The 57,125-nt window shown below is 49.0% G+C and carries 60 protein-coding genes and 1 pseudogene (1 of these 61 cut by a window edge); 57 read left to right on the plus strand and 4 right to left on the minus strand.

Going from position 1 to position 57,125, the window contains the following annotated elements:
• Positions 1-718: 718 nt before the first annotated feature.
• From HMPREF0980_RS04420 to HMPREF0980_RS04430, 3 genes are all read left to right on the plus strand, one after another.
• Entirely contained in the window at positions 719-1,342 is a 624-nt protein-coding gene (locus HMPREF0980_RS04420; RefSeq protein ID WP_049727900.1) for a VanZ family protein, read from the plus strand.
• A 109-nt stretch (positions 1,343-1,451) separates the two neighbouring features.
• Complete coding sequence (locus tag HMPREF0980_RS04425) at positions 1,452-2,375, plus strand: MurR/RpiR family transcriptional regulator (protein WP_049727901.1); 924 nt, start codon at positions 1,452-1,454, stop codon at positions 2,373-2,375.
• A 2-nt stretch (positions 2,376-2,377) separates the two neighbouring features.
• Entirely contained in the window at positions 2,378-3,610 is a 1,233-nt protein-coding gene (locus tag HMPREF0980_RS04430) for a BaiN/RdsA family NAD(P)/FAD-dependent oxidoreductase (protein ID WP_049727902.1), read from the plus strand.
• An 11-nt stretch (positions 3,611-3,621) separates the two neighbouring features.
• Here the strand turns inward: HMPREF0980_RS04430 and HMPREF0980_RS04435 are convergent, their stop codons facing one another.
• Positions 3,622-4,329: a DUF305 domain-containing protein gene (locus HMPREF0980_RS04435; RefSeq protein WP_084002649.1), complete on the minus strand. Its 708-nt coding sequence runs from the start codon at positions 4,327-4,329 to the stop codon at positions 3,622-3,624.
• Positions 4,330-4,574: 245 nt separating this feature from the next.
• Here HMPREF0980_RS04435 and cmk point away from each other — a divergent pair, with 245 nt between their 5' ends.
• The 10 genes from cmk to HMPREF0980_RS19095 all read left to right on the plus strand — a co-directional run bounded on the left by cmk (position 4,575) and on the right by HMPREF0980_RS19095 (position 13,074).
• The gene (cmk, locus tag HMPREF0980_RS04440) at positions 4,575-5,231 is read left to right on the plus strand and encodes a (d)CMP kinase (protein WP_049727903.1); all 657 of its coding nucleotides are present in this window, start codon (positions 4,575-4,577) and stop codon (positions 5,229-5,231) included.
• A gap of 18 nt (positions 5,232-5,249) precedes the next feature.
• Entirely contained in the window at positions 5,250-6,107 is an 858-nt protein-coding gene (gene ispH, locus HMPREF0980_RS04445; RefSeq protein ID WP_049727904.1) for a 4-hydroxy-3-methylbut-2-enyl diphosphate reductase, read from the plus strand.
• Positions 6,088-7,218, plus strand: coding sequence for a 30S ribosomal protein S1 (gene rpsA, locus HMPREF0980_RS04450; RefSeq protein WP_049727905.1), 1,131 nt, complete (start codon positions 6,088-6,090; stop codon positions 7,216-7,218). Before ispH ends, rpsA begins: the two co-directional genes overlap by 20 nt.
• A gap of 180 nt (positions 7,219-7,398) precedes the next feature.
• Complete coding sequence (gene rsxC, locus HMPREF0980_RS04455) at positions 7,399-8,718, plus strand: electron transport complex subunit RsxC (protein ID WP_049728327.1); 1,320 nt, start codon at positions 7,399-7,401, stop codon at positions 8,716-8,718.
• A gap of 48 nt (positions 8,719-8,766) precedes the next feature.
• Positions 8,767-9,696 (plus strand): RnfABCDGE type electron transport complex subunit D, encoded by a 930-nt coding sequence (locus HMPREF0980_RS04460; RefSeq protein WP_049728328.1) that lies wholly within the window; start codon positions 8,767-8,769, stop codon positions 9,694-9,696.
• Positions 9,696-10,280: an RnfABCDGE type electron transport complex subunit G gene (locus tag HMPREF0980_RS04465; RefSeq protein WP_049727906.1), complete on the plus strand. Its 585-nt coding sequence runs from the start codon at positions 9,696-9,698 to the stop codon at positions 10,278-10,280. The genes HMPREF0980_RS04460 and HMPREF0980_RS04465 overlap by 1 nt, the downstream gene beginning before the upstream one ends.
• Before the next feature lie 14 nt (positions 10,281-10,294).
• Complete coding sequence (gene rsxE / locus HMPREF0980_RS04470; RefSeq protein WP_049727907.1) at positions 10,295-11,023, plus strand: electron transport complex subunit RsxE; 729 nt, start codon at positions 10,295-10,297, stop codon at positions 11,021-11,023.
• Between the two features lie 16 nt (positions 11,024-11,039).
• The gene (locus HMPREF0980_RS04475) at positions 11,040-11,630 is read left to right on the plus strand and encodes an electron transport complex protein RnfA (RefSeq protein ID WP_049727908.1); all 591 of its coding nucleotides are present in this window, start codon (positions 11,040-11,042) and stop codon (positions 11,628-11,630) included.
• A 13-nt stretch (positions 11,631-11,643) separates the two neighbouring features.
• On the plus strand, positions 11,644-12,435 hold the full coding sequence (locus HMPREF0980_RS04480; RefSeq protein ID WP_049727909.1) for an RnfABCDGE type electron transport complex subunit B: 792 nt from the start codon (positions 11,644-11,646) through the stop codon (positions 12,433-12,435).
• A gap of 117 nt (positions 12,436-12,552) precedes the next feature.
• The gene (locus HMPREF0980_RS19095) at positions 12,553-13,074 is read left to right on the plus strand and encodes a hypothetical protein (protein WP_198146160.1); all 522 of its coding nucleotides are present in this window, start codon (positions 12,553-12,555) and stop codon (positions 13,072-13,074) included.
• Positions 13,075-13,130: 56 nt separating this feature from the next.
• Here the strand turns inward: HMPREF0980_RS19095 and HMPREF0980_RS04490 are convergent, their stop codons facing one another.
• Entirely contained in the window at positions 13,131-14,114 is a 984-nt protein-coding gene (locus tag HMPREF0980_RS04490; RefSeq protein ID WP_049727910.1) for an FAD:protein FMN transferase, read from the minus strand.
• A gap of 200 nt (positions 14,115-14,314) precedes the next feature.
• On the opposite strand from HMPREF0980_RS04490, the gene HMPREF0980_RS04495 reads away from it, so the two are divergent.
• From HMPREF0980_RS04495 to HMPREF0980_RS04595, 23 genes and pseudogenes are all read left to right on the plus strand, one after another.
• Positions 14,315-14,680, plus strand: coding sequence for a NusG domain II-containing protein (locus tag HMPREF0980_RS04495; RefSeq protein ID WP_198146161.1), 366 nt, complete (start codon positions 14,315-14,317; stop codon positions 14,678-14,680).
• 12 nt (positions 14,681-14,692) lie between these two features.
• Positions 14,693-15,184, plus strand: coding sequence for a Gx transporter family protein (locus HMPREF0980_RS04500; RefSeq protein ID WP_049727912.1), 492 nt, complete (start codon positions 14,693-14,695; stop codon positions 15,182-15,184).
• Between the two features lie 8 nt (positions 15,185-15,192).
• Entirely contained in the window at positions 15,193-15,810 is a 618-nt protein-coding gene (ruvA, locus tag HMPREF0980_RS04505) for a Holliday junction branch migration protein RuvA (RefSeq protein ID WP_049727913.1), read from the plus strand.
• 15 nt (positions 15,811-15,825) lie between these two features.
• Entirely contained in the window at positions 15,826-16,833 is a 1,008-nt protein-coding gene (ruvB, locus tag HMPREF0980_RS04510) for a Holliday junction branch migration DNA helicase RuvB (RefSeq protein ID WP_049727914.1), read from the plus strand.
• Positions 16,834-16,899: 66 nt separating this feature from the next.
• On the plus strand, positions 16,900-17,313 hold the full coding sequence (zapA, locus tag HMPREF0980_RS04515; RefSeq protein ID WP_006441481.1) for a cell division protein ZapA: 414 nt from the start codon (positions 16,900-16,902) through the stop codon (positions 17,311-17,313).
• Between the two features lie 38 nt (positions 17,314-17,351).
• Complete coding sequence (locus HMPREF0980_RS04520; protein ID WP_049727915.1) at positions 17,352-19,502, plus strand: peptidase U32 family protein; 2,151 nt, start codon at positions 17,352-17,354, stop codon at positions 19,500-19,502.
• Between the two features lie 8 nt (positions 19,503-19,510).
• Positions 19,511-20,983, plus strand: coding sequence for an FtsW/RodA/SpoVE family cell cycle protein (locus HMPREF0980_RS04525; RefSeq protein WP_049727916.1), 1,473 nt, complete (start codon positions 19,511-19,513; stop codon positions 20,981-20,983).
• Between the two features lie 37 nt (positions 20,984-21,020).
• Positions 21,021-22,355 carry a peptidoglycan D,D-transpeptidase FtsI family protein gene (locus HMPREF0980_RS04530; RefSeq protein WP_049728330.1) on the plus strand — a complete coding sequence of 445 codons (1,335 nt, stop codon included), beginning with the start codon at positions 21,021-21,023 and terminating at the stop codon, positions 22,353-22,355.
• Positions 22,356-22,399: 44 nt separating this feature from the next.
• Positions 22,400-22,723: a hypothetical protein gene (locus HMPREF0980_RS04535; protein ID WP_049727917.1), complete on the plus strand. Its 324-nt coding sequence runs from the start codon at positions 22,400-22,402 to the stop codon at positions 22,721-22,723.
• A gap of 1 nt (position 22,724) precedes the next feature.
• On the plus strand, positions 22,725-23,687 hold the full coding sequence (locus HMPREF0980_RS04540; protein WP_049727918.1) for a DUF2953 domain-containing protein: 963 nt from the start codon (positions 22,725-22,727) through the stop codon (positions 23,685-23,687).
• 22 nt (positions 23,688-23,709) lie between these two features.
• Positions 23,710-24,117, plus strand: coding sequence for a GerW family sporulation protein (locus HMPREF0980_RS04545; RefSeq protein ID WP_049727919.1), 408 nt, complete (start codon positions 23,710-23,712; stop codon positions 24,115-24,117).
• A 60-nt stretch (positions 24,118-24,177) separates the two neighbouring features.
• The gene (locus HMPREF0980_RS19100; RefSeq protein ID WP_167482128.1) at positions 24,178-24,321 is read left to right on the plus strand and encodes a hypothetical protein; all 144 of its coding nucleotides are present in this window, start codon (positions 24,178-24,180) and stop codon (positions 24,319-24,321) included.
• Between the two features lie 90 nt (positions 24,322-24,411).
• Positions 24,412-24,828, plus strand: a complete 417-nt coding sequence (locus tag HMPREF0980_RS04550) for a zinc-ribbon domain-containing protein (protein WP_049727920.1) — start codon at positions 24,412-24,414, stop codon at positions 24,826-24,828.
• 2 nt (positions 24,829-24,830) lie between these two features.
• Positions 24,831-25,238: a DUF2752 domain-containing protein gene (locus HMPREF0980_RS04555; protein WP_049727921.1), complete on the plus strand. Its 408-nt coding sequence runs from the start codon at positions 24,831-24,833 to the stop codon at positions 25,236-25,238.
• Positions 25,239-25,243: 5 nt separating this feature from the next.
• Positions 25,244-26,506: a DUF4234 domain-containing protein gene (locus HMPREF0980_RS04560; RefSeq protein WP_049727922.1), complete on the plus strand. Its 1,263-nt coding sequence runs from the start codon at positions 25,244-25,246 to the stop codon at positions 26,504-26,506.
• Positions 26,507-26,617: 111 nt separating this feature from the next.
• Positions 26,618-26,806 carry a 50S ribosomal protein L28 gene (gene rpmB / locus HMPREF0980_RS18505; protein WP_082912795.1) on the plus strand — a complete coding sequence of 63 codons (189 nt, stop codon included), beginning with the start codon at positions 26,618-26,620 and terminating at the stop codon, positions 26,804-26,806.
• Positions 26,807-26,935: 129 nt separating this feature from the next.
• Entirely contained in the window at positions 26,936-27,295 is a 360-nt protein-coding gene (locus tag HMPREF0980_RS04565; RefSeq protein ID WP_049727923.1) for an Asp23/Gls24 family envelope stress response protein, read from the plus strand.
• A 19-nt stretch (positions 27,296-27,314) separates the two neighbouring features.
• Positions 27,315-28,984: pseudogene (locus HMPREF0980_RS19895) on the plus strand (DAK2 domain-containing protein).
• 82 nt (positions 28,985-29,066) lie between these two features.
• Positions 29,067-31,097 carry an ATP-dependent DNA helicase RecG gene (gene recG / locus HMPREF0980_RS04575; protein WP_049727924.1) on the plus strand — a complete coding sequence of 677 codons (2,031 nt, stop codon included), beginning with the start codon at positions 29,067-29,069 and terminating at the stop codon, positions 31,095-31,097.
• A 100-nt stretch (positions 31,098-31,197) separates the two neighbouring features.
• Positions 31,198-31,404 (plus strand): alpha/beta-type small acid-soluble spore protein, encoded by a 207-nt coding sequence (locus tag HMPREF0980_RS04580; RefSeq protein ID WP_040434586.1) that lies wholly within the window; start codon positions 31,198-31,200, stop codon positions 31,402-31,404.
• Between the two features lie 216 nt (positions 31,405-31,620).
• Positions 31,621-32,190 (plus strand): 16S rRNA (guanine(966)-N(2))-methyltransferase RsmD, encoded by a 570-nt coding sequence (rsmD, locus tag HMPREF0980_RS04585; protein WP_049727925.1) that lies wholly within the window; start codon positions 31,621-31,623, stop codon positions 32,188-32,190.
• Entirely contained in the window at positions 32,184-32,672 is a 489-nt protein-coding gene (gene coaD, locus HMPREF0980_RS04590; RefSeq protein WP_049727926.1) for a pantetheine-phosphate adenylyltransferase, read from the plus strand. The genes rsmD and coaD overlap by 7 nt, the downstream gene beginning before the upstream one ends.
• 3 nt (positions 32,673-32,675) lie before the next feature.
• On the plus strand, positions 32,676-33,308 hold the full coding sequence (locus HMPREF0980_RS04595; protein WP_049727927.1) for a hypothetical protein: 633 nt from the start codon (positions 32,676-32,678) through the stop codon (positions 33,306-33,308).
• On the opposite strand, the gene HMPREF0980_RS04600 is transcribed toward HMPREF0980_RS04595, so the two are convergent.
• Entirely contained in the window at positions 33,300-34,229 is a 930-nt protein-coding gene (locus tag HMPREF0980_RS04600) for a transporter (protein ID WP_049727928.1), read from the minus strand. The two genes, HMPREF0980_RS04595 and HMPREF0980_RS04600, sit on opposite strands and share 9 nt — an antisense overlap.
• 121 nt (positions 34,230-34,350) lie before the next feature.
• Here HMPREF0980_RS04600 and HMPREF0980_RS04605 point away from each other — a divergent pair, with 121 nt between their 5' ends.
• Entirely contained in the window at positions 34,351-35,799 is a 1,449-nt protein-coding gene (locus HMPREF0980_RS04605) for an aminoacyl-histidine dipeptidase (protein ID WP_049727929.1), read from the plus strand.
• A gap of 32 nt (positions 35,800-35,831) precedes the next feature.
• On the opposite strand, the gene HMPREF0980_RS04610 is transcribed toward HMPREF0980_RS04605, so the two are convergent.
• Positions 35,832-36,368, minus strand: coding sequence for a CD3072 family TudS-related putative desulfidase (locus tag HMPREF0980_RS04610; protein ID WP_049728331.1), 537 nt, complete (start codon positions 36,366-36,368; stop codon positions 35,832-35,834).
• 189 nt (positions 36,369-36,557) lie between these two features.
• Here HMPREF0980_RS04610 and HMPREF0980_RS04615 point away from each other — a divergent pair, with 189 nt between their 5' ends.
• The 20 genes from HMPREF0980_RS04615 to HMPREF0980_RS04710 form a co-directional block, all read left to right on the plus strand.
• Entirely contained in the window at positions 36,558-37,136 is a 579-nt protein-coding gene (locus tag HMPREF0980_RS04615) for a CD3073 family putative ECF transporter S component (protein WP_049727930.1), read from the plus strand.
• A 91-nt stretch (positions 37,137-37,227) separates the two neighbouring features.
• Complete coding sequence (locus tag HMPREF0980_RS04620) at positions 37,228-37,941, plus strand: M23 family metallopeptidase (protein ID WP_049727931.1); 714 nt, start codon at positions 37,228-37,230, stop codon at positions 37,939-37,941.
• A gap of 81 nt (positions 37,942-38,022) precedes the next feature.
• Positions 38,023-39,405, plus strand: a complete 1,383-nt coding sequence (locus HMPREF0980_RS04625) for an RsmF rRNA methyltransferase first C-terminal domain-containing protein (RefSeq protein ID WP_049727932.1) — start codon at positions 38,023-38,025, stop codon at positions 39,403-39,405.
• A complete protein-coding gene (locus HMPREF0980_RS04630; RefSeq protein WP_242847332.1) occupies positions 39,405-40,133 on the plus strand; it encodes a pseudouridine synthase in 729 nt (242 codons plus the stop codon). Before HMPREF0980_RS04625 ends, HMPREF0980_RS04630 begins: the two co-directional genes overlap by 1 nt.
• Positions 40,126-40,797 carry an HAD family hydrolase gene (locus HMPREF0980_RS04635; protein WP_049728333.1) on the plus strand — a complete coding sequence of 224 codons (672 nt, stop codon included), beginning with the start codon at positions 40,126-40,128 and terminating at the stop codon, positions 40,795-40,797. The genes HMPREF0980_RS04630 and HMPREF0980_RS04635 overlap by 8 nt, the downstream gene beginning before the upstream one ends.
• Positions 40,794-42,704 carry a YgiQ family radical SAM protein gene (locus HMPREF0980_RS04640; RefSeq protein WP_049727933.1) on the plus strand — a complete coding sequence of 637 codons (1,911 nt, stop codon included), beginning with the start codon at positions 40,794-40,796 and terminating at the stop codon, positions 42,702-42,704. Before HMPREF0980_RS04635 ends, HMPREF0980_RS04640 begins: the two co-directional genes overlap by 4 nt.
• Before the next feature lie 11 nt (positions 42,705-42,715).
• The gene (locus HMPREF0980_RS04645) at positions 42,716-43,504 is read left to right on the plus strand and encodes an SDR family NAD(P)-dependent oxidoreductase (RefSeq protein ID WP_049727934.1); all 789 of its coding nucleotides are present in this window, start codon (positions 42,716-42,718) and stop codon (positions 43,502-43,504) included.
• Positions 43,501-44,076, plus strand: a complete 576-nt coding sequence (locus HMPREF0980_RS04650; RefSeq protein WP_049727935.1) for a hypothetical protein — start codon at positions 43,501-43,503, stop codon at positions 44,074-44,076. Before HMPREF0980_RS04645 ends, HMPREF0980_RS04650 begins: the two co-directional genes overlap by 4 nt.
• A 39-nt stretch (positions 44,077-44,115) precedes the next feature.
• A complete protein-coding gene (locus HMPREF0980_RS04655) occupies positions 44,116-45,129 on the plus strand; it encodes an RluA family pseudouridine synthase (protein ID WP_049727936.1) in 1,014 nt (337 codons plus the stop codon).
• Positions 45,087-45,635: a Holliday junction resolvase RecU gene (locus tag HMPREF0980_RS04660; protein ID WP_049727937.1), complete on the plus strand. Its 549-nt coding sequence runs from the start codon at positions 45,087-45,089 to the stop codon at positions 45,633-45,635. Before HMPREF0980_RS04655 ends, HMPREF0980_RS04660 begins: the two co-directional genes overlap by 43 nt.
• Before the next feature lie 93 nt (positions 45,636-45,728).
• Positions 45,729-46,982 carry an ATP phosphoribosyltransferase regulatory subunit gene (gene hisZ, locus HMPREF0980_RS04665; RefSeq protein ID WP_049727938.1) on the plus strand — a complete coding sequence of 418 codons (1,254 nt, stop codon included), beginning with the start codon at positions 45,729-45,731 and terminating at the stop codon, positions 46,980-46,982.
• A 3-nt stretch (positions 46,983-46,985) separates the two neighbouring features.
• Entirely contained in the window at positions 46,986-47,624 is a 639-nt protein-coding gene (hisG, locus tag HMPREF0980_RS04670) for an ATP phosphoribosyltransferase (protein WP_049727939.1), read from the plus strand.
• 32 nt (positions 47,625-47,656) lie between these two features.
• A complete protein-coding gene (gene hisD / locus HMPREF0980_RS04675; protein WP_049727940.1) occupies positions 47,657-48,952 on the plus strand; it encodes a histidinol dehydrogenase in 1,296 nt (431 codons plus the stop codon).
• A 13-nt stretch (positions 48,953-48,965) separates the two neighbouring features.
• On the plus strand, positions 48,966-49,553 hold the full coding sequence (gene hisB, locus HMPREF0980_RS04680) for an imidazoleglycerol-phosphate dehydratase HisB (protein ID WP_049727941.1): 588 nt from the start codon (positions 48,966-48,968) through the stop codon (positions 49,551-49,553).
• A gap of 15 nt (positions 49,554-49,568) precedes the next feature.
• Entirely contained in the window at positions 49,569-50,852 is a 1,284-nt protein-coding gene (gene hisIE, locus HMPREF0980_RS04685; RefSeq protein ID WP_049727942.1) for a bifunctional phosphoribosyl-AMP cyclohydrolase/phosphoribosyl-ATP diphosphatase HisIE, read from the plus strand.
• A gap of 90 nt (positions 50,853-50,942) precedes the next feature.
• Positions 50,943-51,245 carry a hypothetical protein gene (locus HMPREF0980_RS04690; protein ID WP_049727943.1) on the plus strand — a complete coding sequence of 101 codons (303 nt, stop codon included), beginning with the start codon at positions 50,943-50,945 and terminating at the stop codon, positions 51,243-51,245.
• Between the two features lie 175 nt (positions 51,246-51,420).
• Positions 51,421-52,281, plus strand: coding sequence for a dTDP-4-dehydrorhamnose reductase (gene rfbD / locus HMPREF0980_RS04695; RefSeq protein WP_049727944.1), 861 nt, complete (start codon positions 51,421-51,423; stop codon positions 52,279-52,281).
• Positions 52,254-53,582, plus strand: coding sequence for a dicarboxylate/amino acid:cation symporter (locus HMPREF0980_RS04700; protein WP_242847333.1), 1,329 nt, complete (start codon positions 52,254-52,256; stop codon positions 53,580-53,582). Before rfbD ends, HMPREF0980_RS04700 begins: the two co-directional genes overlap by 28 nt.
• A 157-nt stretch (positions 53,583-53,739) precedes the next feature.
• The gene (locus HMPREF0980_RS04705) at positions 53,740-56,778 is read left to right on the plus strand and encodes an ATP-binding protein (RefSeq protein WP_049727945.1); all 3,039 of its coding nucleotides are present in this window, start codon (positions 53,740-53,742) and stop codon (positions 56,776-56,778) included.
• Positions 56,779-56,816: 38 nt separating this feature from the next.
• On the plus strand, positions 56,817-57,125 hold the beginning of the coding sequence (locus tag HMPREF0980_RS04710; protein ID WP_049727946.1) for a TIGR03960 family B12-binding radical SAM protein. The gene runs 1,557 nt beyond the window's last position; the window shows 309 of its 1,866 coding nt (coding positions 1-309); it begins with the start codon at positions 56,817-56,819; the stop codon falls past the right edge of the window.

Here is a 57,125-nt window from a genome sequence, read left to right on the forward strand (position 1 = left end):
ATAGCGATATAGCTTGAGGTGACGGCTTGTGAAACCTACAAAATTTGAATTGTGTTCATTTGATATCACACATCCCCGCCCGCTATCTACTTCACTTAACAAGGGCGAGAGTGGCTATGTGACATTACTGGCCAGCGGATGAACGCTGGCTGCGTCAGCTGGATGGCAAATGATAGCAAGCTAAGTGTATACAGCACATACAGTTTAGAACGTTGTATATTATCGTAGTTAAACGTTTGCAGCGAGGCGTGCACGCTCTTCCTCATTATAATTCCATTTTGCCAAAGGTTTTCACTCGCTCAGCTTTTTTATTAATATACCGGCACAGATAAATTCCTTCCGACCGCCAGTAACGTCACACAGCCGTCCCCGCCCGTGCCAGTAAAGTAGATAGCCGCTGGGGAGGCAGGGGACAGATGCGAAGGTGTAAGCGGGAGGGACGGAGAATCCTCACCAGATTCCTTGGCTTGTGGGATGAGAGCCGCTATCGGCGAACAGTCCACAGGCTTAGGAATCTGTGTGAGAGTCGCAGTTCCCGGACGCATCGCAGCATCTGCCCCCTGCCTCCCCAGCGGCGTCCTATTTTACGAAACCCCCATTTGGAGGGATTTCAAGAAATATTAAGAAAATCCAATCCGTTTCTTCATGTTTTTAAGATATACTTTTAGACATCCACAGCTTACAGCAGCAATTACCCTATCTTGAAAGGACGAAGAAGATGATTTATTTTTTAGGTACAATCTATCCTTATGTATGTGTTCTCGTACCATGTATGCTCTGCCAGATATATATGGCCAGGAAAGGCAGATCCAGAGTTTGGCCGGTCCACTTGATCTGGACATATATTTTTCTCATTTATACCTCTATGGCTTTTTCTGTAACCGGCAGCGGAAGCATCTGGGATTTTGGAGCATTCGGCGATCTGATCCGGCTGGATGAGATCAACCTTATTCCGTTCACCGATGGGGTCGGCTTTGGACAGATCATGAATGCGTTCATGTTCATGCCGTTTGGATTTCTCGTCCCGTTCATATGGACGGAGCGCCGCCGCCTTTTAAAGGTAGCAGCAGCCGGAGCATGCCTCTCGACGGCGATTGAGCTGTGCCAGCTATTTAATAGAAGAGTGACGGATGTAGAAGATGTGATTATGAATACGTTGGGGACAATCGCTGGTTTTGCAGTATGGGCGGCGTTCAGCAAGATAACAGGTGGAAATGGCAGAGAGAATCAGAGTACAAGGACAGTGGCACTTGCTGCAAATGAGATGGAAATATATCTTGTGCTGGCTTTGCTCGGCCGTTTTTTCTTCTATAATTGGAGAGCGCTGCTACAGTGGTACTGATTAGAAATAACAAATATGCTGTAATCCCTCTTGCCAAACATATTGAAGAATATGGTAAACTGGTATATAATTAATTGTTACGAAATATGGAAGAAAAGGAATATGTGGCATGGGAAGTAAAAACGAGCTGTTGCAGAAAATAGACGAAAAATATAAGAAATTCAGCAAGGGTCAAAAGAAACTGGCTGAATTCATCCGCGAGGAATATGACAAAGCAGCATTTCTCACCGCGGCCAGGATGGGGGAAGAAGTGGGCGTCAGCGAGTCCACGGTCGTCCGGTTTGCCACCGCTCTTGGATATGAAGGATATCCGGGATTTCAGAAGGCGCTTGGGGAGCTTGTGAGAACAAAGCTCAACTCTATCCAGAGGATGGAAGTGACCTATGGGAGAATCAGCCAGGGAGAGATACTGAATACGGTGCTCCAGTCAGATATTGAGAAGATAAAGCTGACGATGGGGGCGATAGACCACGAGACATTTGAGATGGCAGTGGATACGATATTGAATGCCAGGCGTATCTATGTCATCGGCATACGGAGCTGTGCGCCGCTGGCCAGTTTCCTGAGCTTTTATCTGAATCTGATATGCCCTGATGTCAAAGCGGTAAACACGAACAGCTCGAGTGAAATATTTGAACAGCTCATACGTATCAGTGAAGACGATGTCATTATCGGCATCAGCTTTCCAAGGTATTCCATGCGGACGCTGAAGGCGCTGGAATTTGCCAGCAACCGCAAGGCTAAGGTAATTACGCTTACGGACAGCATCCATTCTCCGATGAACCTGTATTCTTCCTGCAACCTGATTGCAAGAAGTGATATGGCGTCCATCGTTGATTCTCTCGTCGCCCCCTTAAGCGTAGTCAATGCCCTGGTCGTCGCCCTCTGCATGAAGAAGCAGAACGAGGTGATAACGACGCTGGAGACGCTGGAGGAGATATGGGACGAGTATCAGGTGTACAGCAAGGACGAGCTGAATATGGTAAAGAATAAAGTGGAACTGAATGGTTCTGAAGAGACGGGCAGGGAATAGTGATGGGCAGGGTATTGATAACAGGCGGAGGTGCGGCAGGAATGTACGCAGGTATCGCCGCCGCCGAAAACGGGCATGATGTCCACATATATGAAAAGAATGACAGGCTTGGAAAGAAGCTGTTCATCACGGGAAAGGGAAGATGCAACATTACGAATGCCTGTGATATGGACGGGCTGTTTGACGCGGTCGTAAGTAATTCCAAGTTCCTATACAGCAGCTTTTACGGCTGTACGAATCAAGATGTGATTGCATTTTTTGAGAGGATTGGCGTGAGGACGAAGGTGGAAAGAGGAGACAGGGTGTTTCCCGCCTCTGACCGCTCCTCTGACGTCATCCGCGGACTTGAGAGGGAACTGGCGCGGCTTGGGGCACACGTGCATCTCAGGACGGCGGTTAAGCATATAGTGGAGCAAGAAGGACATTTTAAAGAGATTGTGCTGGAAGACGGGACAAAAGCTGCAGGGGATGCCTGCATCGTTGCGACAGGCGGATTGTCATACGAGTCTACCGGTTCGGACGGAGACGGATTCCGGTTCGCCAGAAGTCTTGCGCATACGGTATCAGAATGTATGCCGTCGCTCGTACCGATGGAGTGCAAAGAAGAATGGATAGGAGAGCTTCAGGGGCTTTCTCTGCGCAATGTAAGAGCATCCATTTATGATGGGAAGAAAAAGCTGTATGAAGACTTTGGAGAGATGCTGTTCACCCACTATGGAGTGAGCGGCCCACTCATGCTCACGGCCAGCAGCTATGTGGGAAAGAAGCTGAAAGACAGGGAGCTGCGGCTTGAGGTTGACCTGAAGCCGGCCTTGTCGGAAGCGCAGCTTGACCAGCGTGTGTGCAGAGACTTTGAAGAGAATCAAAACCGGCAGTTTAAAAATGCGGTCGGAAGGTTATTTCCCGCAAAGCTAATTCCGGTAATGATAAGATTGAGCGGTATTGATCCTGACAAGAAGGTCAATGTGATTACGAAAGAGGAGCGTCTCCAATTCGTATATCTCATTAAGCATCTGCCGGCCACGCTGACCGGGCTCCGTGATTATCGGGAAGCCATCATCACGAAGGGAGGCGTCCGGACGAAAGAAGTCGACCCGGGCACGATGGAATCGAAGCTTGTAAAGGGGCTGTATTTTGCCGGGGAGGTATTGGATCTGGATGCGTTGACCGGAGGCTTCAATCTGCAGATTGCCTGGTCCACCGGTTATGCGGCGGGGAAAGGCATAACGGTTTAGATCCGGACCTGCTAGTGATGGCTGTGAGTATCATCCGACAGCCGTTTCAATATTTCCTGCATCTGGGTAATTTCATTCTGCTGCGCTTCTATGATGTTTTCTGCAAGCGCGGTCACCTTTTCATTGTCCGTGTTGCCGACGATAGCCTGCGCCATGTCCACCGCCATCTGATGATGCATGATCATTCCTTCTGCGAATGCAGTTTCTACATTGGCAGAGGTTTCGTGTGAGGAATGGGCGGAGTGATGGGCGGAAAGCATGGTTCCGTATGCGTCCAGATATGCCTGTTCCTGTTCCGGATCCTCTGTTCCGTCTTTTTTCAAATCTTCGATATAAGACTGCATCTGCGCAATCTCTTCCTTCTGTATCCGGACAATGTATTCCGCGAGCTTTTTCAGCTCTGCATCCTCACCACCGTACTTTAGATAGCTTTCAGACATCGAGACAGCAGCCTCATGGTGAGGAATCATCCCGTTCAGAAAGTCCAGGGCAGCGTTGCCTGCCGGCTGCACATCTTCCATGTCTTCCATCATTTTATTCATGAGGATGTCCTGCTCTTCCATATAGCTGCCGAGAGCTTCTTCTGCGGCAGGTCCTTCTGGGACAGTGTCGTCGGACCGTGTTCTGCTGTCTTTGCCAAAAGCTGCCCAGATGATAAGCAGGATGATGATAAGTATAGCGATGATGCCGCTTGTCCAGTAAATTGTCTTTTTATTCATAACTAACCTCCATATGATTAACATGCCCAAATATACCGCAAGTATGTAAAATGGATGAAAGCTGTATTTTACATAAACGAATCTTGCAGCCTATCCGTAAAAAAACTCTTGTCCATCGTGAAATTGTACGATATACTGAATGCGTTGGGTCAGCCATACTATACTTATAGGTGATCTGATCGGTAGTAGAGAGGTAAGCCCATATATTATTATAAAATTGAGTCAGGAACAGATGAGGAGTTAAGATGGGATATAACATAGCGATTGACGGGCCGGCAGGCGCCGGGAAGAGCACGATAGCCAAGCTGGTGGCTGAAAAGAAGGGATACATCTATGTGGATACCGGCGCGCTGTACCGGGGGCTGGCAGTTCATTTTCTGGACAGAGGGATTGACCCTTCTGACAAGGAAATGATTATAGAAGCGTGTAAAGACGCGGATGTGACGATCCGATATGAAAAGGGAATCCAGCAGATATATCTGAATGGTGAAAATATTACGTCCAGACTCCGTACGGAAGAGGCTGGCAATATGGCTTCTGTGAGCTCAGCCGTGCCGGAAGTGCGGACAAAGCTTCTGGAGCTGCAGCGTAGTCTGGCGTCGGAGCAGGATGTAGTTATGGACGGAAGGGACATCGGCACATGCGTGCTGCCTGATGCAGATGTGAAGGTATACCTTACAGCGAGCGTGGAGACGAGGGCGAAGAGGCGCTATGAGGAACTGAAGGCGAAGGGCGCCGACTGTGTGTTCTCTGAGATAGCTTCAGACATAGAAGCAAGGGACAGGCGCGACATGACGCGTGAGACGGCCCCGTTAAAGCAGGCGGAAGATGCGGTTCTCATCGACAGCTCGGACATGACGATACCGGAAGTTGTCGAGACGATTGCCCGTCTGTGCCGATAAGTGAAGAGGAAGGAACATATGAAAATTGAACTGGCGAAAACTGCGGGGTTCTGCTTTGGTGTAAAGCGGGCGGTGGAAACGGTGTATGAACAGATCCGGCAGCATGAAGGGGAGAAGATATATACGTACGGGCCCATCATCCACAACGAAGAAGTCATAAAAGATATGAAGCGGTACGGCGTGGAAGTGCTGGAGGCGGAAGAAGAACTTGACAGCGTCGAGGAGGGAATCGTCATCATCCGGTCCCATGGCGTGCCGAAGCGGGTCTGTGACAGGCTTGACCAAAAAGGCATCGTCTATGTGGACGCGACATGCCCCTTCGTGAAAAAAATCCATAATATAGTCAGAGAAGAAAGCGGCAGGGGGGCGCACATCGTCATCATAGGAAACAGCGCGCACCCGGAGGTGGAGGGCATCAGAGGCTGGGCCAGAGATAACGTTACGGTCATCGAAAATGCCCGGGAAGCTGAGGACTTTATTATAGAAGAAAGAGGATGCCGAATCTGTGTAGTGGCGCAGACGACATTTAATTACAATAAATTCAAAGATTTAGTTGAAATTATCGTAAAAAAGGGGTATGATATAATTGTTTTAAATACGATTTGCAATGCAACCAAGGAGCGTCAGGAAGAGGCACGGGACATTGCAGACAGAGTAGAGGCGATGCTTGTCATCGGCGACAGGCGCAGTTCCAATACCCAGAAGCTATTTGAAATCTGCAGCGATGCATGTAAGGATACGTACTATATACAGACACTTGACGATTTGGATATGAATCAATTAAGGTCCGTGGAAACAGTAGGTATTACAGCAGGGGCATCCACGCCCAATAAAATAATTGAGGAGGTTCAAAATAATGTCAGAATTAACTTTTGAACAAATGTTAGAAGAGTCTTTTAAGACAATCAGAAACGGTGAGGTAGTAGATGGTACGGTCATCGATGTGAAGCCGGATGAAATCATCTTGAATATAGGTTACAAGGCGGATGGTATCATTACAAGAAGCGAGTATACGAATGAACCGAACGTCGATCTTACTACAATGGTTTCTGTCGGCGATGAGATGACGGCGAAGGTCTTAAAGGTAAATGACGGTGAAGGTCAAGTGCTGCTGACATATAAGAGGCTGGCGGCCGAAAAAGGCAATGAAAGACTGAAAGAGGCCTATGAGAACAAAGAAGTTCTGAAAGCGCCTGTTGCACAGATTCTCGGCGGCGGCTTAAGTGTCGTAATTGAAGAGGCAAGAGTTTTTATCCCTGCGAGCCTTGTATCAGATACTTATGAGAAAGACTTAAGCAAATATCAGGATAAGGAGATTGAGTTTGTCATCAGCGAATTCAATCCAAGAAGAAACAGAGTCATAGGTGACAGGAGACAGCTTCTTGTCGCTGCGAGGGCAGAAAAGCAGAAAGAGTTGTTCGAGAAGCTTCAGATTGGCGATGCTGTCGAAGGAACTGTTAAAAATGTGACAGATTTCGGGGCGTTTATCGATTTGGGCGGAGTCGATGGGCTCCTTCACATATCTGAGATGTCATGGGGACGTGTAGAGAATCCGAAGAAAGTATTCCAGGTCGGAGATACCGTTAAGGTATTGATCAAGGATATCAACGATACGAAGATTGCGCTGAGCCTTAAGTTCCCGGAGACAAATCCATGGGCGAACGCATCTGAGGATTACGCGGTCGGAACAAGTATTACAGGAAGAGTGGCCAGGATGACTGACTTTGGAGCGTTTGTAGAACTTGCGCCGGGTGTGGATGCACTGCTTCATGTGTCACAGATTTCCCGGGCACATGTAGACAAACCGTCTGATGTACTGTCGGTCGGACAGCAGATTACGGCCAAAATCGTGGATTTGAACGAGGCGGAAAAGAAGATCAGCCTGAGCATGAAAGCGTTGGAACCGGACACACCGGTACAGGAAAGTGTAGAAGAAGTTGGGGATGATGCGCCAGAGTCATACGAGGAGACAACAACTGAAGAATAATGCGGCATATGATCCATGTCGAAATAAGGAGATAGAGGCTGTATAGTCTCTATCTTTTATATGTTAAAATTTCGACAAGATGTACTTGGAAATATACAAAGAATTGCCTGTATTCACTGGATTAAGCGGGCATTTTCTTGTATAGTATATAAAGAGAAAACAGGAAGGAAGGAAAAAGGGATGGCATTGTTAACATTTAAGGGTGGCGTACACCCGGATGACGGCAAAAGCCTGGCGAAAGATAAGGCAATTGTCGAAGTAAATCCGAAAGGTGATCTGGTTTATCCGGTTTCCCAGCATATCGGAGCACCTGCCAGTCCGATTGTCGAGGTGGGTGAACGTGTATTAAAAGGACAGAAGATTGCGGAAGCCGGGGGATTCGTATCTGCACCGGTCTATTCTTCTGTGTCCGGTACAGTCAAGGCAATTGAGCCGCATCTGAATCCGACAGGAGCAACGGTGAATTGTATCGTGGTTGAGAATGACGGCGCGTATGAAGAAGTTGAGTATAAGCCTGCAAAGCCTCTGGAAGAGATGGCAAAAGAAGATATATTAAACGCAATCGGGGAGGCTGGAGTCGTCGGAATGGGAGGCGCAGGATTCCCTACAAGGGTGAAGCTTTCGCCGAAAGAGCCGGACAAGATTGATTATATTATTGCAAACTGTGCGGAATGTGAACCTTACATAACTGCCGACTACAGACGTATGATAGAGACTCCGGAGAAGATTGTCGGAGGCATGAAGATGGTCCTTAAGCTGTTTGACAACGCGAAGGGGATCTTCGGCGTAGAGGATAATAAGCCGGATTGTATAGAAAAGCTCAGGGAGCTGACGAAAGATGAGCCGAGGATGGAAGTGATGGCGCTGAAGACGAAGTATCCACAGGGTGGAGAGCGTCAGCTTATCTATGCGACAACAGGGAGAGCCATCAATTCTGCTATGCTGCCTGCAGACGCGGGTTGCGTGGTGGACAATGTGGAGACGATGATCAACATCTACCAGGCAGTGGCAGAGGGTAGGCCGTCGATAGACCGTGTCGTTACTGTGAGCGGAGACGCTGTTAACGAACCGGGCAATTTTAAAGTCCTGTTCGGAACGAATCAGGCGGAGCTTATAGAAGCGGCCGGCGGATTCAAGGAAGAGCCCGAGAAAGTGATATCAGGAGGTCCTATGATGGGATTCTCGATGTTTACGCTGGATGTCCCGATTACGAAGACGAATTCTTCGATTCTCTGCCTTACGAAGGATGAGGTTGCCAAGTATGAACCGACCGCATGCATCAATTGCGGCCGATGCGTGGACGCCTGTCCAAGCAGGCTGATTCCTTCAAGACTGGCTGATTATGCGGAGCATCACGATGAAGAGACATTTACAAAACAGGAAGGGCTTGAGTGTATGGAATGCGGTTCATGCAGTTATGTATGTCCGGCAAAGCGTCCGCTGAAGCAGTCCATTGGTTCTATGAGAAAAATTGCGATGGCCAACCGCAAGAAAAAATAAACTAGAAATGAGAGGAAGAGGTGAACTAACGTGGAGAACAATATAAAAATGTCATCTTCACCACACATACGTTCCAGAGTCACTTCAGCCAATATAATGCTGTGTGTGACGATCGCTCTGCTGCCTGCGTCAGCGTTCGGCGTTTGGAACTTCGGGCTGCCCGCGTTTATTATGCTTTTAAGCACAACGGTGTCGGCGGTCTTAACAGAGTACATTTACGAAAAGTTGATGCACAGGAAAGTCACGATCAATGACTTCAGTGCTGTCGTGACAGGGCTTCTGCTCGGACTTAACATGCCTGCGTCTGCTCCGTGGTGGATGGGGGCGCTCGGCAGCGTGTTCGGTATCCTGGTAGTAAAGCAGCTCTTCGGAGGGCTCGGGCAGAACTTTATGAACCCTGCGCTCGGAGCAAGATGTTTCCTGCTGATATCGTTTACCGGACAGATGACTACATTCATCTATGACGGGGTGACAGGTCCGACACCGCTGGCTATGCTCAAAGACGGCCAGTCTGTGGATTCCATGAAGATGCTTGTCGGCACGATTCCCGGAACGATAGGAGAGACTTCCGTGATAGCGATTATTATCGGAGCTATCTTCCTGATACTGATCGGAGCAATCGACCTTCGTATTCCTGGTACATATATTGTTACATTTGTAATCTTTATCGGTATCTTCGGTCAATTCAGCAATGCAAATGTCGGATTCTTTGACGTGCAGTACATTACTGCCCACCTGTGCGGCGGCGGCCTCATGCTCGGTGCGTGGTTCATGGCGACCGACTATGTTACGTCACCCATCACGAAGAGAGGCCAGCTCGTATATGGTGCCCTGCTTGGAATACTGACCGGGTTGTTCCGGCTGTTCGGCGGCTCTGCAGAGGGTGTTTCCTATGCAATTATCATCAGTAACCTTTTTGTTCCGTTGATCGAGAAGGTTACTCTTCCAAAACCGTTCGGTAAAGGAGGAGAAAAATAATGAATAAAATTGTAAAAAATGCAATTATCCTTACATTGATTACTCTTGTCTCAGGAATCGGCCTTGGTTTCGTATATGAAATCACAAAAGAACCGATTGCCCAGGCGCAGGATGCAGCGAAAAAAGAGGCATGGCAGGAAGTGTTCCCTGAAGCGTCTTCCAGTGACTTTGAGGAGATAGATGTAGATGCGAAAGCAGCCGACAAGGCTATCAAGGATCTGGGCGTGAAGGCTACGATTGATGAAGTCTGTGAAGTCAAGGGCGGAGAAGCCGGATATATCGTAACAGCAACAGACAAAGAAGGTTATGGCGGCGATATTAAGATAACGGTAGGCATCACCAGCGACGGAACAGTAAGCGGTATCTCCATTCTTTCCATCAGTGAAACCGCGGGACTTGGAATGAAAGCGACGGAGCCTGTATTCTACGAGCAGTATCAAGGAAAACAGACGGACAAATTCGTCGTGTCCAAGGATGGCGGAGACGGTGAGCCTATCGATGCATTGAGCGGAGCAACTATTACATCAAGAGCGGTAACCGGAGCTGTCAACGCTGCACTCGGGTATTACCAGAATGCATTTTAAGGAGGTAGTGTGAGATGAATAAATGTACCGAAAGATTGTTTAACGGTTTGGTCAAAGAAAATCCTACCTTCGTCCTGATGTTAGGTATGTGTCCAACCCTGGCGGTAACAACATCCGCAATAAATGGTGTAGGTATGGGCCTGTCTACGACAGTCGTACTTGTACTTTCCAATATGTTGATATCCATGCTGCGCAAGATCATACCGGATTCTGTCAGAATGCCGGCATTTATCGTGGTCGTGGCGTCATTTGTAACTATAGTACAGTTCTTGCTTGAAGGGTTCGTTCCAAGCCTGTATGACGCGCTTGGCATCTATATCCCTCTGATCGTGGTCAACTGTATCATCCTTGGCCGTGCAGAGAGCTATGCTTCCAAGAATCCTGTCATCCCGTCTATCTTTGACGGTATTGGAATGGGGCTTGGATTCACGGTAGGTCTTGCCGCAATCGGCGTCGTCCGTGAGATCATCGGATCCGGCAAAGCGTTCGGGTTCCAGCTGCTTCCTCTGGCAGACAGCGCGACAGGTAAAGCCGGTTTTGTGCCGGTTACGATCTTCATCCTTGCACCGGGAGCTTTCCTTGTGCTTGCAGGCCTGACGGCCCTTCAGAACAAGGTGAAGAGAAATGCGGCCAGGAAGGGTAAGAAACCAGTAGAGACAGCATCTTGCGGAGAAGGCTGTGCATCCTGTACAAACAGCGCATGCGGAGGCAAAGTTTTTCCGGCAGGAAATGAGAAAGAATAGGAGGAGTACATAAATCATGAGAGAATTACTTATTATTGCAATTGGTTCTGCGCTCGTTAATAACGTTGTACTCAGCCAGTTTTTGGGAATCTGTCCTTTCCTCGGCGTATCCAAGAAGGTGGAGACCGCGGCCGGAATGGGCGGGGCAGTTATCTTTGTTATCACGATTGCCTCCTTTGTCACGAGCCTGATATACAAGTTCATACTTGCAAACGAGGCGATTATGGGCGGCAAGCTCGTTTATCTGCAGACCATCGTATTTATCCTTGTGATTGCCTGTCTGGTGCAGTTTGTTGAGATGTTCCTCAAGAAGTCTATACCGTCGCTGTATCAAGCGCTCGGCGTATATCTTCCGCTCATTACGACGAACTGCGCGGTTCTTGGTGTTGCACTTACTAACGTACAGAAAGAGTACTCTATTTTACAAGGTGTAATCAATGGAATCGGAACCTCCGCAGGTTTTGCGCTTGCAATTGTAATCATGGCAGGTATCCGTGAGAAAATCGAGTATAATGACGTATCAGAATCTTTCCAGGGAACTCCGATCGTATTGATTACGGCAAGCCTTATGGCAATTGCGTTTTTCGGATTCTCCGGACTAATATAGGAGGGAGCTAACGATGAGTGTAACAGGTATTATTATGGCTGCTGTAATCGTAGGCGGCACCGGATTATTCATTGGTGTGTTCCTTGGGATTGCAGGAAAGAAATTTGCTGTTGAAGTAGACGAACGTGAGGAAGCCATCATGGGAGTCCTTCCTGGCAACAACTGCGGCGGGTGCGGCTATGCAGGCTGTTCAGGTCTGGCTGCGGCCATTGTAAAAGGAGAGGCTGAGATAGGCGGATGTCCTGTCGGTGGAGCTCCGGTGGCTGCCAAGATTGGCGAGATTATGGGGCAGGAAGCAGGAGAGCAGGTACATCAGGTCGCATTTGTAAAATGTGCAGGTACGTGCGAGAAGGCAAAGCAGGATTATGAATATCACGGCATCAATGACTGTGTCATGGTGAACATGATGCAGAATGGCGGACCGAAATCATGTAATTATGGATGCCTTGGCGAAGGAAGCTGTGTGAAGGCATGTCCTTTTGACGCAATCCATATCGTAGACGGAGTTGCCGTCGTGGACAAGGAGGCTTGTAAAGCCTGCAGCAAGTGTATCGCAGCCTGTCCGAAGCATCTGATCGAGCTTGTTCCATATGAGCAGAAGCATCTCGTACAGTGCAGCTCTAAGGACAAAGGCAAGGATGTCATGAAAGCTTGTTCCGTCGGCTGTATCGGCTGTAAGATGTGTGAGAAGGTATGTCAGTTTGATGCGGTCAAGGTTGTAGACAATATTGCATACATAGATTCCGAGAAATGTACGAACTGCGGCGCCTGCGCGGCAAAATGTCCAAAGAAGATTATTTTATAAGAATAAGAGCCGGTTCCCTGTGCAGAGGAGCATTCCTTTTGCCAGGGCCCGGCTTTTCTTGCATTTATATAACCTCCATGATAAAATATGGATAATATGAGTTAGGAGGACATTACAATGGATAACAACTTAGACAACACACCTGAGAATACGAATGAAGAGGCGGGTTCCCGGAAAGATGAGCGTGCCGCAGGGCAGGATACGGACCAGAAGAACACGCAGTATACATACACGGATCCTAATGCGGGATATGGACAGGATGCCGCCTATGGACAAAATACATCTTCAGGCCAGTACGAGTATAGCAGCAGTTATAATCAAGGCGGCCAGAGCAGCTATCAGGACAATTATAACTATAACGTCGGAAACAACGAAGGTTACCATGTTAACTACGACACGGGCATGGACCAGAGTCCGATGACAATGGGAGACTGGCTTCTTACTATACTGATTATGACATTCATCCCCTGCGTGGGAATTATCCTTTACTTCGTATGGGCATTCGGAAAGAACGGTAATATCAACAGGAGAAACTACTGCCGTGCGTATCTGATCATCATGGGCATCGCTATCGTCCTTGCGATTATCTTCATCGTCATATTTGGGGTGGCAACAATCGGTTCATACAGGTATTACTAAAACGGGCCGGGGTTTTGCGTGCATATGCACACAGGCTCCGGTCCGTTTTCTCCATCTTATTTTTGAAAGTTCCTGGAATAGTGTATCTCGTTGTCATCTGTTATAAATACGGCATCCACGTTGTCGAGCTGATCGATGAGTTTCATGCCTCTGTCATAGCCGAGCAGGAAGCATGTGGTGCTCAGGGCGTCGGCGGTGAGGGAAGAATCTGTTATGATCGTAACGCTGTACAGATGATTGTCACACGGATATCCGGTACGGGGATCCAATATGTGGTGGTATATCGTTCCGTCCTTCTTGAAATACCGCTGATAGATGCCTGACGTGACGACCGACTGGTCTGCAATGCGGACGGAAGCAATAGGATTGCCGCTTTCGTCAAATGGTTTCTGTATGCCGATATTATAATCCGTACCGTCCAGCTTCGTTCCGATGGCAAGCACGTTACCGCCCAGATTGATAAGGGCATGCTTTACACCTTGCTCTTCGAGGTAATCTTTCAGGCGGTCCGCAATATATCCTTTTGCGACAGCTCCAAGGTCGATACCGGCTTCGGGATCTGACAGAGAGACCTTGTTATCTGATATGACAATGCTCTTATAGCTGACATGGCTGGCCGCCGCGGCCGCATCTTCCTGTGACGGGGGAGAAGGCTCCTCTGCCTGGAAGTCCCACAGGTTTACGACAGGAGCGATCGTGATATCGAAAGCGCCTCCTGACATCTCGCTGTAATAGATCCCTTTTTTGATGAGCTTCACTGTCTCGTCGGATACTTCCACTGGAGCGCCTCCTGCCTGGTTGATGCGGGAGATGTCGCTGTCCTCGTTCGTGCGTGAGAACATGGCGTCATATTTCTTGCAGAGCGTCTCACAGCCCTTCAGTACGTCCTCATCTACAGAATCCAGAATCTGGACCGAGATAACCGTGTCAAATAACGTGTCGGTATAGGTCTGGCTTTTCCGTTCTTTCGGAAGACCGGAACAGCCGGTCGCAAGCAGCATGGCTGCAGTGATGATAGAGATAAATTTCTTATATTTCATAAAACACCTCATATTTATACTTATTTCTAATTATTATTATATAGAACATCCTCTGTTGTCTGCAAGCAGCGTTGCCGCTGTTTGCTGCACTCACATAAGGATACAATAAAATAAAGACTTATGCAATCGAACATGTGGTTGCGGGGCGGGATTTCTTGTGCTAGAATAGTTTTTAGAGAGAAAAGGCAGGTATTTTGAAAATGAAGTTAAAGAAAAAGGACTGGATTCTTATACTTATAATCGTATGTGTCGCAGGAGGCGCTTTTCTCCTTCATCAGGTCGTGGGAGGAAAAGGGGCCAATTGTGTCACGGTAAAGGTGAATGGGGAGATTGAAGGGACTTACAGCCTGTCTGAGGACAGGGAAGTGAGCATCAACGGAGGGACGAACGTTCTCCAGATCAAGAACGGCAAGGCGAGCATGGTGAGCGCCGACTGTCCGGACCAGCTCTGTGTACATCAGAAGGCGGTTTCCATGAATCATGAGAATATCATCTGCCTTCCGAACAAAGTTGTAGTCGAGGTAGAGAGCAGCGAAGAAAGCGAATTTGACGCTGTGACCAATTAGGAGGATACCGGGGTGAAGAACAGGGTGGCTTATTTCGGGGTTTTTACTGCGCTGGCTCTCATATTCAGCTATGTGGAGACGCTGATTCCATTTCATATAGGCATTCCGGGAGTCAAACTGGGACTGGCCAATCTGATCATCGTAATTGCATTATATAAGATGAGCCTGAAGGAGACTTATCTCTTGTCTGTCGTGAGAGTCGTGCTTTCAGGATTTATTTTTGGAAACTATTTCAGCATCATATACAGCCTTGCCGGAGGGCTTCTGAGCCTGACCGCAATGGCCCTGCTCAGGAAGAAAGGCGGTTTCAGCATTCTCGGAATCAGTATTGCGGGCGGCGTGTGCCACAATATCGGCCAGCTTGTCACTGCCATGATTGTGGTGGAGACGTTCAGCGTCATATACTATGTACCTGTACTTCTCATTGCAGGGCTTGTTACGGGGCTGCTGATTGGAATCGCGGCGGACGGGATGCTGAAGAGACTTGTCAATATTATTTTCTAGGAGGGACTATGATTTCATATATAAGAGGGGAACTTGCCGCTGTGGAGACGGATAAGATTATCGTGGATGTAGGCGGGGTGGGATACGGAATCTATATGCCGGGACAGGCGATGGGCCTGCTTCCCGCGACGGGGCAGGAAGTGAAGATACATACCTATCTGAACGTCAAGGAGGACGCGATGCAGCTGTTTGGATTCCTGACAAAGGATGATCTGGATATATTCAGGCTTCTCATAGGTGTCAACGGCATCGGGCCCAAAGGAGGACTTGGCATATTGTCGGCCCTGTCGCCGGATGATTTGAGATTTGCGGTGATATCAAATGACGTCAAAGCGATACAGGCAGCTCCCGGAATCGGTAAGAAGACCGCGGAAAAGCTCATCCTGGAACTGAAGGACAAGCTGAGCATCGAAGACGTGTTAGAGCACGTGGCCCATGGGGACAGGCATCCTCTGGCTGCCGCTGCAGACGGGGCGAATGAAGTGCAGAGTGAGGCAGTCCAGGCGCTCGTGGCGCTCGGATATGGCAGCACGGAGTCGCTTAAAGCGGTAAAACAGGTTGAAATCACTGAGGATATGGAAGTAGAAGCGGTGCTGAAAGGTGCATTGAAGCATATGATGTTTTAGCATAAGGGGAGAAGCATGAGCAGGAGAATAATCACCACGGAGAATCTGGAAGAAGATATCAAGATAGAGAATAATCTGCGTCCGCAGATGCTTGCAGATTACATCGGACAGGAAAAGGCGAAAGAGACGCTGAAAATATATATCGAAGCGGCGAAGGAAAGAGGAGAATCACTGGACCATGTGCTGTTCTACGGGCCGCCCGGGCTTGGAAAGACTACGCTTGCGGGTATCATCGCCAACGAGATGGATGTGAATATGAAGATAACGTCAGGTCCGGCCATCGAAAAGCCGGGAGAGATGGCGGCGATACTCAACAATCTCCAGGAGGGGGACGTGCTCTTCGTAGATGAAATCCACAGGCTGAACAGACAGGTTGAGGAAGTGCTGTATCCCGCCATGGAAGACTATGCGATAGATATTATGATCGGCAAGGGCGCGACAGCCCGTTCGATACGTCTTGACCTGCCTAAGTTTACCCTGGTCGGCGCAACGACCCGTGCAGGTATGCTGACAGCGCCTCTGCGGGACCGGTTCGGGGTGGTCAACCGGCTGGAATTCTACACGGTCGATGAACTGAAGACGATCATACTTCGGTCGGCGCAGGTGCTGGATGTCGGTATAGACGACAAGGGCGCGCTTGCGCTGGCAAGGCGTTCACGCGGTACGCCGAGACTTGCCAACCGGCTGCTTAAAAGGGTGCGGGACTTTGCACAGGTAAAATATGATGGATATATTACGGAAGAAGTGGCCAATTACGCACTTGACCTGCTCGATGTAGACAAGGAAGGGCTGGACCAGACGGACCGGGGGCTGCTTCTGACGATGATTGATAAATTCCAGGGAGGGCCCGTAGGGCTTGATACCCTGGCCGCGGCTGTCGGGGAGGATGCCGGTACGATAGAAGATGTCTACGAACCATATCTGCTGAAAAACGGATTTATCCAGAGGACCCCGAGAGGAAGGGTCGTCACAGAGGCTGCTTACCGCCATCTTGGAATTTCGAGGGAAAATAACGAAAAATAGTTGGTTTTTGTGTGAGATTAGTTTATAATGTTACCAGAGTATGAATGAAAGGCAGAGGAGGCTTCTATGGCATCATCTAAAAATTTTACGGAAGTTTTAATAGGGGGCAAGGTGTTTACTTTGAGCGGCTTCGAGAGTGAGGAGTATCTGCAGAAGGTATCCACCTATCTGAATCATAAGATTGAAGAGTGCAGCAGCAGCGAGGGGTACCGTAAACAGAGCGCGGAGACAAGAAGCGTCCTGCTGGCCCTGAATATAGCCGACGATTATTTCAAGGCTAAGAAACAAGGCGGTACGCTGGAAAGCGATATTGAAGCAAAAGACAAAGAGATGTACGATTTGAAACATGAATTGATTTCGGTTCAGATTAAGCTTGAAAATGCGGAGAAGACGATGGACAAGCTGAAAGAGGAGAACAAGGAGCTTCAGATGAAGATTGTTCAGCTGGAGACGGAAATGAAGAATAATCACAAGAAATAGGCTGTCGGCGGACAGCCTTTTTTAAAGGGCGTATTTGAATGAATAACAGAGTGGAAATACTGGCTCCCGCCGGATCGGTGGACAGCCTGAATGCCGCGGTTGCCGCCGGTGCAGACGCGGTATATATGGGAGGCCCCCGTTTCGGGGCACGGGCATATGCAGATAATCCGGAGGAAGAAGAACTTCTCCAGGCCATCGATCATGTGCATATACATGGAAGAAAAATATACCTTACGGTAAATACCCTGCTTAAAGATGCAGAGATAGACGATCTGTACCGTTATCTGTATCCGTATTACAGGCAGGGGCTTGACGGGGTCATCGTGCAGGATATCGGAGTGGCAGAGTATGTAAGGGCGCATTTTCCCGAACTTCCCCTGCATGCAAGCACGCAGATGACAATTACCGGAGCGCCGGGTGCCGCACTTATGAAGGAGCGGGGCGTGTCGCGTGTCGTACCGGCCCGGGAGCTGTCTCTTGCGGAGATAAGGAAGATAAAGCAGGAGACAGGCATGGAGGTAGAGTGCTTTGTGCATGGAGCGCTCTGCTACTGCTACTCGGGACAATGCCTGCTCAGCAGCCTGCTCGGAGGAAGAAGCGGCAACAGGGGGCAGTGCGCGCAGCCATGCCGGCTGCCCTACCGCGTACACGGCAGGAAGCCTGACGGGCTGCTGAGCCTCAAGGATCTGTGCACGATAGATATGATACCGGAACTTGCCGGGGCTGGAATCGACTCTTTTAAGATAGAAGGGCGTATGAAGCAGCCTGATTATGTGTATACGGTAGTAAGCATGTACCGAAAATATACGGACCTCTACTATGAAAGAGGCAGAGAGCGGTATGTAGTAGACGACGGGGACAAAGAACGGCTGTATGCGGCTTACAGAAGACGGGGATACTGTAACGGGTACTATAAGCGGCATAATGGCAAGGACATGGTTTCACACTCCAGGCTGAAAGGAGTGGAAGGCGGTACAACATGCCCTGCGTACGAATTAAAAGAAAAAATTAATGGGAAATTAATACTTTCCGAAGGAAAACGTGCTAAACTGGAGCTTGAATATAATGGTCATACGGCTGCCTGCGAGGGGGCGGAAGTGAAACAGGCGGTAAAGCAGCCGCTTTGTGCAGAGAGAGTAGATAAGCAGTTGAGAAAGACCGGTGGAACGCAATTTGCATTCGACAGCCTTGCACTTCATATGGACGACAATATATTTCTTCCAATGCAGTCGCTGAATGAACTGAGAAGAGACGGCATACGTCTGCTCGGGGAAGCGCTGCTGAAGCCGTACCGGAGGGAGACGGAAGAAACCCAGCCTCCGGAAGAGACAGCGCTTCGCGGGACGCTGCAGAAATATGGCGGCAGGGGTCCCGTAGACATAACGCTGTCCGTCACGGATAAGACGCAGCTCGAGACGGCAGTCGAGGCGGAAGGAGTCAAAGCCGTGTATGTTGACAGCTCCCTGCTGTTTTACGGCACGGGCGAGCTGATCTACGGTCTTGTACGCCGCGGACAGGCTGCGGGGAAAAATATGTATGTGGCCCTGCCCTATATCTTCCGTGACGACACGGCAGCCTTATTTGAACACCCATATTCTGTAATCCGGGATTTGTTCGACGGGGTACTGATTCGTAACTGGGAAAGCTTAGGATGGCTGGAAAAGAAGCGATACCCGAAAAAGGTGATTTCTGATTCCAATATGTATGTCTTTAACCGGTATGCGAAACAATTCCTGACCAAGACACGCATCGATTCCTACACGGCTCCGGCAGAACTGAATGCTAAGGAGCTTGCAGCGCTTGGCATCTCTGACGCTGCTTTCGTCGCGTACGGCTATCAGCCTGTGATGGTGACGGCCGGCTGCATACAGAAGACGGCAGACCGGTGTTCCGGCACGGACGGCCTGTCCTATATAAGTGACAGATATGAGAAGAAATTTGCGGTTAAAAATTGTTGTGAATACTGTTATAATATAATTTATAATTCTTCTCCTCTTGTGCTGCTGAACCAGAGGGAAGAAGTGAAAGCTCTCTCACCCGCATCCCTGCGCCTTGATTTCACGACAGAGGACGCCCAGGAGATGCGGAAGATTACGGCACTGTATACAGATGCCTTCGTAAGAGGGAAAGAGATTAGAACCCCGGAGATGGATTTTACGAAAGGACATTTCAAGCGGGGAGTGAAGTAGGTGAAGTTTTGGTAAATATTATTGTTGAGCTGTCCAAATATCTGATGATCATACTTATAACCATGTATACGTATCTCTGCTTCAGCATATTTGGCTATCAGGATCCGGACAGGAAGAAAAGCATGCTGCGCAGACAGAATGTGCTCATGTATATGGTCCACATCACTGCCTTTCTCGTAATGTATCTGGAGACAGAGGATATCAAGCTGCTGGCTTTCTATCTGATGCAGGTGGTGCTGTTTGGCGCGACGATACTGCTTTATACGATTCTGTATCCGAAGGTGTCGCGGCTCGTTGTCAATAATCTGTGCATGCTGCTCAGCATCGGTCTTATCATGCTTACGCGGCTTAACTATACGAATGCGATGAAGCAGTTTGTCATTGCGGCTGGAGCCATTGCAATCAGCCTTGCTGTTCCGGTCATCATACGGAAGTTTAAGAAGCTGGCAGAGTGGAGGAAGCTCTATGCGGTAGCTGGTATCGTTTCTCTCGGTATCGTGGCGGTCGTCGGTCAGGTGTCGTACGGAGCCAAACTGGGTTTTACGATAGCAGGAATCAATATACAGCCGTCGGAACTGGTCAAGATCATATTTGTGTTTTTCGTGGCCTCCAGCTTCAAGATGTCGCTGGAGTTTAAGAATATCGTCATCACCACGGCGCTGGCCGCGTTCCATGTGCTTATACTTGTCGTATCCAAAGACCTGGGAGCCGCGCTTATCATATTTGTCGTATATCTCGTCATGCTCTATGTGGCGACACGGCAGCCGCTTTATATACTGGCAGGGCTCGGGGCCGGGAGCGTGGCGTCGGTGGGAGCCTATTACCTGTTCGACCATGTGCGGACACGTGTCGTCGTCTGGAGGGATCCTTTTGCGGCCTATAACAATGGCGGCTATCAGGTGGCGCAGTCTCTGTTCGCCATCGGTACGGGAAGCTGGTTCGGGCTTGGCTTATGCCAGGGGGAACCGGATATGATTCCGGTTGCCGATTCGGATTTTATCTTTTCCGTCATATCAGAAGAGATGGGAATTATATTTGCCCTCTGTATCATTCTGATCTGTGTCAGCTGCTATGTGATGTTTCTGAATATCGCAATGCAGCTTCACAGCATGTTCTATAAACTGGTGGCCCTGGGACTTGGGACGTGCTACATATTCCAGGTATTTCTGACCATCGGGGGCGTGACGAAGTTTATCCCGTCTACGGGTGTCACGCTTCCGCTTGTCAGCTACGGCGGGAGTTCTTTACTTAGCACGATGATTATGTTTGCTATCATCCAGGGACTGTATATATTAAGAGAAGACGAGGAAGAAGATATTGAAAGAAAGAAAAAGGAAAGGCTACGAGCAAAGAGAAGCGGACAAGAAGTTAAAAAGAAGCGAAGAAAAACGACAGATGTCCCGCAGAGACCGCAAAGAGGCCAACAAGGCAGACAAGCGCCGGAAAAAGGCAAAGCGCGCCCGAAACAAAGAGTTCGCTAGAGTCACCTATGTATTCGTAGGTCTGTTCCTTGTTCTGATGGGATATATCGCATATTTCAACGTAGTGAAGAGCAGGGATATCATACGCAGCCCGTATAATGCCAGGCAGGACTCCTATGCCAAACGGGTAGTCCGGGGCAAGATTCTGGATAAGAACGGTAATGTGCTCGCACAGACGAATGTGTCGGAGGACGGCAGCGAAACAAGGGAATATCCCTATGGAAGCATGTTCGCCCATGTGGTCGGCTACAGCGTGCAGGGCAAATCCGGGCTGGAATCGTTAGAGAATTTTGAACTTCTCACTTCCAATGCGTTTTTCCTGGAAAAGCTGAAAAACGAATTCCAGGACAAGAAGAATATAGGGGACAATGTTGTCACGACGCTGGATGCAGGACTGCAGGAGGCGGCATACGACGCGCTTGGCAGCTATAAGGGAGCGGTCGTGGCGATAGAACCCAGTACAGGCAAGATACTTGCCATGGTGTCAAAGCCGGATTTTGACCCTAATTCTGTAGCGGACAATTGGGAGACGCTGAACTCCAGCGAAGACAGCGTTCTTCTGAACCGGGCGACCCAGGGACAGTACGCGCCGGGTTCGACATTTAAAGTCGTGACTGCCCTTGAATATATGAGAGAACACTCTGATTATGAGAATTACAGTTATAACTGTACCGGAGCCATAGAACACGGAGGACTCACCATCCACTGCTTTAATAATCACGTACACGGCCAGGTGGACTTTGCAGATTCTATCGCGTATTCGTGCAACGCGTCGTTTTCCAATATCGGACTGTCACTGGACGTAGGTAAATTCAGGGCTACCGCGAAAGAGCTTCTCTTTGATTCCAAGCTCCCCTCCGAACTGCCGTACAGCGAGAGCAAGTTTACGCTGGAGAAGGGCGCTTCCGACGGAGAGAAGATGATGACAGCCATGGGACAGGGACAGACGCAGGTAAGTCCGTATCATATGGCTCTCATCACTTCTGCGATAGCGAACGGCGGTACGCTCATGAAACCTTATCTTGTAGAAGCGGTCACGAATTATTCAGGGTCCGTCGTGGATGAAAACAAACCGGAGAAGGCCGGTACGCTGATGACCGCCGAGGAAGCGTCCAAGCTGAAGGAATATATGACGGATGTGGTACAGTACGGAACGGCGTCCGTGCTGAGCGGGCAGGGCTATACGGCGGCCGGAAAGACAGGAACTGCAGAATATAGCTCGGATAAAGAAAAAGACCATTCCTGGTTCATCGGTATGACGAATGTGGATAATCCGGATCTTGTAATCAGCGTAATTATAGAAGCTTCCGACGGTTCGGCCAAAGCGGTCAATGTCGCGAAGCAGGTGTTCGACGCCTATTATAATCAATAGGCATATGTAGCAGGGGCATATACATCAACGAGAGGTACATTGAGATGAAATATTACAGGCATATATACCTGACAGACGGGCTGGAAAAGAAGAAGGACAAAATAATAAAAAAGCTGGAAGGAAATAAATTCCAGGTAAGCATTCATCTTCTCGTTCTGTCGGGAAATGAAAAAAACCATCTGGAAATTATTAATTCAGTCCTGCTTCTGCAGCCGGACTATCCGAAAGAAGATTATTTTGTCGTCGGAATCGCAAAAAGTTATGATGATGCACTGGAACTGGTAGAAAAGATAACGGATGAAGTATATCATGAGACGAGGGGGACGGATATTCGTTCCTATATATTAGAAAAAGAACAGGAAGATTAAGATGCTACATATTATACTGCTTATCTTGAAGATCATAGGAATCATAATAGCCGCGATACTGGGGATACTTGTATTGTTGGTTTGCATTGTGCTTTTCGTGCCATTCAGATACCGCGTCGAGGCGGCTTCAGGCGGGACGTCCGACAGTATTCAGGCAGATATGACATGTACGTGGCTTATGAACCTCATCAAATTCACAGCTTTGTACCACGATAAAAAGTTTGTCTGGAATGTGCGCATATTCTTTAAGAAGATGTCAGGGGAAGAGCAGGCTGATGCCGACGACATAAAAAAGTTTGAAGAGGAAGTGGAAACAGATGAAACGGAATACGAAGAGATACTGGAAGAGACGGAAGAAACAGATGGACACGGCGCTGAAGAGCATCCGGGCCTTCAAAAAAAAGATGAAAAAGAACCCAGATTACCTGAGAGAGCTGAAGCGGAGCGGAAAGAAAATGCAGAAGATGATCAGGAAGAAAAAACCGGTTCTGGCAAGAAGCGTGGGAAATTTAAAAATATCTATGAAAAATGCAGGCAGACATTCCGTAAGATAAAATGTACAATTCTAAGATTATGTGATAAAATAAAGGCGTTATCAGAGAAAAAGGAAAAGCTCAGTGCGTTTATACTGGATGATACCCATAAGACGGCGTTCGCCAAGGTGAAAAAAGAAGCATTCCGTCTTTTGAGACGGCTGAAGCCAAGGACGGTAAAAGCAAAGATACACTATGGATTTGAAGATCCGTACAGAACCGGTCAAGTTCTGGCGGGTCTTGGCATCCTGTATCCTTTCTTGGGGAAAGATACAGAGATCGTTCCGGATTTTGAGCAGAAGATACTGGAAGGCACGCTGCTCGTCAAAGGCAAAGTGCATGTACTGCATTTCGTCATGCTGTTATGGAAGCTGTTCTGGTGCAGGGAAGTCCGCGCCACGTATAAACACATCAGAAGTTTTGAATTATAGTATTGTTGAGGAGGAAACGGACATGGCTGAAAATAATTTTAAAGGAACGGTAGAAGCGCTATTCCACGGAATGGACGGGGTAGTCTCGTCAAAAACGGTGGTAGGAGATGCGATTCATATAGGGGACACGATTCTTCTGCCCCTTGTTGACGTATCATTTGCGGTGGGAGCCGGGGCTTTTAACGGTGACAGGAAAGAAAGAGGAGCCGGTGGAATCGGCGGTAAGATGACGCCTTGCGCGGTTCTCGTCATCCAGAATGGACATACGAAGCTTGTCAACATTAAGAACCAGGATACGATGACGAAGATACTGGATATGATCCCTGACGTCATAGATAAGTTTGGATCAAAAGGGGAAGACAAGATGACGGAAAAGGATGTGGAGGATATACTGGACGAAGCCGGGGACGCTGATGATATTGCCGGCTAACAGTCTCGTTTCCTGAAAGCGTGCATATAATATAGTGAGAATTGGTGCAGAGGTTTGTGAATGAAGCGAGTAGTGGGTTTTGCCCTGCTGTGTCTGGCGGTAGGCATGATATTTACAATACTTGTCAGGCATCCGTTGATAGAGTTGATATGTGCCATAATATGTGCGCTGGTGGGGTATGAGTTGTTTTGCGGGAAAGAATAGCGTCTTAGAGAGTGCGGCGATGCTGTCATGGCAGAAACTGCACTTTTTATGTATATTGACATGTATAATGAGGAACAGGAGGGAATGCAAATGATGAAATGTGTAACATGTGGCAGCGAGCTGCGGGAGGGGTCTCTGTTCTGTACATACTGCGGGGCAAAAACGGACAGTCTGCCGGAAGCGGGAAAGACAGGCCTGCAGACAGAAGAGGCCGCGGCGTGTAAGGCGGGGCTGGAAGGCCTGTTCAGCGGAATCAGGGCATATGTAAAAAGCGAAACGGACAAGCAGCAAAATGAACTGGCTGAAAGAGAGGCACGCATACATACGCTGGAGCAGGAACTGAAGGAAAAGGAAACGCTCATAGCGCAGCTTAGGGAAGAACTTCAGAATAGAGAGAACAGAGACGCCGCTGTCCCTGTCCCTGCCAAACATGAGTGTCCGAAGTGCGGAAACGCGCTGTCAGAGGATATGGTATTCTGCAACCAGTGCGGGACGAAAGTACGGTAGTGATGAAGAGAAAGTTGATTGTCCGACATATCGTGATTATCAGCGGTCTGCTTGTGCTTCTCCTTTTTATCTGGAGATGTCCGCTTGCATATCTGTTTGGCATTCCCTGTCCGTGCTGTGGGATGACGAGGGCGTTCAAGAGTATGGTGAGCCTTGATTTCAGGGCTTCCTTCTCTTATCATCCGCTCTTTCTTCCGACTGGCTTCGCCATCTGGTATTTCCTTCACAAGGATGTGCTGCCTGAACGGTTCAGGATGGGAAAGAAGACGGCCAGGGTATTGGGAGGCCTGCTTCTCATCCTGCTGCTGGCGGTATATGTATACCGCATCGCTTTTCAGCCGGACGGCATCATCAAGATAGACTTGGATGACGGACTGATTTTTAAAATAATGAGAGAAATACGAGGGTAGAACATATGATAAAGCAAAGAAGTCTGGCTACATATATTATTTTGACATTTTTGACATGTGGCATATATAGCATTTTCTTCTGGTATTCCTATACGGAAGATGTCAATGCGATGTGCCGGGGAGATGGAGAAGAGAGCATGAACTACATACTGGTGCTTCTTCTGTCTGTAATCACGTGCGGCATATATGGACTGTACTGGTTCTATAAGCAGGCCAACCGTCTCAGAAAGGCAGGAACGAGATATGGAGTGGCAATAGCGGAAGGTGGAGGAGAATTCCTGATGTGGTACCTTGTCGGGTGCCTGATATGCTTCGTGGGCAGCTTCCTCTCGTTCAACGTGCTGATCAAGAATGCGAATCTTATCGCAGATGCATATAACCGTCAGAACGGCGGGCCGACACCTCCACCGGACAGCGGGACAGCTCATAGGGTTACGGCATATGGAACGGCTGCGGGTGCGGCTGAAAAGAAAGAAGATGAGACGGGCTGCTTCTGCGCAAGATGTGGGGAGAAGATGTATGTGACGGATCGGTTCTGTCCGCAGTGCGGGGCAAGGAATGAACGTGCGGCGGATGCAGGACCTGCCCGGTCACAGGCGTATTCCAGCCATACGGAGAACGCTGGCAACAGCCGTGGGTTCAGAGAGTCCGGGTCCGGTGCCGACATATTGGGTTCCTTGTCCGGCAAACGGCTGACCGCGATAGTTGCTGCCGTGGCTGTGGTCCTGCTCGTTATCGACCGACTGTGGAGCGGTGCTGGGTTTTTCAGCATGTTCTCCATGATTGAATATATGCTTCCGGCTCTTTGTATCGCTGTGTTTGGCGTATTATGCTTTCTGGACAGGCGGGAATGCGGGCAGTATGAGATTGTACCTCTGATTGCCTACTTTGGCCTGCTGTTCCTGTCCGGTATACGTGTGTCTGGAATTACGCCGTATACGAGCTATTCCTGGATATGGGATTATTATTCGGCATTTGACAATTTCTGTTCAGTCATACTGGCGCTTGCGGCATTGACCGCGGCTGGCTGCCTTGCCATGGAACTTGCCGGAAAGCGGTACGATATCGTTCTTCTGGCGGCAGTCATCGTCATATTCGGCCTTACGCTGCTGGCGGGAGTAGTAACCTTGTTCACCCAGTTCCGTTACTGGGGTTTCCCTGGAATATACAGCTTCTTCACGCTGTTTGCCTCGGTTGTGAGCCTGCTTCCGGTGCTGCTGTATGTACTGCAGCGCAATCCGCAGATGCTTGATAAATTGAAAAAGTAATAATATGCAGAAATTCAAAATAAGTACTTGCTTTTCTTGTATACATCTGGTAAAATAATCAGTGTTGCGAGTTCGGAAAAGGACTTATTATGAGCGTTAGGAGGTGCAGTCATGGCAAAATGTGCTATTTGTGAAAAGGGTGCTCACTTTGGGAACAACGTAAGCCACTCTCATAGAAAATCACCAAAGATGTGGAAATCAAACGTGAAATCAGTTCGTGTTAAAACAGCAAACGGAGCTACAAAGAAAATGTATGTTTGTACTTCTTGTTTGAAATCAGGCAGAGTTGAACGTGCGTAATGAAAGTTAAAACTCAGATTTCTTATGGAATCTGGGTTTTTTATTTGTAAAATAAGGGAATTAATAGTATAATATTTTTGTTAAGCTCGTGTATTACATTTTCAATTTAGAGAATTGGAGGTTTTTAATATGAAGGGATGTATGAGTACGGATCTTGGTATCATCACAATCGATCCTGAAGTGCTTGCGAAATATGCAGGGACTGTGGCTGTAGAGTGTTTTGGAATCGTAGGCATGGCTGCTGTCAATATGAAAGATGGATTCGTCCATCTTCTTAAGAAGGAAAGCCTGACGCACGGAATCCAGGTGAGCATATCAGAAGATAACCATATTACGCTCAGCTTCCATATTATTGTTGCTTATGGCGTAAGTATTTCAGCCGTGACGGAAAATCTCATCAGCAATGTAAAATATAAGGTAGAAGAGTTTTCCGGAATGCCGGTAGATACGATCAATATCTACATTGAAGGCGTCAGAGTCATCGATTAGTTAAGGAGGAACATAAGAAGTGGCTACAAAAACTATTAATGTGGATATGCTTGCCAGGATGTTTCTGGCTGGAGCACAGAATATCGAGGCAAAGAAAGAATATATCAATGAACTGAACGTATTTCCGGTACCGGACGGAGACACCGGGACGAACATGTCCCTGACGATCATGTCTGCGGCGAGAGAAGTGACCGCACTTGAGAAACCGGATATGGCTGACCTTGCCAAGGCGATTTCTTCCGGCTCCCTGCGCGGGGCGAGGGGGAATTCAGGCGTTATCCTGTCTCAGCTTCTGCGAGGGTTTACCAAATCTATCCGCGAAGAAAATGAAATAGACGCGCTTGGACTTGCGGCGGCATGTGCAAGGGCTAGAGATACGGCATATAAGGCGGTCATGAAGCCGAAAGAGGGAACCATCCTTACGGTGGCAAGCGGTATCGCCGATAAGGCGGCAGAGATGGCGGAAGAGACCGACGATTTGGAACTCTTTATACCGGCTGTGATAAGGCATGCGGAAGAGGTGCTGGAGAAGACACCGGATATGCTTCCTGTTCTGAAGGAGGCGGGTGTGGTGGATTCCGGCGGACAAGGCCTTCTGGAGGTGATCAGAGGAGCATATGACGCGTTCCAGGGCAAAGAGATCGACTACAGCTCTATCGAGCCCGGCAAAGCAGCCGTGGCGCCGCCGAAGGTATCTCAAGAAGCGGGAGATATCAAGTTCGGCTACTGTACGGAGTTTATCATATTGACGGAAAAAGAGTTTACGGAGGAGGACGAGGACGGGTTTAAAGCGTATCTGTCTTCCATCGGCGATTCTATCGTCTGCGTGGCTGACGATGACGTCGTTAAGATTCACGTGCATACGAATGATCCGGGGCTTGCGATACAGCGTGCCCTCACTTTCGGACAGCTGTCTCGGATGAAGATAGACAATATGAGGGAAGAGCATCAGGAGAAGCTGATCCGGGATGCCGAGAAGCTTGCTAAGGAGCAGAAGCAAGAGGCGGCCAAAAAAATACAGGGCCGAGAAAGTCCATGGGCTTTATCGCGGTCTCCATCGGAGAGGGTCTGAATGAAATCTTCAGAGAGCTTGGGGTCGATTATATTATAGAAGGCGGACAGACGATGAATCCGAGTACGGAGGATATGCTCAACGCCATCGAACATGTGAACGCGGATACGGTGTTCATCCTGCCAAACAACAAAAATATCATTCTTGCCGCCAACCAGGCGAAAGCGCTTGTCGAGGACAAAGATATCGTCGTGATACCGACGAAGACGGTTCCTCAGGGGATTACCGCGGTTATCAACTTTATGCCGGAAGCAGATGCGGCGGCCAATGAGGAGACGATGCTCGAAGAGATGAAGAACGTCAAATCCGGCCAGGTGACATATGCCGTTCGAGATACGCGCATCGACGACAAGGAGATTCATGAAGGTGATATCATGGGTATCGGAGACAGCGGTATCCTGGCAGTAGGCCAGGACGTGGAAGCGACGACCCGTGAGATGCTTGTCAAGCTTGTCGATGACGACTCGGAGCTGATCAGCCTCTACTATGGTGAGGAAGTGAAGCGTGAAGATGCAGAGCGGTTTACCGCAGAGATAGAGGAACTGTACCCGGATGTAGATGTGGATGCACATTTTGGGGGGCAGCCAATATACTATTACGTGCTGGCTGTGGAATAAGTAAGATAAAGAGGGGACAGACGCCCTGTGCATGCAGAGGTCTGTCTCTTTTCTGTTTTGAAGCATAGTAAGGATTGCAATTATGGTTGAATTGACAAAAATAAGCGAATTAAAAGGAATAGGTGAAAAGACGGAGAAGCTGTTTGGAAGGCTCGGCATTGCTACGGTCGGTGATCTGATACACTACTATCCCCGGGGATATGACGTCTATGATGAGCCGGTCCCCATCAGCGAGGCATCGGAAGGGCGTGTCGTGACGGTGACAGGGGCCATATTTGGCAGGGTGCAGGTATCCGGCAGCCGGAATATGCAGGTCACGACGGTTTACGTCAAGGACATCACCGGGACGCTGAAGGTCATCTGGTTCCGCATGCCGTTTTTGCGCAATACCCTCGGAAGAGGCGGAGTCATAACGCTTAGGGGCAGGATTGTCAACCGGAAAAGCGGCATCGTCATGGAGCATCCTGAAATCTTCTACCCGAGCGCCAGATATGAAGAAAAGCTCCACACGCTGCAGCCGGTCTACGGGCTGACCGCAGGGCTGTCCAATAACAGCGTCATGAAGGCAGTACGGCAGGCGCTTATGAATCTTGATCTCTCTAAAGAGACGCTGCCGGATGAGATCCGGCTGAAATATGGACTTGCCGAGTACAACTATGCGATACGTGGGATCCATTTCCCTGAAGATAAAGAAGTGTTCTATCATGCGAGGGAAAGGCTCGTATTTGAAGAGTTCCTGGAATTCATCTTATCGCTGCGAAAGCTGAAAGACAGCAATGAAAAAGAGAAGAACCATTATCCGGTCAGGAACGATCCCGGGACTGAGACATTTCTCTCACAGCTTCCCTATGAGCTGACAGGCGCGCAGCAGAAGGTGTCGGATGAGATTGCGGCAGATATGGCAGGCAGTACGGCCATGTCACGTCTTGTGCAGGGAGACGTGGGTTCCGGCAAGACCATCGTGGCAGTCCTGGCGCTGATGAATACGGCATTTGCCGGTTGCCAGGGGGCACTTATGGCACCGACTGAGGTGCTCGCCAGGCAGCACTATGAATCCATTACGAAATTATTTGGCCGGTATGGCGTTGCAATAAGCGTGGAGCTGCTGACCGGTTCTATGAGCGGGAAAGAAAAGCGTGCGGCATATGGGCGGATTGAGAGCGGCGATGTCCAGATTATCGTCGGGACGCATGCATTGATTCAGGAAAAGGTGAGTTATAAGAATCTGGCGCTGGTCGTGACGGATGAACAGCACAGGTTCGGGGTCAAGCAGCGGGAAGCATTTGCCAGAAAGGGCGGCGTGCCACATATTCTTGTCATGAGTGCGACACCGATACCAAGGACGCTTGCAATCATCTTATATGGGGATCTGGATATATCCGTGATTGACGAGCTGCCCGCGAACAGGCTGCCGATTAAGAACTGCGTCGTAGACACTGGTTACCGCAAGACTGCATATGCATTCATGAAGAAACAGGTGCAGGATGGAAGGCAGTGCTATGTCATCTGTCCGATGGTAGAGGAAAGCGAACATCTTGAGGTGGAAAATGTCCTGGATTATGCCCAGATGCTGCAGGATGAACTTGGCGAGGATGTGTCGGTCTCCTTCCTTCACGGGAAGATGAAGCAGGCGGAAAAAGATGATATCATGGAGCGGTTCGGCAGAAATGAGATTCAGGTCCTCGTTTCTACGACTGTCATCGAGGTCGGCATCGACGTGCCGAACGCTACGGTCATGCTCGTGGAAAATGCCGAACGCTTCGGCCTGGCACAGCTTCATCAGCTGCGTGGACGTGTAGGCCGTGGGGAGCACCAGTCTTATTGTATCTTTATGAGCGCCTCCAGATCCAAGGAGACGAAAGAGCGCCTCGAAATACTGAACAAGTCAAATGACGGGTTTAAGATTGCCAGTGAAGATCTGAGGCTGCGCGGGCCGGGAGACCTGTTCGGCATACGTCAGAGCGGTCTGATGGACTTCAGGCTTGGGGACGTATTCCAGGATGCAAAGCTGTTGCAGAAGGCAAATGAAGCGGCAGACCTGCTTTTGAATTCAAATAATGAATGGAAGAAAAAAATACCAAAATATGAAGGAACTTCTAGTGTAATAATATAAATCCTCCATATACTATCGTTGTAACAAAAAACAAAAAGTTACAAACAATTATTGAGCATTTTAAATGCTCAATAAGATACGAAAAAGGAGGAGTATAACAATGGCAAGTCGTTCATCTAACAGAGCAGCCGTACCTGAAGCAAAGGGTGCATTGGACAAATTCAAATATGAGGTTGCAAACGAATTAGGAGTACCGTTAACAGAAGGTTACAACGGAGACCTGACATCAAGACAGAATGGTTCTGTTGGTGGTTATATGGTTAAGAAAATGATCGAGCAGCAAGAAAAACAGATGGCTGGTAAATAATAACCAGATTAAATGATTAGAAAAAGCACTTGACAGGTTGAAATAACACCTGTCGGGTGCTTTTTTCTTTGGGGACAGGGATATTTTAATCGGGGACGGGGTTTTTCTAGAAAAACCCCGTCCCCGATTAAAATATCCCTGTCCCCGATTGACTTTTTTCTGACATATCCTTATAATAGACTGGAAATGTTACAAAGAATATAAGGGGTAGTGCATATGAGAGTCATTGCAGGCAGTGCGAAGCGATTACAACTTAAGACGCTCGACGGTATGGATACGAGACCTACGACGGACCGGATCAAGGAGACGTTATTTAATATGATTTCTCCCTATCTGTACGACTGCATCTTTCTCGATTTGTTTGCGGGAAGCGGGGGAATTGGTATCGAAGCGCTCAGCAGGGGTGCGATGGAAGCTGTATTCGTGGAGAAGAATCCAAAAGCCATGGCGTGCGTCAAGGAGAACCTGCTAAGGACGAAGCTTGCCCACAAGGCGGCCACGATGTCCGCTGATGTGATGACGGCGCTTTATAAGCTGGAAGGTGACAAGCAGTTTGATTTTATCTTCATGGATCCTCCTTACGGCAAGCAGCTTGAAAAAAAGGTGCTCGGATATCTTTCAGAATCGGAACTGCTCGCGGACGAAGGTGTGATTATCGTGGAAGCTTCCAGAGAGACTGAATTTGATTATCTGGAAGATCTTGGATTCACGCTTCTTAAGATGAAAGAATATAAGACGAACAAGCATGTATTTATAGAACCGGCAGGAAGGAAAGAGATATGTTAAGAGCAGTTTACCCGGGCAGCTTTGACCCGGTTACATATGGACATCTTGATATCATTGAGCGTTCCGCGAAACTGGTGGACGAATTAATCATCGGAGTCCTGAACAATAAAGCAAAAACCCCGTTGTTTTCCGCAGAAGAACGTGTTAGAATGTTAAAAGAAGTAACAAAAGGAATGCCAAATGTAACTATCATACCTTTTGATGGCTTACTGGTGGAATTTGCACGCAGAATGGAGGCTACGATGGTAGTCCGCGGTTTGCGTGCCATAACTGATTTCGAATATGAGCTTCAGATGTCCCAGACGAACCATAAGCTGGAGCCGGAGATCGAGACCGTCTTTCTGACGACGGGCCTCGATTATTCATATTTGAGTTCTACCACCGTAAAGGAAGTGGCAGCTTTTGGAGGGGATATTTCTCAGTTTGTACCAGATTTGGTGGCAGACACGATACGAGAGAAAATGAACAGAAGGAGAGTGTAAATTATGAGCAGCCGTATTGAACAGATTATTGAAGAAATTGAAGAATACATTGACAGCTGCAAGTTCCAGCCGCTGTCAACGTCCAAGATTATTGTCAATAAAGACCAGATGGACGAGCTTCTGCGTGAACTCCGCATGAAGACGCCGGATGAGATTAAGCGGTATCAGAAGATTATCGCGAACAAGGATGCGATTCTTGCCGATGCACAGGCAAAGGCGGACAGCATGATTGAAGAGGCGCAGATACACACGAATGAACTTGTCAGTGAACATGAGATTATGCAGCAGGCATATGCACAGGCGAATGAGATAGTCACCGCAGCCACGGAACAGGCACAGGAGATTCTCGACAATGCTACTAGCGATGCCAACGATATCCGTATCGGAGCGATGCAGTATACAGATGATCTGCTCGCGAACGCGGAGAGCATTATCGGTCATACGCTGGACAGCTACACGACAAAATATGACGGACTTGTCAATTCCCTGCAGGAATGCTACGACATGGTGCGCAACAACCGGTCCGAACTGGACATTCCGGAACAGTCTGCGCGGACGCTGGAAGCAGAGTACGGTGCTCCGGAAGAGCCGGCAGAAGAGCTCCAGATAGAAGATGATGAGGACTTGCTACAGTAGAACGATATAGCCATACGCCAACAGGCTGGTTACCCCCGCGGTAATCAGCTTTTCTATTATGTAGGGGAAGATTGGGAGCCCGGCCTCCTGTACCATACACCGCGTCTGGGCTACAGAACACCATCCTCCGAATGATGTAAGCCCCATAGTGAGGATGAAGCGCAGTCCGGGTTCGGAACAGCTCTTGCACAACATAGCGATGCCGTTCGTGATTTCCAGCGACGGAAGGGCAGCAAGTGCAAGTGCCGGATGATGAAACGGCAACAGTTCCGCCAGCGCTATGAGGATGGAAAACAGCATGATATAACCGCCCACCTTCGTAATTGTAACAAAACCGTTCATGATACTGTCATCCACGACACCCGCGGAAGATACGTTAGGCGCAGGTACATGGCAGCCGCGGCTTTCGGACTGCCCGCATATATGGTAATGGCGTCTGAACAGGAAGCTGCAGATACATGGAGAGATGGTGAGTATGAGGATGGCAGGCAGCGTGAGCGATTCTTCTTTCAAATTCTGCCATATTACATAGCTTATAATGAACATCGGGCTCGTGTTGTTGCAGAAGGAGAGGAGGTAACGTCCTTCTTCTCTGGAGATATAACCGCCGTTCAACAAATCCGCAGTCACTTTGCTTCCCATCGGATATCCGCACATGAAACCGATTAGCACTGCAAAAGAACCGTATCCGGAGACGCGGAAGATACGGCAGAAGAGGGGGCCTGTGATACGGGCAATGAGAGAGGCGGCATTCGTTCCAATCAGCAGGTTGGACAGGATGATAAAGGGCAGAAGTGTGGGAAGGACGATGTTAAACCAGAGGAGTATCCCGTCGCTGGCACCTTTAAAGACCGGCTTTGGAAACACGAGCATCAGGACGAATACACATATAATCATAACCTTAAAAAAGCGACGTTTCATGCGTGTTTGTATCCATTCAAGAATCTTTCTTTTTATTGTATGGATATGGTTGATTTTTTATGATGACTGTGACAGAATGTAAGATAGAAATAAAAGTCTAATGAAGAGAGGTTAAAGAAATATGGCAGTATTAGATCAGCTGGAACCAAAGAAAGTATTTCAATTTTTTGAAGAGCTGTGCCAGATTCCGCACGGTACCTTTGACACGAAGCGCATCAGCGACCATTGTGCAGCATTTGCGAAGGAGCGGGGACTGGAAGTTGCGCAGGACGATGCAAACAACGTAATCATCAGAAAGCCTGGTACAAAAGGATACGAAGACAGCGAGCCTGTCATCCTTCAGGGACATATGGATATGGTGTGCGAGAAAAGGCCGGGATCTTCCCACGATTTTGGAAAGGACGGACTTGAACTATATGTAGAAGACGGATATGTCAAGGCCAAGGATACGACATTAGGTGGGGACGATGGTATCGCGGTAGCGATGATAATGGCGCTTCTAGACAGTACCGATATACCACACCCGCCAATTGAAGCGGTATTTACGACTGATGAAGAAGTAGGCATGGGTGGGGCCATGGCTATCGATTTGTCTGTATTGAAGGGGCGGAAATTAATCAATATTGATTCGGAAGAGGAGGGTATCCTGACAACAGGATGTGCCGGAGGATTCCGCTATGAGACGGTCATTCCGGTCCACAGAGAAAAGAAGACAGGTACGATCATTACAATCAAGATTCACGGCCTCCAGGGCGGCCACTCGGGAATAGAGATACATAAGCAGCGCGGCAATGCACACAAGATGATGGGACGTCTTTTAAATCGTATCGGACAGAGCATAGAGATAGACCTGGCAGAGATAAACGGAGGTTCCAAAGACAACGTGATTGCCATGGAATCAACAGCAGAAATCCTCGTGGCAGATAAAGATGCCGCAGCCGTAAAAGCTGTTGCGGAAGAGATGAAGGCTGTTTGGGACAACGAGTTTATGGGAGACGAACCGGGTCTCGCGGTTGAGGCGGCAGTTTCAGCCGATTCCACAGTTGATGTATGCGACAGGGCCAGCACGGAACGTGTCATTTCCTACCTTGTCATGTGCCCGTTTGGTGTTCAGGGATATAGCAGGAAGCTAAAAGGCCTTGTAGAGACATCCATGAACATTGGCATCCTGGAGACGGCAGCCGGCCACGTTAAGACGGTATATCTGGCCAGAAGCTCGGTAGAGAGCAAAAAGCAGGAGATGAAAGAGCTGCTGGCAGCCTGCGCGAAAGCTGCAGGAGGCGAGGGAAAGAGCTTTAACGAATACCCTGCATGGCAGTTCAACCCGGATTCCGACCTCCGACGCATCATGGAGGATGTATATGAGGACATGTTCGGAAAAGCGCCGGAAGTGACAACAGTACACGCTGGACTGGAGTGCGGCCTTTTCCTTGGCAAGAAGCCGGATCTTGACTGCGTTTCCTTCGGACCGGATATCATGGATGTGCATTCCTTTCACGAACGCCTTGGTATAGAGTCCACTGCCCGCACATGGAAATATCTGCAGGCGGTGCTCGCAAAATGTAAATAGACAAAATCAGCTGTAATGTGAGGGCCGGCTGTTTAAAGGCCGGCCATAAAAGCATCAATAGAATAGAATCCGACTGAGAGGTGCTTCTCGTGAAGCATCTCTTTTAGTATACGCATAAAAATGCCGGGCTTATTGACTCTTCTGAGACTTTCGAGCATTGCGGGAAGGGTGTCCCCATTGCCGAATTCTCCACCCCAGTCCCCGTCATAAGTGTAGTCCACTCCGCAGCTGGGGCTCCCATCGATACCAACGATACCGAGGATTTCATACCTGTCGGGATATGCAGCGTATTCTTCAAGCTGCATCACGATTGGTTCCAGCATGCGGCGGGCTTCCATGCGGAAATGAGGAGTATCGAACTGGGAGACGGCATGTCCCCAACGGCGGCTGCCGTAAAGCAGGAATTCCGGACATGGGAGCTGTATCATCTCATATTCTTCCGAGAAGGCATGCAGCAGGAAAGTTCTTTTGGCGGCGCGCTCAGCGGCCATCGCCTCCATATCCTGATGCTTTAGCTTTACGGCATCGTTAAAAAAACAGTGGCTGACGACAATAATTTTCTGTATCATAAGTAAATTCCTTTCTTCGGCTATAAATATAAAAGCTGTATACATTATAGCATTGAAGCAGAAAAGCGGCATATAGAAAAATCCAATATACACGTGCTGCTTATCAGAATATCCAATTTGGATCAGGCAAGCAGGCGTGCTAGTATTATAGGCAGGATTATAAATTTACGTATGAGGATGGAGGACATTATGAACAGAGAGATTTCAAACACGACAAGACTTATGATGTGCGGCCTGGCAATAGCGATTAATATCGTGCTTGGCATCATCATGGCCGCAATCAAGTTCCCGGTGTATCTGGATACAATAGGAACGATATTCATCGCCGTCTATTTCGGGCCATGGTACGGCGCTGCCGTCGGGGGCACGACCAACTTTATGACAGCGCTTCTGTATGGCATGACCGATATGCCGTTCATGCTCGTCAATATAGCAATCGGGCTTGTTATCGGCTTTCTCTTTCGAAAAATCAAGTTTACATTTTTAAATGTTCTGATAGCCGGAACCATTGTCGGAATTGTGGCACCTGTCATCGGTACACCGATAGGAATCGCCGTGTACGGAGGCTTGACAGGTACCGTTTCAGATGTAGCGGTCATATGGCTGAAGCAGAGCGGGGCAAGCATCTTTACGGCATCTTTTCTTCCTAAGCTTGCCAATAATCTGATTGACAAGATCGGGTCATGCTCCATCATATTTCTGCTCGTAAAAGCGATGCCGGGAGCCCTGAAGCCCAAGTGCTGGATTAAGAGAAGAGCTGAAGCGTAAAATAACATATGGCAGGCGCCAGGAGGCGGTCCCAAAGAATTTGTTTTGGGACGGCCTCTTTTTTCATATACTAAAATAAAAAGGATATTTTATGAAACGTATGAGACCTGGCAAGTTGCTTTTGTTCTTGTTTATCACAGCACTGTCAACCGTCCTTCTTACCGGACATATATATAACCGTGCTATCATCAACAGGATGCGGAAAGAGACGATTGCGAACCTGGAATACCGTACTAATTTTTATTCTGACGCTATGCGCAGGGATAAAGATAAGCTTTCCAAAGGGTGTAGAAAGCTGCTTGAAAATGTGGAAAACGAAGCGAGTTATTTCCCGATTCCAGAATCCACTGTGGATAAATCGCTGTCCGTATCCTTTGTAGATTCATGGATGGCAGAAAGGAAATATAACGGAACGAGTGGTCATGAAGGTACAGATATCATGGCTGTAAAGAATGAAAGAGGGCTTTATCCGGTGCTCAGCATGACGGACGGGACTATCACAAACCTTGGATGGCTGGAAAAAGGAGGCTACCGCGTCGGAATCACCTCGGATAGTGGTACATATTATTACTACGCACATCTTGATTCCTATGGCAATATAAAAAAAGGTGACAAGGTAAAAGCGGGGCAGTTCATCGGTTATATGGGAGATTCCGGATATGGTGAAGAAGGCACGACAGGACAGTTTGATGTACATCTGCATTTTGGAATCTATTCTTATGAGACGGGTGAGGAGATCAGCGTCAATCCATACTATGTCCTCCTGTCGCTTGAAAAGAAGAAATTAAAATATTCATATTCCTAGAGTTATGGTATCGGATATGTTATACTAAACTATGTATGTACAAATAGTATGAATTGTAACTACATATGGAGGAATTGCGACATGAATCTGCCTTGTGCATTTGAAGATAAGATGAAGGAACTGCTAGGAGACGAGTATCCCGACTATATAGCGTGTTACGATGAGCCGAGATACTATGGACTTCGCGTAAACACGAATAAAATTACCGTAGAAGAATTTAAAAGAATATGTCCGTTTGATATCACACCGATCCCATGGATTGAAAATGGATTCTACTATGACGGTGAAGCAGTGTCTCCGTCAAGACACCCATACTATTTTGCGGGGCTGTATTACCTGCAGGAACCAAGTGCTATGACGCCGGCCAGCCGGCTTCCTGTAGAACAGGGGGACAAGGTGCTGGATTTGTGTGCCGCGCCGGGAGGGAAGGCGACAGAACTTGGTGCAAAGCTTAAAGATACCGGAGTTCTTGCTGCCAACGATATCAGCAGTTCAAGAGCGAAAGGTCTGCTGAAGAATATAGAAGTCTTTGGAATCGGAAATATGCTTATACTGAGTGAAGAACCCGGGAATCTGTCAGGATACTTTCCAGAGTATTTTGACAAGATACTGATTGATGCACCATGTTCCGGGGAAGGCATGTTCCGCAAAGACAAGAAAATGGTAAAAGCATGGGAAGAACACGGGCCGGAATATTTCAGCAGCATCCAGAAAAGCATCATCGTACAGGCTGCAGATATGCTGAAGCCAGGTGGGATGCTGTTGTACTCTACTTGTACGTTTGACGGGCGTGAGAATGAACAGACCGTGGCATATCTGCTGAAGAACCGTCCCGGCTTCAAGATAGTGGACATGGAGCAGTATGAAGGATTCAGCCCAGGACGCCCGGAGCTGACAGAGGCGGAGGATCCCGCAATAGCAAAAACCGTTCGTATCTTTCCACATCATATGAAAGGAGAGGGGCATTACCTTGCGCTCCTCAGAAAGGACGGTGGCATTCGCCAAGAGGACTACTCCGTGCCTCTTAAAAGAAGCCGTATAAAACTGCCTGCAGAACTGGAAGCTTTCATGACGAAAGTATCCTGGGAGCTGGACAGAACCAGAATCGATTTAAGAGGAGAACGTATCTACTATATGCCGGAGGGGCTTCCTGAGCTAAGAGGCATCCGCTTTTTAAGGACGGGCCTTCTTATGGGCGAACTGAAGAAAAATCGGTTTGAACCGAGCCAGGCACTGGCGATGTATATGAAAAAGGGAGAGTATGAGGATTCCCTTGATTTTTCTGTAACGGATGAACGAGTTTCCAGATATCTGAAAGGGGAGACTATCGATGCAGACGATATGGTATCGGCCGGAAGCAAAGGATGGCATCTCGTCTGCGTGGACGGCTATCCGCTTGGGTGGGGCAAGCTCTCAGGCGGGATACTAAAGAATAAGTACCTTCCCGGATGGAGGCTGTGCTGATGATAAGGCTTGATAAGTATCTGGCGGATATGGGCATCGGGACACGCCAAGAAGTAAAAAGGCGTATCCGGCAGGGGAAGGTTACGGTAGATGGAACTGTCGTCAGATCACCGGAATATAAAGTGGACGAAGAGTGCACGGTATGCTGCGACGGCGGCCGGGTCTGTTATGAAGCGTTTGAATACTATATGCTGAACAAGCCGGCCGGTGTCGTGTCTGCAACCGAGGACCGCACCGAAAAGACTGTCATTGACCTGATAGGAGGGCAGAGAAGGAAAGACCTTTTTCCGGCCGGCCGGCTTGATAAGGACACAGAAGGGCTGCTTCTCATAACGAATGACGGAGCACTTGCCCACCGGCTGCTGTCACCAAAGAAACATGTCGATAAGATGTATTATGTACGGGTCAAGGGAGCAGTTACAGAAGAAGATGTGCACGCCATGGCAGAAGGCATCAATATCGGGTCCTCTGCCTTGGAAGAGTGGACGAAGCCGGCCGTTCTGGATATTATATCCAGTGGACGGGAGTCGGCTGTACGGCTTACCATACAGGAGGGGAAATACCATCAGGTAAAGCGTATGTTCCTGGCAAGAGGGAAGGAAGTCACCTATCTGAAGCGGGAGCGGATGGGCGCGCTGGCCCTTGACGAATCCTTGCAGCCAGGAGAGTACCGCAGACTGACAGAAGAGGAGTTGAAAGACTTATATGAGACAGACAGGCATGCTTGAAGATATGGAGGCAATCATATTCGATATGGACGGGACGCTTCTGGATTCTATGTGGATATGGCCATCCGTGGACGATGATTATCTTCGTAAGTATCATCTGGATAAGCCGGATCACTTTCATGAGATGATGGAAGGGAAAAGCTACATTGAGGTGGCACGGCTTTTTCTGGATATTTTCCCCGGCCTTGACCAGACGCTGGATGAAGTTATGGATGAATGGATGGAGATGACATACGACAGGTATATCCATTCTGTGGATATGAAGGAAGGGGCACATGACTTCATTGTGGACATGCGCGCCCAGGGGAAGAAAATCGGTATTGCCACGAGCAACTCCAATGTGCTGGCAGATGCCGCGCTGAATGCCCTCTCCATCCGCCCCCTGTTCGATTCTGTGCATAGTGCATGTGAAGTGGAGAAGGGAAAGCCTTCACCGGATGTGTACCTGCTCGTGGCAGAAGAGATGCAAGTACCACCGCATCGCTGCCTTGTCTTTGAAGATGTCCCGATGGGTATACTGGCGGGCAAAAGAGCAGGAATGAAAGTGTGCGGGGTGGACGATGATTATTCCAGACCACAGGAAGCCAGAAAAAAAGAGCTGGCAGACTATTACATACAGAGCTACTATGACATCAGAAATGGAACTTATGAGGTATTGACATGATAAAAGGATTCTTACCAATCTGCAGGCAGGATATGGAAGAGAGGGGATGGGAGCGGCCGGACTTTGTCTATGTGTCAGGAGACGCTTACGTGGACCACCCGTCTTTTGGCCACGCAATCATAACGAGGACGCTTGAGGCTTACGGGTATAAGGTGGCTGTCATACCGCAGCCGGACTGGAAAGATAAGAACAGCATTACCGAATTTGGTGAGCCGAGGCTGGGCTTTCTCGTATCTTCCGGCAATATGGATTCTATGGTTAACCACTATTCGGTGTCAAAGAAGAGGAGAAAGACGGATGCATTCACACCAGGCGGAGTGATGGGCAGACGACCGGACTATGCCGCTGTCGTGTACTGCAATCTTATCCGTCAGGTATATAAGAAGACGCCGGTTATACTAGGAGGGATCGAAGCGAGCTTAAGGAGGCTTGCCCATTATGATTACTGGTCTGATAAGCTGAAACGTTCCGTACTGCTCGACTCCGGAGCTGATCTCATCTCTTACGGCATGGGAGAGCTCTCTGTCATAGAGATAGCAGAAGCGCTGGATGCCGGAATAGATGTCAAAGATATCACCTATATTCCAGGTACGGTGTGTAAGGTCAGTGATTTGAAAAGCGTGTACGATGCGGCAATCCTTCCGTCCTATGAGGATTTGAAAAAAGACAGGATCAATTATGCAAAAAGCTTCTATACGCAGTACTGCAATACAGACCCGTTTTCAGGCAGAAGGCTTGTGGAGCCATATGGAGAGCACCTGTATGTCGTCCAGAATCCACCGTCCAGACCGCTGTCCACGTCGGAAATGGACCGGGTATACAGCTATCCCTATATGAGGACTTATCATCCGATTTATGAAAAAGACGGAGGGGTGCCCGCTATATCGGAAGTCAAGTTCAGCCTGGTAAGCAACCGGGGATGCTACGGGGGATGCAGCTTCTGTGCACTGACGTTCCATCAGGGGAGGATCATGCAGGTCCGCAGCCATGAGTCGCTGCTGGCAGAGGCCGGCCGGTTCATATGGGAGGAAGATTTTAAAGGTTATATCCACGATGTGGGCGGGCCTACGGCGAACTTCCGCCATCCTTCCTGCGGCAAGCAGCTGAAGCACGGAGTGTGTAAAGAGCGGCAGTGCCTGTTCCCAAAACCGTGCGGCAGCCTGAGAGTGGATCATAAGGACTACATCGCGCTGCTCAGAAAGCTGAGAGAGCTGCCGGGGGTAAAGAAGGTGTTCATCCGTTCCGGCATCCGCTTCGATTATGTAATGGCTGATAAAGATGACACCTTTTTCAGGGAATTGTGCCGGCATCATGTCAGCGGACAGCTGAAGGTAGCTCCCGAGCATGTGTCAGACGCAGTGCTGGCAAAGATGGGAAAGCCGGAGAACAGCGTGTACCAGGCATTCGTCAGAAAATACAAAAAGATAAATGGGGACTTGGGAAAAGAACAGTATCTCGTCCCGTACCTCATGTCCTCGCACCCCGGGTCTACGATGAAAGATGCCGTAGAGCTGGCCGAATATCTAAGAGATCTGGGATATATGCCGGAGCAGGTACAGGATTTCTACCCGACACCGTCAACCTTGTCTACATGCATGTATTATACCGGGGTGGATCCGAGAGATATGAAACCGGTATATGTGCCGAAGCATCCTCATGAGAAAGCGATGCAGCGGGCTTTGATACAATACCGGAACCCGAAGAATTACGATCTCGTTCTCGAGGCGCTCAAAGAGACAGGCCGTATGGATCTGATTGGATTCGACAGACACTGCCTTATCCGGCCGCGGCCGCCGCATGGAGGGAAATCCTTTCATGCAGGCAGCGGGCAGAATAGGCAGGACGCCGGGACTCGTGGAAAGAAAAAGACGATTCGTAATGTCCACAAGAAAAAGAAGACAGGATAGGAGGCAGGACAATGAAAATTGCAATGATTACAGGTGCATCTTCCGGTTTGGGCCGGGAATTTGCAAGACAGATACCCAGACTGTACCGGAAGCTGGATGAGATATGGCTGGCCGCGAGAAGCACGGATAAGCTGAAAGAGCTCGCAAAAGAGCTTCCTCTTCCTGTGCGGATCTTTGACGGTGATTTGACGCGGGATTATATATACGATAGAATCAAAAAAGAACTGGAACGACAATCGGCGGATATACGTATGCTTGTCAATGCCGCCGGATACGGGGCTATCGGTGATGCGTCCGATATGGATGGAGCTGCACAGACCGGCATGATCGATTTGAACTGCAGGGCGCTGACGAAAATGACGCTCCTGTGCATCCCACATATGTCAAAAGGCAGCCGGATCGTCCAGATGGCCTCTGCGGCGGCGTTCGCTCCACAGCCCGGCTTTGCCGTCTATGCCGCAACGAAATCTTATGTATACAGTTTTGCAAGAGGAATGGGCAGCGAACTGAAAAGCAGAGGTATCGTAACGACAGTGGTGTGCCCTGGCCCGGTAGATACCGCTTTTTTCGAGAGGGCAGGGGGAACCGGCGGCAGTTTGAAATGGAAATTTATGTCCGGTCCGGAAGAAGTCGTACGTAAAGCGCTTGTCGATTCAGCGTGCAGACGGGAGACGTCCGTGTACGGTGCGGCCATGAAGGCAGCCAGAATTGCAGCCAGGCTGCTTCCTCACAGGCTCGTCATACGGCTGATGAGGGCGGACAGCAAAAAGCAGAATAAGGGAGACGGAAATATACGATGAAGATAGAAAAAGGCCAGCCGGGGTATATCAAAGCACAGAAGCAGAAGCTGCTCATGTTTACGATTGTTGAATTTGCCATTGTAGTGGCTCTGCTGCTGCTCGGATACTTCCAGACGGGGACGAAGCTGAATCTGCTCACGGCGGTTGCCGTACTTGGATGTCTGCCGGCATCGAAGATGTTGGTTGAATTTATAGCAATCGCACCGTATAAGGCCATAGATCCTGAAAAATATAAAGAGACAGAAGAAAAAGCAGCGCTGTTGACGACAGCTTATGATCTGGTCATCACAAGCAAGGAGAAGATAATGCCGGTGGATGCAGTCGTCATCTCAGGCAATACTGTCTGCGGATATGCTTCCAATCCGAAGACAGACGAAGCAAGGGCGGCAAAGCACATAAAAGAAACGTTGCACCAGAACCATATCGACAAGGTGGCGGTCAAGATATTCAGCGACTATGTCGCGTTTATTTCCAGGGCAGAAGGGATGAACAGCATCGCCGCTATCGACAGGCCTGACAACAAGAATCTGGAACAAAAGATTCGCAGCGCCATACTGGGCACTGCAATGTAACGTTTATTGCGGAAAGGATTATTCCCAAATAGGACCACTATGAAGAATATAATAATAAAGCCAAATGAATCAGAGCAGCGGCTCGATAAGTTTCTGAAGAAATACCTGAACAGCGCGCCGGGAAGCTTCATATATAAGATGCTCCGCAAGAAAAACATAACACTGAACGGTGCCAGGGCCTCCGGAAATGAAAAAATTCACGCCGGAGATGAAGTGAGGCTCTTTCTTTCGGATGAAACGGTTGAAAAGTTTACCGGGGAAACTGCCCCGGTTATAGATGCGGGGCAAAAGGTCAGTCTAGACATCATCTACGAGGACAGGCATATACTCCTCGTCAACAAGCCGTCCGGCATATTGTCGCAGAAAGCAGAGAAGACTGATGTATCACTTGTAGAGCAGGTGATATCATATCTGCTTGACAGCGGCCAGCTAACGAAGGAAGAATTGCAGACCTTCCGCCCGTCCATATGCAACCGGCTGGACCGCAACACGAGCGGGCTCGTAGTGGCCGGAAAAACGCTGGCAGGGCTCCAGGTATTCAGCAGCATGTTCAGGGAACGGAATCTGAGCAAATACTATCTCTGCATCGTGAAAGGGAAAGTTGACAGACCTTCTCATATCAAGGGGTTTCTTGTCAAAAATGAAAAGACGAACGAGGTGGAGGTCGCAGAGGACAGGTGCGCAGGCAAGGCGGTTCCTATAGAGACGGAATATATCCCTCTGGCTTACAATGGGATGCTTACCCTTCTGAAAGTGCATCTGATTACAGGCCGCACCCATCAGATACGGGCGCATCTTGCTTACGTATCCCATCCGCTGTGTGGAGATTATAAGTATGGAGACAGGGTCGTGAACGACCGGTACAGACAGATGTATGGCGTCACGTCACAGATGCTCCATTCATATGAGCTTGTCCTCCCGCACATGGACGGTGAGCTGGCAGCGCTCTCGGACAGAAGGTTCCGGGCGCCGGTGCCTGATATATTTCAGAAAGTAATAAAGGAGACGGCATGGGAACATGGAACTCAAGAGGCCTTAGAGGTTCTACGCTAGAAGACTTGATCAACCGGACGAACGAACGATATCAGGAGATGGGATTGGCGCTCATACAGAAGATTCCGACGCCGATTACGCCGGTAAAGATGGATAAGGAACACAGGCAGATAACGCTGGCCTACTTCGATCAGCGCAGCACGGTGGATTATATCGGTGCAGTACAGGGGATACCGGTCTGTTTTGACGCGAAGGAATGTGTCGCGGATACCTTTCCCCTTCAGAATATCCACAGTCATCAGGTGATGTTTATGGGAGGCTATGAAAAGCAGGGGGGGCTGTCCTTTCTGATCATCTATTTTTCGTCCAGAAACATCCTGTATTACATGCGCTATGATGAGATGCTTGCCTTCTGGAAGCGGGCGGAGGACGGCGGCAGGAAAAGCTTCCGCTATGATGAGCTGGACCCGCGTTTTCTGATGGAACTGAAGAATGGCTGCTACGTCCCTTATCTGGATGCGATGAATCTGGACCTGGAGATTAGGGAGCGGCTTGACAAAGAATGATAAAATGCGTATAATGCAGTAAGGAATTTATCATGGTAGCACGCTAAAGCGGCGCTCCATATTACTACACAGCAGGACACAGCAGGAGGATATATGAAGAAATTACTACACACGCCGGAAGGGGTCCGGGATATATATAATGTTGAATGTGGGCGGAAGCTGGCGCTGGAGAGCAGGCTCGAAAAAGTATTCCATCTTTATGGGTATCACGACATACAGACGCCTACATTTGAATACTTTGACGTGTTTCGGAAGGAGATAGGCACAATTCCCTCAAAAGATCTGTATAAATTTTTTGACAAGGACGGCAATACGCTCGTTCTACGGCCGGATATCACCCCGTCTGTCGCCAGAGCGGCAGCAACGCTGTACGGAGACGAACAGCTTCCGATTCGCCTCTGCTATACCGGAAATACGTTCATTAACCATTCCAGCTATCAGGGACGGCTTCGGGAGAATACGCAGATGGGTGCGGAACTCATGGGAGATGATTCTGCCGAGGCGGATGCGGAGATGCTGGCACTTGTCATCGAATGCCTTACTTCCATCGGGCTGAAAGAGTTCCAGCTGAACGTTGGGAATGTAGATTACTTCCAGAGCCTGATAGAAGATGCGGATCTGGACGAAGAGGCGGAAGAACGGGTTCGGGAGCTCATCAACAACCGGAATTACTTCGGTGTGGAAGAATTTCTCGACAGCATCCATGTGAAAAGAAGCTCCAAGGAAGCATTTGCCGCTCTTGACGAACTTGCAGGAGGGGTAGAGATACTTGCCCAGGCGAGAAATATCGCTCCCAATTCCAAAGGTATTATGGCAATCAAACGTCTGGAGAAGATTTATGACGTTCTCAGGATATATGGGGTGGAAGAGTATGTAACATTTGATTTGAGCATGAGTGGTACTTATGGGTACTACACCGGAATCATCTTCCGGGGCTACACGTTTGGTACAGGGGATGCCTTTGTCAAAGGGGGACGGTATGACCAGCTGCTTGAAAAATTCGGAAAAGAGTCTGCTTCTATAGGGTTCGTCATCGTAATCGACGAACTGATGAATGCATTATCAAGACAGAAGGTACGCATCGTGTACACAAGAAAAAATACACTTATCGTATATGATGAGGAACGGCTGAAAGAGGCGCTCGTACTGGCGAAAGATTTCAGGAAAAAGGCCAAAAATACCGAGCTCGTCAAAAAATCCAAAGGCAAGCTCATAGAGGACTATATCGAATATGGGAAAGAGTATTATGCAGGAAATCTGATTTACATCAATAAAAACGGGGAAATTACGATGATAAACCTGGTGACAGGTGAGCACAAAGTGATTGCCTCAAGAGACAGGAGCTAAACTATGAGATATCTGACATTTGCCCTTGGGAAGGGGCGCCTGGCAAGGCAGACGCTGGAGCTTTTCGAAAAGATAGGAATCACTTGTGAAGAGATGAAAGACAAAGATTCCCGAAAACTGATATTTACGAATGAAGAACTGAAGCTTAAGTTCTTTCTTGCAAAAGGGCCGGATGTCCCCACGTATGTTGAGTACGGAGCAGCGGACATCGGCGTGGCAGGGAAAGATACGATACTGGAAGAACGGCGCAAGGTGCATGAGGTGCTGGATCTTGGATACGGCAGGTGCAGCATGTGTGTCTGTGGCTATAAGGAAGCTGCCCCTCTTCTTCAGCACCACGAGCTTATAAGAGTCGCCACCAAGTATCCCAATATTGCAAAGGACTACTTTTATAATACGAAACATCAGACTGTGGAGATTATCAAACTGAACGGTTCCATAGAGCTGGCGCCGATTGTCGGACTCTCGGAAGTGATTGTGGATATCGTAGAGACGGGCTCCACGTTGAAGGAAAACGGGCTGGAAGTGCTGGATGAAGTGTGTCCACTTTCAGCCAGGATGATCGTGAACCCTGTGAGCATGCGTATGGAAAGTACGAGAATCAAGACGCTGCTCACGAAGCTGCGCGGCCATCTGCAATAGTAAAGCAGCAGATAAAAGAGAGGACAGATCATATGAGAATACTTAAGTTGGACAATGAAACCAAGCGGAACGTACTGGAAGACCTGCTGAAACGGAGTCCGAACAATTATGCGGAATACGAACAACGCGTGGCGGATATCCTGGAAAAAATAAGGACAGAAGGGGACAGAGCGCTTTTCGGCTATACGAAAATGTTCGATGGAGCAGAGATTGATGCTGATAATATCAAAGTGACGGAAGAGGAGATCGAGGAAGCATATCATATGACAGATCCGTCCCTTCTTGCCATAATAAGGAAAGCTCTTGCCAATATCCGTACATACCATGAGAAACAGCGCCAGTACAGCTGGTTTGACAGCAAACCGGACGGTACGATTCTCGGTCAGAAAGTCACGCCGCTCTGCCGGGTAGGCGTATATGTACCGGGCGGCAAGGCCGTATACCCTTCTTCCGTGCTTATGAACATCGCGCCTGCCAAGGCGGCCGGTGTCGAAGAGATTATCATGGCTACTCCACCCGGAAGGGATGGGAAGGTGAGCCCCCATACGCTTGTGGCGGCTAAAGAAGCCGGTGCCGGCGTGATATACAAGGCAGGCGGCGCACAGGCAGTCGGTGCACTGGCTTATGGAACGGAGAGCATACCGAAGGTGGACAAGATTGTAGGGCCCGGAAATATATACGTTGCGCTTGCAAAAAAAGCGGTGTACGGTCATGTGAGCATCGATGCTATAGCAGGTCCGAGCGAGATTCTCGTAGTGGCGGATGAGACGGCAAATCCGAGATATGTGGCTGCTGACCTTCTGTCTCAGGCGGAGCATGATGAAATGGCTTCTTCTATACTCCTAACGACGAGCGAAAAGCTGGCCAGGGAAGTTTCGGCCCAGGCAGACGCATTCGCACAAGAGCTCTCCCGCTCAGAGATCATAAAGAAATCATTAGATAACTATGGCTATATCCTTGTGGCCGACACGATGGATGATGTGATAGACGTGGCCAATGACATCGCATCTGAACATCTTGAGATTATGACAAAAGACCCGTATCAGGTTATGACAAAAATCAGGAATGCGGGCGCCATATTCATCGGAGAATATGCGAGCGAGCCGCTTGGCGACTACTTTGCCGGCCCGAACCATGTACTGCCGACTAATGGGACAGCAAAGTTCTTCTCCCCGCTTTCCGTGGATGATTTTATCAAAAAATCGAGCATCATCGGCTATTCGAGAGAAGCGCTGGAGGAAATCCATACAGATATCGAGGCGTTTGCAGAAGCAGAACAACTGACCGCGCACGCTAACTCTATTAAAGTTCGTTTTGAAGAAGGATAAGGAGGATGAGAGGATGGAACGGACGTCCGTATGTACGAGAAAGACAAAAGAGACAGATATTGCCGTCAGGCTCACTTTGGATGGAAGTGGACAGAACGACATCAGCACAGGCATAGGATTCTTCGACCACATGCTGGACGGATTCGCGCGGCACGGGTTATTTGACCTGACAGTAAAGGTCAAAGGTGATATGCACGTGGACTGCCATCACACCGTAGAGGATACGGGAATCGTATTGGGAAGGGCAATCGCGCAGGCGGCAGGGGACAAGACCGGCATCAGAAGATATGGCCATGTTATCCTTCCCATGGACGAGACGCTCGCACTCTGTGCGGTAGACTTGTCCGGGCGCCCTTACCTTGGGTATGACGCGCTGTTTGCGGCAGATCGGATAGGTGGTCTGGACACGGAGATGGTACGGGAATTCTTCTACGCCGTGTCCTACAGTGCCATGATGAATATCCATCTGAAGATACTGGACGGCGGCAACAGCCACCACATGGCGGAAGCCATGTTCAAAAGCTTTGGGAAAGCGCTTGATATGGCAACCATGGCAGAGCCGCGGATGAAGGAAGCATGGACTACAAAAGGAAGCCTATAAAGGAGACTGGATACAATGAGCTATAAACGATTGATTCCCTGCATATTTATCAGGGGAGGAAAAGCAGTAAAATGGTTTACAGACGAGACGGTACTGACAGACGACGTCATCGGTCTTGCGAAATATTACAGTGACCACGGAGCAGACGAGCTGCTCGTGTTCGACCTGTCTGACGCCGACGAAGAGCATGATGAGTCGATTGACCTGATGAAACGGATCAACCGTGTCATCCGTATACCGATGGTGGCAGGAGGCAACATCCGGCGGCAGGAGGATATAAAGAAGATACTGTATGCGGGAGCCAAGCGGGCGATGCTGAACTTTTCCAAGGCGGAAAGCGTTAAACTGATTGAAGACGCCGCCCGGCGTTTTGGAAAAGAGAAGATTGCCGTATCCCTCAATGACTTTGATGCTTTGTTCAAGCACCAGCATCTTATTCAGGATTACAGCAGCGAGATTGTATTCATGCACAGGCTCGACCTGAATTCGGTTATGAATGTCACAGATGTTCCGTGCGTAATCGTCACAGACTCGATGGAGGAGCCGGAGCTGTTTAAAATTCTGAAGTGTCCGGGCGTAAAAGGGCTGTCAGGGAAATTCGTCAGCCAGACAGATATGGATTTCGTAGACTTCAAGGAGAAATGCGGACAGGAAGAGATAAAGATGACTTCCTTTGAAAGCATGATGGAATTCTCCCAGTTTAAGACGAATGAACAGGGACTCGTACCGGTCGTCGTACAGCATTATAAGACCCAGGAAGTGCTGATGCTCGCTTATATGAACGAGGAGGCATTCTACCACACTATCAAGACCGGGAAGATGACCTACTACAGCAGAAGCAGAGAGCAGCTCTGGACAAAGGGTGAGACAAGCGGACATTTCCAGTATGTGAAATCACTGACGATAGACTGCGACTATGACACGCTGCTTGCCAAGGTGGACCAGGTGGGCACAGCCTGCCATACAGGAAACCCGACTTGCTTCTTCCAGCCTCTCGTAGGCAGCGACTATGATGAGACGAACCCGCTGCAGGTGTTCGAGACGGTGTATGGCACTATCCTTGACAGACGTGAAAATCCCAAGGAAGGCTCTTACACGAACTACCTGTTTGACAAGGGGATAGACAAGATATTAAAGAAAGTTGGGGAGGAGGCGACGGAGATTGTCATCGCCGCCAAGAATCCGAACCCGGAAGAGGTCAAATATGAAATGGCGGACTTCCTTTATCATGCCATGGTGCTTATGGTAGAGAAGGGAATCAGCTGGGAAGATATCGTAAAGGAACTTGCAGACCGTTAAAACGGGAATGAAACCGTATATGTACCGCATATAATATTCCAGGCAGAAAGTAAGTACGATGTCAGCTGCCTGGAAAGGACGGGATGCGACATGAACAATTCTGAAAAAAGACGGCGCCAGCTGCTGGATGAGACACGGTATCTGTACAGTGACCGTAAGATGCCTCCGGCCGTGCATCCGAGATATGGCGCTGCCTACCACAAACTGTACGGGGAAGAGGAAACAGGTGCTGTCAGTACGTTTGGAATACGGGTATTCCTGTGCTTTATGCTGTTTGCAGCTTTCGTTGCTATGGAAAATAACGGGATTGAGGTGAAACATGTGAACAGTGACCGGGTCATCCAGGAGATAACGACAGATATGGATGTCGCAGAAGTATGGAAAAATCTTTAAGGCAAATGATGGAAAGCCCGGAACCGGCACGTTTGTTGACACTGGCGGCAACTATTGATATAATAGATAAAAGCGTTGATTGCAACTGATCAACGCTTTTCTTATGGTATAGGAACGATGTGTTCCGTTTGGAATATATACACTAAGCAGATTATGAGATACGGGAGGAGAGCATATGATTAAACTTTGGATTGCAGGAGCGGGAGGGCAGCTTGGTACTGCCATGAACGAAGTACTGGATCCGCTTGAAGCGGAAGTGTTCAACACAGATAAAGAAGAACTCGATGTCACACATACAGACGAGGTGATTGGATTTGGTGAGATCAACCGGCCGGATGTGATTATCAACTGTGCGGCGGTCACGGATACCAGGCTGTGTGAAGAACAGCCTGAGCTTGCCTACAGGGTAAATGCGCTCGGGGCGAGGAACTTGAGCATCGTTGCAAGAAAGACAGGGGCAAAGATTGTACAGCTGTCTACCGATGATGTGTTCGACGGCCTGAGCAAGACTCCTTATTCGGAGTTTGATGACACCAATCCGCTAACGGTGTACGGACGGTCTAAACGAGCCGGAGAAAACTATGTAAAAGAGTTCACGCACAAGCATTTTATCGTGCGCAGCAACTGGGTATACGGCGGAGGTGATAACTTTGTTAACAGCGTGCTTCAGAAAGCCGAAAAACAGAAAGAGCTTTCTGTCGCTTCCGATCAGTTTGGTTCCCCTACGAGCGCCAGGGATCTGGGCAGGATTATCCTGCATCTGATTCAGACGAATGAGTACGGCACGTACCATGCTACATGCAAAGGAACGTGCAGCCGCTATGAGTTTGCAAAAGAAATCCTGAAACAGGCGGGCCTGGAAGCTGAACTGACGGCGGTGCAGGCACGTGAATCAGAACTGTCTTCCGTACGCCCGGCTTATGCAGTGCTGGACAACTTTATACTTAGAATCATTGACGTATATGAGATGCCCGGCTGGAGAGCATCCCTGGAGGAATATATGGAAGAGTGGAAGAGCAAAGGAGGAATCGGATAGATGGGTATTATGAGAAAAAGGGAGAAAAAAAGCTAGGACTTACGACAAAGATTTTCATAGCGCTGATTGCAGGTGCCATATTCGGCATCCTTCTATGCTACGCAGTACCTGCCAGCTCTATAAAAGATGATGTCATTGTAGACGGTGTGCTGCATGTCATCGGCCAGGGATTCATCCGGCTTATGAAGATGCTCGTCGTGCCGCTCGTATTTTGTTCTCTCGTATGCGGGAGCATGTCGATCGGTGACACGAAAAAACTGGGCACCGTAGGAGTGCGGACGCTCATATTCTATCTCTGTACGACCGCCCTCGCCATAACGGTGGCATTGTCTGTAGGTAATATTATCAACCCCGGACGGGGGCTGGACATGTCTAAGATACAGGCCGGCGCAACAGATGTGGGAAGCGCGGAAACGACCTCCCTTACAGATACGCTGCTAAACATCATTCCCGATAATCCGGTCAGCTCGCTGGCAAGCGGCAGCATGCTTCAGATTATCGTATTCGCACTTATCATCGGCATCATACTTGCAAAACTGGGAGAGCGGACCGAGACGGTGAGCAATTTCTTCAGCCAGTTCAATGATATCATGATGGAGATGACGATGATGGTTATGAGCCTTGCGCCAATCGGTGTATTCTGCCTCATCTCCAAGACATTCGCGGGTATCGGGTTCTCAGCCTTCGTGCCGCTCGGCAAATATATGATAGGGGTATTGATTGCATTGGCGGTACAGTGTTTTGTCGTTTATCTCGGACTATTGAAACTGTTTACAGGCTTGAATCCGCTGAAGTTCATCAAAAGCTTTTTTCCTGTCATGGCTTTTGCATTCTCGACGGCGACATCGAATGCGACAATACCGTTGTCCATCGACACGCTTGCTAAGAAGATGGGAGTATCGAAAAGGATATCTTCATTTACCATACCGCTCGGCGCCACAATCAATATGGACGGTACGGCAATCATGCAGGGTGTGGCGGTCGTGTTTGCGGCGCAGGCATTCGGCATCCGCCTTGAGCTGATGGATTATATTACCGTTATCGGGACCGCGACGCTGGCTTCTATCGGGACTGCCGGAGTTCCAAGCGTCGGCCTCGTCACGCTCACGATGGTATTTAATTCCGTCGGGCTGCCTGTGGAAGCCATCGGCCTTATCATGGGGATAGACAGGATTCTGGACATGACGAGGACTGCAGTCAACATCACTGGAGACGCGGTATGTACTACGATAGTCGCACACCAGAATAAAGCACTGGACAGGGATGTGTTTAATCGGAAAGCATCTGCCAAAAGTGCCTGATATGACTGCGGAGGATGAATCAGATGGCCTGATACGGCGGCCACATGTACATTGAGTTTCCATCACAGATGTGATATCATTCTAAATATACATTACGGACAATAAAGCGAGTGCTTTCTACATAGCTGCTGGCTTTACGGGAGAGAGGGGCGGTAAGATGAAGCCAGGCGAAGCAGACAGCAGGATGGAACCGGAGCGGCAGACGGATTATTATAATCGTCTGTTCCAGTCTGTCATGTGTGGAATTGTACAGTATCGGCTGATGGACCATCGGGCAGTTTTTAAAAGTGCCAACAGGGAGGCAATCCGAATCTTCGGCTATACGCCGGAAGAATTCTGGTCCATCGGGCAATGGGGGGCAGATATCCTTATAGCGGATGAGGACAAGGAGTATATTCTTGAATTGCTTACAAAGCTTAAGAAGCCGGGAGATAAAATCAGCTTTGAATACCGTCTGCTGAGGAAGGGCGGGATACCTTGCTGGATCATCGGAAGCGCAGAGCGGATTGTCGACATTGACGGGGAAGACGTGATTCAGAGCGTCTATATGGATATCGACGAGCGGAAGAAGGCAGAGAAGCGCAACGAGCGCCTGACTGCGCAATTGGAGGCAAGCAACGAGATTCTGCATCTGGCGCTGGAACATACGACTACATGTGAAATCTACTATTACCCTGAGACGAAAGAATGTATCGTGCCGGAACGCACCCGTGAAATATACCGCTGCCGTGCGCAGTTTGAAGACATGCCCTACAGCTTCGCTCTGGAACATGTGGACGAAACATCCAGGCCGGCATTCTATGAGATGTACGAGCGGATCCAAAGCGGCGAGAGCACTGCCTCCTGTGATTTCAAGGGGATTGACGGAGGTTACTGGTGCAGGGAGACGCTGTCGGTCATACAGTTTGACGAAAACCGGCGTCCCAAGCTCGTTATCGGTATTGTAGAGAATATTACAAAGCAGAAAGAAATGGAAAACGCGCTTGAAGAGGCGCGTTCCCGCGACCGTCTGACAGGCCTGTACAATAAAGAGAGCGGCATACGTCTAGTGCAGGAATATCTGAGCGGCAAGAGGCCGGAAGAGCATGGAGTCATGATGCTCTTCGACATGGATGACTTCAAGCAGATCAACAAAGCGGAAGGCGGCATTTTTGCGGATGCTGTCCTGCAGGAAGTGGCCGAGCTGCTGAGGGCGGAGAGCGGGCCGGACGATATCCAGATACGTCTCGGCGGCGATGAATTCATGGTATTCTTTAAGAATAGCAACAAAGCGGAGGCTACCGTAACCGGGCCCCGCATTGCAGCCCAGGTAAAGAATATACTGGTCAATACCGAGAAGAACATAAACGTGTCGGTCAGCGTCGGCATGTGCAGTACGGAAGTCGTGGATGAATATAATGCCCTTTACCGCTGTGCGGAAAGTACGCTGAAGTATGTCAAAGAGAACGGCAAGGGAGCTGCCGCCTGCTATCTGGATACGTCCAATGAGCTTGGCGTATTTCTTACGCAGCTCTATACCGACAAGCATCTGGTCAATGACATTAAGATGGAGACGTCACGGCCGGACGATGACCTTGTATCTTTTGCACTGGATCTGCTCGGGAAATCAAAGAATCTGGACGATGCGGTATTCCTTCTTCTGTCCCGAATCGGCAGGACGTATCATTTTGACCGGGTGTCCATCATTGAGGCGGACCGTGCCTATCTCAGCTATCGGTTTACCTACCAGTGGGCCAGAAATAAAAATGACCTTCAGCTCGGACAGGATTTCTATGCTTCTGATGAAGATTTTGAAATCTGTGCTAATATGTATGATGAGGACGGGCTGGCAGACCATAACGTAAGAGAAGGCATCTCCCATATCGCTTCCTGCCTCCACGGGGGCATCTGGAATTATGGCGAGTATGTCGGCTCTATGAGTTTTGAAATAGATGAGGCACATTATGAGTGGACGCAGGAACAGCGCAAGCTTTTGAAGGAGCTGGTCAAGATAGTCCCTTCTTTCATCATGAAATCTAAGGCAGACGCGGTGAGCCGGGCTAAGACGGACTTCCTCTCGCGGATGAGCCATGAGATACGTACGCCGATGAACGCGATAAGCGGTATGACGACGATAGCCAAAAGTGTGCTGGATGACCGGGATAAGCTGATGGGCTGTCTGGACAAGATTGAATCTGCCAACGTCTATCTCTTGAGCCTGATTAATGATATCCTGGACATGTCCCGTATAGAGAGCGGAAAGATGGAGCTGAACTACAGCCCCATGAATCTCGTACAGCAGCTGGACAATCTTGAATCTTTATTCCGCGCGCAGGCGGAAGAAAAGCATCTGGAACTGGTTTTTGAGAACGAGTACAGTGCAGACCGCCTTTTATATGCCGACAGCCTCAGGCTGAACCAGGTGCTTGTCAATATTATCGGTAATGCAGTCAAGTTCACGGAGCAGGGAAGCATTACCGTGCGGGTGGAAGTGACAGAGCTGGTGCCGCAGGCCGTGCTGCGTTTCTCGGTCGCCGATACCGGTATCGGAATCGAGCGGGAGGCGATGTCACGTATTTTCAATGCTTTCGAACAGGCAGATGCCGGTACGGCGTCCCGTAATGGAGGAACGGGGCTGGGTCTTGCGATTTCAAGCCGTCTTGTACAGATGATGGGAGGAACGCTGGAGGCGAGCAGCTCTGTAGGAAAGGGCTCGGAATTTATCTTTACGCTGCACTTTGATTATGCACATGAGGAAGAAGCGCCGGAACTGCAGAAGGAGGCGGTACCGCCCGTGGACTTCCGTGGGCGCCGTATATTGCTGGCGGAAGACAACGAGCTCAACAGGGAGATTGCACAGTCGATTCTCGAAATGAACGGGTTTGACGTGACTTGTGCCGCAGATGGACATGAAGCGCTGGACAGGTACTGGGAGAGCGCTGTCGGAGAGTTTGACGCGATTCTGATGGATATCCGGATGCCGGTCATGGACGGTCTGGAATCTGCCAGACGCATCAGGACCTCGGGCAGGCCGGACGCCCGTACGGTCGTAATCATAGCACTCACTGCCAATGCATTTGATGAAGATACGAAAAAGTCTATAGCGAGCGGCATGGACGGTCATCTGTCGAAGCCGATCCAGGTGGAACAGATGCTGGAAACGCTGGGCAGATGTATGAATAAAGGTGATGCCCGCTCTGGTTTGATATATGACTAATACATAGTAATGCTACTGACTAAATTTAAGGAGATACCATGAGGAAATTAGCGTTAAGTGATGAAATATTACTAAAAATAGAGAAGCCTGCCCGCTATATCGGGAACGAGGTCAACTCGGTGATGAAAGACAGCAGCGAGGTGGAAATACGTTTTGCCATGTGTTTTCCGGACGTGTACGAAATCGGAATGTCCCATCTCGGTATACAGATATTATATGATATGTTCAACCGGAGGGAGGATGTCTGGTGTGAGCGCGTGTATTCACCGTGGACAGACCTGGACCGCATCATGCGAAGCGAGGGAATTCCTCTGTTCGCGCTGGAGTCCCAGGACAATATCAAAGAG

This window comes from Dorea sp. D27 (assembly GCF_001185345.1).
Lineage (GTDB): Bacteria > Bacillota > Clostridia > Lachnospirales > Lachnospiraceae > Extibacter.

Excerpts from the sequence above, each read along its gene's own strand:
- zapA (WP_006441481.1), top strand. The coding sequence starts at position 16,900 with ATGGCATCATCTAAAAATTTTACGGAAGTTTTAATAGGGGGCAAGGTG.
- HMPREF0980_RS04705 (WP_049727945.1), top strand. The coding sequence starts at position 53,740 with ATGAAGCCAGGCGAAGCAGACAGCAGGATGGAACCGGAGCGGCAGACG.
- HMPREF0980_RS04645 (WP_049727934.1), top strand. The coding sequence starts at position 42,716 with ATGAAAATTGCAATGATTACAGGTGCATCTTCCGGTTTGGGCCGGGAA.
- HMPREF0980_RS04615 (WP_049727930.1), top strand. The coding sequence starts at position 36,558 with ATGAACAGAGAGATTTCAAACACGACAAGACTTATGATGTGCGGCCTG.
- coaD (WP_049727926.1), top strand. The coding sequence starts at position 32,184 with ATGTTAAGAGCAGTTTACCCGGGCAGCTTTGACCCGGTTACATATGGA.
- rsmD (WP_049727925.1), top strand. The coding sequence starts at position 31,621 with ATGAGAGTCATTGCAGGCAGTGCGAAGCGATTACAACTTAAGACGCTC.
- hisD (WP_049727940.1), top strand. The coding sequence starts at position 47,657 with ATGAGAATACTTAAGTTGGACAATGAAACCAAGCGGAACGTACTGGAA.
- HMPREF0980_RS19100 (WP_167482128.1), top strand. The coding sequence starts at position 24,178 with ATGAAGCGAGTAGTGGGTTTTGCCCTGCTGTGTCTGGCGGTAGGCATG.
- HMPREF0980_RS04660 (WP_049727937.1), top strand. The coding sequence starts at position 45,087 with ATGGGAACATGGAACTCAAGAGGCCTTAGAGGTTCTACGCTAGAAGAC.
- HMPREF0980_RS04620 (WP_049727931.1), top strand. The coding sequence starts at position 37,228 with ATGAAACGTATGAGACCTGGCAAGTTGCTTTTGTTCTTGTTTATCACA.
- hisIE (WP_049727942.1), top strand. The coding sequence starts at position 49,569 with ATGAGCTATAAACGATTGATTCCCTGCATATTTATCAGGGGAGGAAAA.
- HMPREF0980_RS04435 (WP_084002649.1), bottom strand. The coding sequence starts at position 4,329 with ATGAATAAAAAGACAATTTACTGGACAAGCGGCATCATCGCTATACTT.
- ispH (WP_049727904.1), top strand. The coding sequence starts at position 5,250 with ATGAAAATTGAACTGGCGAAAACTGCGGGGTTCTGCTTTGGTGTAAAG.
- HMPREF0980_RS04640 (WP_049727933.1), top strand. The coding sequence starts at position 40,794 with ATGATAAAAGGATTCTTACCAATCTGCAGGCAGGATATGGAAGAGAGG.
- HMPREF0980_RS04530 (WP_049728330.1), top strand. The coding sequence starts at position 21,021 with ATGGGATATATCGCATATTTCAACGTAGTGAAGAGCAGGGATATCATA.
- HMPREF0980_RS04460 (WP_049728328.1), top strand. The coding sequence starts at position 8,767 with ATGTCATCTTCACCACACATACGTTCCAGAGTCACTTCAGCCAATATA.
- HMPREF0980_RS04430 (WP_049727902.1), top strand. The coding sequence starts at position 2,378 with ATGGGCAGGGTATTGATAACAGGCGGAGGTGCGGCAGGAATGTACGCA.
- HMPREF0980_RS04580 (WP_040434586.1), top strand. The coding sequence starts at position 31,198 with ATGGCAAGTCGTTCATCTAACAGAGCAGCCGTACCTGAAGCAAAGGGT.
- HMPREF0980_RS04655 (WP_049727936.1), top strand. The coding sequence starts at position 44,116 with ATGAAGAATATAATAATAAAGCCAAATGAATCAGAGCAGCGGCTCGAT.
- HMPREF0980_RS04605 (WP_049727929.1), top strand. The coding sequence starts at position 34,351 with ATGGCAGTATTAGATCAGCTGGAACCAAAGAAAGTATTTCAATTTTTT.
- HMPREF0980_RS04540 (WP_049727918.1), top strand. The coding sequence starts at position 22,725 with ATGCTACATATTATACTGCTTATCTTGAAGATCATAGGAATCATAATA.
- HMPREF0980_RS04690 (WP_049727943.1), top strand. The coding sequence starts at position 50,943 with ATGAACAATTCTGAAAAAAGACGGCGCCAGCTGCTGGATGAGACACGG.
- rsxE (WP_049727907.1), top strand. The coding sequence starts at position 10,295 with ATGAATAAATGTACCGAAAGATTGTTTAACGGTTTGGTCAAAGAAAAT.
- HMPREF0980_RS04480 (WP_049727909.1), top strand. The coding sequence starts at position 11,644 with ATGAGTGTAACAGGTATTATTATGGCTGCTGTAATCGTAGGCGGCACC.
- HMPREF0980_RS19095 (WP_198146160.1), top strand. The coding sequence starts at position 12,553 with ATGGATAACAACTTAGACAACACACCTGAGAATACGAATGAAGAGGCG.
- HMPREF0980_RS04475 (WP_049727908.1), top strand. The coding sequence starts at position 11,040 with ATGAGAGAATTACTTATTATTGCAATTGGTTCTGCGCTCGTTAATAAC.
- HMPREF0980_RS04520 (WP_049727915.1), top strand. The coding sequence starts at position 17,352 with ATGAATAACAGAGTGGAAATACTGGCTCCCGCCGGATCGGTGGACAGC.
- HMPREF0980_RS04635 (WP_049728333.1), top strand. The coding sequence starts at position 40,126 with ATGCTTGAAGATATGGAGGCAATCATATTCGATATGGACGGGACGCTT.
- HMPREF0980_RS04610 (WP_049728331.1), bottom strand. The coding sequence starts at position 36,368 with ATGATACAGAAAATTATTGTCGTCAGCCACTGTTTTTTTAACGATGCC.
- HMPREF0980_RS04565 (WP_049727923.1), top strand. The coding sequence starts at position 26,936 with ATGAAGGGATGTATGAGTACGGATCTTGGTATCATCACAATCGATCCT.
- HMPREF0980_RS04550 (WP_049727920.1), top strand. The coding sequence starts at position 24,412 with ATGATGAAATGTGTAACATGTGGCAGCGAGCTGCGGGAGGGGTCTCTG.
- HMPREF0980_RS04535 (WP_049727917.1), top strand. The coding sequence starts at position 22,400 with ATGAAATATTACAGGCATATATACCTGACAGACGGGCTGGAAAAGAAG.
- HMPREF0980_RS04545 (WP_049727919.1), top strand. The coding sequence starts at position 23,710 with ATGGCTGAAAATAATTTTAAAGGAACGGTAGAAGCGCTATTCCACGGA.
- rfbD (WP_049727944.1), top strand. The coding sequence starts at position 51,421 with ATGATTAAACTTTGGATTGCAGGAGCGGGAGGGCAGCTTGGTACTGCC.
- rpmB (WP_082912795.1), top strand. The coding sequence starts at position 26,618 with ATGGCAAAATGTGCTATTTGTGAAAAGGGTGCTCACTTTGGGAACAAC.
- ruvA (WP_049727913.1), top strand. The coding sequence starts at position 15,193 with ATGATTTCATATATAAGAGGGGAACTTGCCGCTGTGGAGACGGATAAG.
- rsxC (WP_049728327.1), top strand. The coding sequence starts at position 7,399 with ATGGCATTGTTAACATTTAAGGGTGGCGTACACCCGGATGACGGCAAA.
- HMPREF0980_RS04425 (WP_049727901.1), top strand. The coding sequence starts at position 1,452 with ATGGGAAGTAAAAACGAGCTGTTGCAGAAAATAGACGAAAAATATAAG.
- rpsA (WP_049727905.1), top strand. The coding sequence starts at position 6,088 with ATGTCAGAATTAACTTTTGAACAAATGTTAGAAGAGTCTTTTAAGACA.
- HMPREF0980_RS04600 (WP_049727928.1), bottom strand. The coding sequence starts at position 34,229 with ATGAAACGTCGCTTTTTTAAGGTTATGATTATATGTGTATTCGTCCTG.
- HMPREF0980_RS04555 (WP_049727921.1), top strand. The coding sequence starts at position 24,831 with ATGAAGAGAAAGTTGATTGTCCGACATATCGTGATTATCAGCGGTCTG.
- HMPREF0980_RS04560 (WP_049727922.1), top strand. The coding sequence starts at position 25,244 with ATGATAAAGCAAAGAAGTCTGGCTACATATATTATTTTGACATTTTTG.
- HMPREF0980_RS04490 (WP_049727910.1), bottom strand. The coding sequence starts at position 14,114 with ATGAAATATAAGAAATTTATCTCTATCATCACTGCAGCCATGCTGCTT.
- HMPREF0980_RS04630 (WP_242847332.1), top strand. The coding sequence starts at position 39,405 with ATGATAAGGCTTGATAAGTATCTGGCGGATATGGGCATCGGGACACGC.
- HMPREF0980_RS04420 (WP_049727900.1), top strand. The coding sequence starts at position 719 with ATGATTTATTTTTTAGGTACAATCTATCCTTATGTATGTGTTCTCGTA.
- HMPREF0980_RS04495 (WP_198146161.1), top strand. The coding sequence starts at position 14,315 with ATGAAGTTAAAGAAAAAGGACTGGATTCTTATACTTATAATCGTATGT.
- HMPREF0980_RS04595 (WP_049727927.1), top strand. The coding sequence starts at position 32,676 with ATGAGCAGCCGTATTGAACAGATTATTGAAGAAATTGAAGAATACATT.
- recG (WP_049727924.1), top strand. The coding sequence starts at position 29,067 with ATGGTTGAATTGACAAAAATAAGCGAATTAAAAGGAATAGGTGAAAAG.
- ruvB (WP_049727914.1), top strand. The coding sequence starts at position 15,826 with ATGAGCAGGAGAATAATCACCACGGAGAATCTGGAAGAAGATATCAAG.
- HMPREF0980_RS04650 (WP_049727935.1), top strand. The coding sequence starts at position 43,501 with ATGAAGATAGAAAAAGGCCAGCCGGGGTATATCAAAGCACAGAAGCAG.
- cmk (WP_049727903.1), top strand. The coding sequence starts at position 4,575 with ATGGGATATAACATAGCGATTGACGGGCCGGCAGGCGCCGGGAAGAGC.
- HMPREF0980_RS04625 (WP_049727932.1), top strand. The coding sequence starts at position 38,023 with ATGAATCTGCCTTGTGCATTTGAAGATAAGATGAAGGAACTGCTAGGA.
- HMPREF0980_RS04465 (WP_049727906.1), top strand. The coding sequence starts at position 9,696 with ATGAATAAAATTGTAAAAAATGCAATTATCCTTACATTGATTACTCTT.
- hisB (WP_049727941.1), top strand. The coding sequence starts at position 48,966 with ATGGAACGGACGTCCGTATGTACGAGAAAGACAAAAGAGACAGATATT.
- hisZ (WP_049727938.1), top strand. The coding sequence starts at position 45,729 with ATGAAGAAATTACTACACACGCCGGAAGGGGTCCGGGATATATATAAT.
- hisG (WP_049727939.1), top strand. The coding sequence starts at position 46,986 with ATGAGATATCTGACATTTGCCCTTGGGAAGGGGCGCCTGGCAAGGCAG.